The following is a 57671-nucleotide window of genomic DNA, read 5'->3' on the forward strand; positions in this document are numbered from 1 at the left end:
GCCAATGATACATATCCAAAATTCCCCTGTAAATACTCAGTGACAATCTTCATTTTAAATTCTTCACTATATTTGGCCATAAAAACACCCCCAAAAGTTAGATTTTCTACTCTAACTTTCGGGGGTCGGTACCTTGGCTGTAAGACCCCCACTTAATCAAGGAGAAACAAACTATCAACTCTACTCTACCTGTGATCCACCAATATTCACAAAAGAATTCGAATGTTCACTCCACGTTCCTTTCCTTGACTTTTGCAAAACGATTAATTCAAGTGGTTCGATGAACGTATATTCACCGATTACTGTACGCTCTTTGTTACTCTTTTGAAAGTCATTTGTAATTGAGACCTTCCAGTTTCCAGGTGACGGTAATTGGAGTGGCTGTTGTACTCTTGACGGATTAACATAGATAGAGAAATCCTCATCATCACCAAGCAAGGTGAAACCGAAAACAGGACTTGGTGTTTCTAAAATATAGAGTCTCCTGTTTATTTCCTCTTTAGAAGTCATCCGAAAGACATTGTATTTTTTCCTTAAGGCAATCAGGGATTTGACGAATTCAACCGAATCATTTTCTAATGAGCGCTTCTGCCAATCGAGTTGATTAATTGAATCGCCAGAAATATAACTATTTTCTATCCCAAATTTACTTCTAAACCATTCTTGCCCTGCGTGAATAAATGGTACACCTTGGCTTAATAATGTAATACCTGTAGCGAGTTGATGCATCTTCTTTCGATCCATTTCACTTGTATCTTTATTGGTTATCGCTAGTCGATCCCATAATGTATGATTATCATGACATTCCACATAATTGACCGTTTGTGTTACCTCAGATACGAAGGTTGATCCAGAAACAAGGGCAGGCAGTCTTTCGATAAATCGCCCTTTCCCATTAACATATCCTGTATCACCTGTTTGGAATAGGTTACCTTTTAAAGAATCGCGAAAGAAGTCATTGAAAAAGCGTGTGCCCTTAAGTTGGGCAGAATTTCTGCTCGTTGCTTTCCTATCCGATTCAAGTGCGGTTGAAAGCTCCCATCCTTCACCTAAAAGCATGATTGGTAAGGGTTCTTCCTTACAACGTTCCTCGATTTGCCGCATCGTTTCGATATCGATTGCACCCATTAAGTCAAAGCGAAACCCATCTACGCGGTATTCCCTCAGCCAGAAGTCAATGGAATCCAGGATGAACGCACGTGCCATTCCACGCTCTGTTGCGATATCATTGCCGACACCTGTTCCATTGCTAAGAATTCCGTTTTCGTGATAGCGGAAGTAATATCCAGGAACGATTTTTTCAAACGGAGACTCTTCCATAACAAAGACATGGTTAAAGACAACATCAAGAATGACAGAAATCCCCTCACGGTGGAAGGCACCAATCATTGCCTTGCATTCATTAATTCTTGCAAAGGGATTTTCCGGAACAACGGAATAACTACCCTCTGGTACTTGAAAATAGAGTGGGTCATATCCCCAATTATAATCTAGCGTTGGATTAAGCTCATCGACACGCGCATAATCATTAACCGGCAGCAATTGGACATGGGTACATCCTAATTCCTTAATATAGGATAGGGCTGTTGAGTAGCCATCCTGTGTTGCTGTCCCGATTTCAGCCAAACCTAGAAACTTCCCATTATTTGTTACGTTACTTGTTGGATGTATCGTTGCATCCCGAACATGTAATTCATAAATAATCGCATCTTGTAGGTTAGCATGTTTTGGTCTAAATGGATTGCTCTCGTCGACTTGCTTAAGTTTGGAAAAATCGACGATGACCCCTTTTTCACTATTCGGTAGGATTGCTTTTGCATAGGGATCATTAACGAGAATCGTCTTTCCATTTACATTCACCGCATATTCATAGGTAGCACCATGCCAGTTACCGGAAATCGTTGCATTCCATACGCCACGATCATGACGTTTTAATGAAAAAGATTGCTCCCCTAATATAACATTTACCTGGATGGCGGTAGGAGCCCAGACCGAGAAACTTGTTGCTGATTCCTTACACTGTGCACCAAGCACTGCGTCAACAGCGGAATATTGATTATCAAACCATCTTGTACGTACGATTGCACCAGCAAATACAGGGATATTCTGCTCTCCCCACTGGAGGATGAGCGGCTCTCCGATCGGAAGGTCCTCGTAGAAGTGGATTATGATCGTTGTTTCATTTATTTGGTTTTCAATATAGGTTTGAAAATACTTCTCCTTATTTTCCCAATAAATTATCGGCTCCACATTGAAATCTGGCTTTGAAGAACGATCGTTAAAGATGACGGTCAGTTTCCGGACATCATCAATCCAAGCAATAGTGGTATTCACGGAAGCAACTCCTTTATCAAACTTACCAGTTTATTATATGTTTCCTATTCCAGAAAAGGAATTAAATTTAAGTATCCATTAACAAAGAATAACCATTTGCGGGCGTTTGTAAACATAATTTAATAGATAATGATAGGATTCGCTAAAAACCGACAATATCCCTATTGATAACAAAGTTTCTGTCGAACGAATCTTCTGACAAGTGGGTTGATGTAGTAAATAAATCAAACTATAATTAATAATAATTATAAAATTGACATTTTGCATTATATTCATTAAATGCAGCCGCGTTCATATGAGGGGGAGCATATTGTACTACAACATTTCAGAGCAAGATATTTATCTATTTCATCAAGGTACAAATTATCGTAGTCACAAAATATTAGGTTGCCACCAAATTGAATGGGATGGTGCCCAGGGCTTTCGATTTGCTGTTTGGGCACCCAATGCAGACCGTGTGCTTGTTGTTGGAGATTTTAATCACTGGGATGGGGATCAGCACAGCCTAGAGAGAATTACGAATGAGGGTCTATGGGTAGGATTTTTCAAAGATATCCCAGCAGGTTCTGCGTATAAATATAAAATAATTTCTTCTAATGAACAGCTACCACTAAAGGCAGATCCTTACGCTACCGAATCGGAGTTGCGTCCAGCAACGGCATCATTAGCAACCGCCAATTCTACGTATGAATGGCAAGATGAGCAATGGCAAGTTGACAGGAAAGTGTACAACCCACATCAATCACCGATCTCTATTTACGAAGTACACTTAGGCTCGTGGAAGACGAAAGAATTGGGAGAATATTTTACGTACCGGGAACTTGCAGATGAATTGATTCCATATGTGAAGTCACTTGGATTTACCCATATCGAACTGCTGCCACTTTCAGAACATCCTTTTGATCTATCATGGGGCTATCAAACGACGGGTTACTTTTCCGTTACATCCCGATATGGGACGCCAGATGAGTTTAAGTATTTCGTTGATCAATGTCATCAACAACATATCGGTGTCATTATGGACTGGGTTCCGGGGCACTTTTGTAAAGATGATTTTGCACTGAGAAGGTTTGATGGGCGGCCGCTGTATGAATATGCCGATCCTAAGAAGGCTGAGAAAAAGGCATGGGGAACATTAACCTTTGACTTTGGGCGCCCTGAAGTACAGAGCTTCTTAATATCCAACGCACTTTTTTGGCTTGAAGAATACCGAATTGATGGCATCAGGGTCGATGCTGTTGCAAGTATGTTGCATTTGAACTTTGATCGTCCAGATGGTGAGGAGAAAATCTATAACACATTTGGTGGAGAAGAGAATCTTGAAGCATATGCTTTTATTCGTAAATTAAATGAAGTTGTCTTTTCTTTTAAACCAAGCACGTTGATGATGGCTGAAGATAGTTCTGATCTCCCTCTTGTGACTGCCCCGACTTATTCAGGCGGCCTTGGTTTTAACTTTAAGTGGAATATGGGTTGGATGAATGACATGTTGAAATACATGAAGAAAGAACCGGTCCACCGTAAGTGGCATCACAACTTACTTACATTCTCTTTTATGTATACTCATTCAGAAAACTTCCTATTACCATTATCACATGATGAGGTAGTTCATGGGAAGAAATCCTTATTGGATAAGATGCCTGGTGACCAGTGGCAACAGTTTGCCAATTTACGATTACTGTATGGATATATGATGGCGCACCCGGGTAAAAAGCTATTATTTATGGGGGGTGAACTCGGCCAATATGCAGAATGGAAGGATAAAGAACAATTAGACTGGCATCTATTAAACTATCCATTACATCACGGAATCTATACGTATGTAGGAGCCTTAAATCAGTTCTATCAGGATCATCCGCAATTATTCGAGTTTGATCATGACCATAGAGGTTTCGAATGGGTTGATCCGCATAATATTGATCAAAGTATCGTTGCATTTAGGAGAAAAGGCGAACAAACAGACGATGATCTTATCATCATATGTAATTTTACACCTGTAACTTATTATGACTATAAAGTTGGTGTTCCAGTTCCAGGGAAATATAAGGAGATCTTTAACTCTGACCGTGCTGCATTCGGTGGATCAGGGGTGACTAGTGACGCAGACCATTTCAGCTTTCCAGAGAAATGGCATGGATTGCCACAACACATCAAGATTAAAGTACCACCACTTGCTATTGCTGTTTTTCATCAAGACAATTCAATTTTGGAGGAGGATATAGATTGGAAGAAATTATAGGGATGTTATTAGCTGGAGGAGAAGGAAAAAGATTAGGTGCATTAACTCGTAATATTGCAAAACCTGCTGTGCCATTTGGTGGAAAATATCGGATTATCGATTTTACATTGAGTAATTGCACGAATTCTGACATTCAAACGTTAGGGGTATTAACGCAATATTCTCCACTCGAACTGAATCGTCATATTGGTGATGGGAAGCCATGGGATATGGATAGCGGCGCTGGCGGTGTGTCTGTACTTTCACCGTATACTGCCAAGAATGGTGGGGACTGGTATTCTGGAACTGCGGATGCAATTTATCAGAATATCCATTTCATCAATCAATATAATCCAGAATATGTCCTCGTTATTTCTGGGGATCACATCTACCAAATGGATTATCAAAAGCTGCTTGCACAGCATAAAGCTACTAAGGCGGATGCAACGATATCTGTAATCGAAGTTCCTTGGGAGGAAGCATCGCGATTTGGCATTCTGAATACAACGGAAAGCTTGCGTATCTATGAATTTGATGAAAAGCCTGCAAATCCGAAAAGTAATCTAGCATCGATGGGGATCTATATCTTTACATGGGAAACTTTAAAGGCGTATTTAATAAAAGACGCACAGAAGAAATCCTCTAGTCATGATTTTGGAAAGGATATTATTCCTGCGATGTTAGACAATGACCTTCGTCTCTATGCATATCAATTCGATGGGTATTGGAAGGATGTAGGGACGATCCAAAGCTATTGGGAAGCCAATATGGATCTGTTGGATGAAGATTGGGGACAGGCATTAAATAATAAGAACTGGAAGATGTATACAAATGATTCTAATTTCCCACCACAATATATAGGAAAAGGCGGAGTAGTTCATCATTCGCTTGTTAATTCTGGATGTTTTATTTACGGGACGATTGAAAGCTCAGTGATATTCAAAAATGTAGTCGTGGAGCGTGGGAGTATGATTAATCAATCTATCCTGCATCCTGGAGTAAAAATTGGGAAGAACGTAACATTAGAACGTGTAATTGTCATGGAAAATACGGAAATACCTGAGGGCACAAGTATCCGAATCAGTGAAAATGAAGAACCTCTCGTAATCAATCAAGAAATTTTATCAGGCATGCTGACGTTATCAGGGGAGGAAATTTAATGGATACAATGATGGGTTTAATTAACTTGGAACACGAGCATCATATTTTTAATGAGTTAACATATTTTCGCAACGGTTCCTCCATCCCGTTTGCAGGAAGATACCGCATGATTGATTTTGCACTTTCGAACATGGTCAATTCCGGTATACAGGAGGTTGCAATCTTTGCACGTTCAAAATTCCGCTCCTTGCTTGATCATCTTGGAACAGGTGAAAACTGGAATTTAGATCGAAGAAATGGTGGATTATACATCCTCCCACCTGATTGGAATGACCCAACGGATTTGTCGAGAGGGGACCTGCAATTCTTTCATAATAATCGCGACTATTTTCGTCGTGGTAAATCCTCCTATGTATTAATTAGCGGTAGTCAGTTCATCTCTAATACCGATTATCATGATGCCTTCAAATTCCATCTTGATCGTAAGGCAGATGTGACACTAATCTCAACAAAAGTTGAAGACTTACAGCCGGAACATAATTCGTATTTCCGGATTGAAGCGGATGATATTGGTTGGGTGCAAAATATCACAAATGATCGCAAGAATCCTACTCTATTTACAGGAGTTTATATTATTAACAAGGATCTGCTGATGGATATTGTGGATGATTGTATTGCATATAATAATAATCACTTCTTTGTTCATGGAATTAAAGACCGACTGGCAGATTTAAAAATACAAACCTATCGCCATCGTGGATATAGTGCGTTTGTGAACACGATTGAAAGCTATTATCGCCAGAATATGAAACTATTGGCAGAGGAAAACTATCGAGAGTTATTTTATCAGCCAACATTCGTACGCACGAAGATTTCAACAAGTCCTCCAGTAAAATATCGCAAAGATTCGGTTGTCAAAAATTCAATTCTAGCAAATGGATGTATCGTTGCTGGGGAGGTAGAAGACAGTGTTTTATTTAGAGGAGTTTCTGTGAAAAAGGGGACGACGATTAAAAATTCCATCATCATGCAGCGTTGTACGATTGATGAAGGGGTATATTTGGAAAATGTGATTTTGGATAAGGATGTTCATGTGACAGAAGGGCAACGGATTATTGGCTCGAAGGATAAGCCATATGTTGTTGCGAAAAGACAAACGGTTTAATCGTTAATCCGAAGAAAGGGGAGATATTAAATGGAAAACGTATTATTTGTAGCATCAGAATGTGTACCTTTTATCAAAACAGGGGGACTTGCAGATGTTATCGGCTCTCTGCCACAGGCGCTGAAACAGAATGAACAAATAGAACCACGTGTCATTTTGCCACTTTACGATGAAATAGCAGACGATTGGAAAGACAAAATGGAATATCTCACCTCCTTCGATGTTAAGCTAGGTTGGCGTATCCAGGAAGTAAGCATCTATACGATAACACATGATCAGATAATCTATTATTTTATTGCCAATGACTATTATTTCACGCGGAAGGGTATCTATGGTTATTATGATGATGGGGAGCGGTTTGTTTTCTTTAGCCAAGCGGTGATTGATGCGTTAGCATATCTTGATTTCGAACCAGATATTCTCCATGCACATGATTGGCAAGCAGGCATGGCGGTTGCGCTTGCGAATATTCTTAAGCCTATTGAAGGTATGAAAACTGTTTTCACAATCCATAATATTAAATATCAAGGTATCATGCCAATTGATACCTTTGCGAACTTTTTCAATCTGGAACGAGAGCATATCGGTGGTATGGAATGGGACGGAATGTTGAATTGCTTAAAAAGCGCTTTGTTCCATGCAGATAAAATAACAACGGTAAGCCCGACATATGCGGAGGAAATAAAATATCCGTACTATGGGGAAGGATTAGAACCGATGCTGCTCGAACGTGAGCAGGATTTAATAGGGATTCTTAACGGAATTGATACGAGGGAATATAATCCATTAACAGACCCGAATCTTAGTGTGAATTATCGCTCTGCCAGGTCGAAGAAAATTGAAAATCGTATTGTCCTTCAAGAGAAGCTTGGGCTACCAATCGAAGGCAATATGCCACTATACATCATTGTAACAAGACTTGTAGAACAAAAAGGTCTACATCTTGTGCAAACGATATTAGAAGAGTTTATTCAAGAGGATGTTCAGTTCATTTTACTAGGTACAGGTGAGCCTGAGTTTGAACATTATTTCTCGAATCTAGCCTATCGCTATCCGGATAAAGTGGCGGCCCTGATCACATTTGATGAGGGGCTAGCAAGACAATTATATGCGAGCGCAGATTTCTTCGTGATGCCGTCCAAATTTGAACCATGTGGTTTAGCGCAACTTATTGCCTTACAGTATAAAACCGTACCGATTGTTCGGGAAACAGGTGGTCTAAAGGATACGGTCATCCCATATAACGAGCTGACTGGTGAAGGAAATGGATTTAGTTTTGCAAACTATAATGCACATGAATTATTACGTGTATTACGTTACTCTTTAGCAATTTATCATTATCAAACAGAGTGGCAGCAGTTACTGCGCAATGTGAATAAGAGCCAGTTCAGTTGGAAGGATTCAGCTCATGAATATAGTAATCTGTATGAACAATTAGTCCCTACACCAATCTATCGATAGGAGAGATGATTTCTTTGGTACAGTTAACGGCAAGCGATCTAAAGGAACAAATAATACACAAGCTAATGATCGATAGAGGGATTGAAGTATCTGACGCTACCGGTAAGGATGTTTATTATGCCCTAACGTCTGTTGTCAATGAGAAAATAAAGCCACAATGGTTTCAGACAGAAGAGAAATATAAAAGGGAGAATAATAAACAAGTATATTATTTGTCGATGGAATTCCTAATTGGAAGATTACTTGAAAGCAATCTTCTAAATAACGGAATGTTTGCTGTTGCCAATGAGGTGTTGGTAGATTTAGGATTCAACCCTGCGGAAATTTATGCAGTGGAGCATGATGCTGGTTTAGGAAACGGTGGTTTGGGCCGTTTAGCAGCTTGTTTCTTAGATTCGCTTGCATCGTTAAACTATCCTGGTCATGGATACGGAATTCGCTATCGTTACGGACTATTTGAACAGCGTATTATCCATGGAAATCAAGTAGAGCTGCCAGATTATTGGTTGAAGGATCCATATCCATGGGAAACGAGAAATGAGGAAGAAGCGGTTGTTATTCAGTTTCATGGTGATGTACATATGTTCAAACGGAATGATGGTACATTAGAATTTAAATATGAGAATACAGATAATGTAATGGCTGTCCCATATGATATTCCTATCCTTGGATATGAAAATGAGGTCGTAAATACATTACGGTTATGGAGCGCAGAAGCTGTTTTCCAAGATAATGGGAAGTTGATTGGCGAGCATAAGGAATTTTATCGTGACCTTGATCATCAGCATTCAATAGAGCAAATTTCCGGATACCTATATCCTGATGACTCTAGTCTAGAGGGAAGGGAATTACGCTTAAAACAGCAATACTTTCTCGTTTCTTCAAGTATCCAGAATATCATTAAATACTATAAGAAAAATAATCGAAAATCATTGAGTCACTTGCCTGAAAAGGTGGTAGTTCAAATTAATGATACCCATCCAAGTCTGGCAATTCCAGAATTGATGCGGATTTTAATGGATGAGGAGCGGTTTAGCTGGGATGCAGCATGGGAGGTTACAACAAGTGTATTCGCCTATACAAATCACACAACCTTGAGCGAGGCATTGGAGACATGGCCAAAAGACATGATTCAAAATTTATTGCCTCGTATTTACATGATAATCAATGAAATTAATGAGCGGTTCTGTAAAGATGTTTGGCTGAATCATGAAGAATTACAGGATAGAATTCATGAGATTGCCATTATCGCTGATGATCGTGTACATATGGCTAGACTTGCTATTGTTGGCAGTTTTAGCATAAACGGGGTTGCACGCATTCATACAGAAATTCTCAAGAAGCAGGAAATGAAGACTTTCTATACACTTTTTCCTGAGCGCTTCAATAATAAGACAAATGGTATTACCCACCGTCGTTGGTTGCTCCAAGCAAATCCCGAGCTAGCAAATTTAATTACCGATGTCATTGGTCCACAATGGATTAAACGACCAAAACAGTTAATCAGCTTGTTAAAGTATTCTAATGATAAAGGATTACTAGAGAAATTTGATCAAGTGAAGCATGAGAATAAGAATGCACTTGCGAATTATATTTATCAGCAGACAGGAATTTTAATTGATAATCAGTCGATTTTCGATGTCCAAATTAAACGACTCCATGAATACAAACGCCAGCTACTCAATATATTTCATGTAATTTATTTGTATAACGAGTTAAAGGAGAACCCGAATCAGGATTTAACTCCAAGAACGTTTATATTCGGTGCGAAAGCTGCGCCAAGTTATCATATGGCAAAGGAAGTAATTAAACTCATTAATACGGTTGCTTCCATCGTGAATTATGACAAAGATATTCAAGGGAAATTAAAAGTTATTTTTCTGGAAAATTATAATGTTAGTCTTGCAGAAAAGATTATTCCAGCAGCAGATATTAGTGAACAAATCTCAACTGCTAGTAAAGAGGCTTCTGGTACGGGAAATATGAAGATGATGATGAACGGTGCATTGACCCTTGGTACACTTGATGGTGCAAACATCGAAATCAATGACTTAGTCGGAAATCAAAATATGTTTATCTTTGGATTAACATCGGATCAAGTATTGGATTATTATCAAAATGGTGGATATAATGCCCAAGATATTTATAACACAGATGACCGGATTAGAAGAATATTGGACCAACTAAATCAAGGCGAATTTGGTATCCATGATATGGAGTTTAAAGACATTTACTATAATATTCTCTATCATAATGATCCTTACTTTGTACTGAAAGATTTTGAGCCTTATTTGGAAGCACATGAGCTTGCAGAACGTGCATATCGCGATCGGACAACATGGTTGAATATGAGTGTAACGAATATTGCTTATTCCGGTAAATTCTCGAGTGATCAGACGATACAGGAATATGCAACAGATATTTGGAAGATTAAGCGTAGCCAGGGTCTTTAAGCTTCTTAAAATCGGTAAAATATGTATAGGATTCTAGGCAAGACCATTCCCGAATTGAAATAGTGGGAGTGGTCTTTTTCGGTAGCTTAGGAAACTATAAAATTGGACGCTGTGGAAAACTTAATTACCGAGAACAGCCACGTCCAGCTCCAGCGCCCGTGCTCCTAGCGCGACTTCCCTCACCTCCGTAATCTAAGTCAACCGCTTACGCTCCCAAAGAGTTTCCTTTATCTCCAAAGGCAAGGAGAAGTTCGACTAAGTTCGCCACGTCCTGTGGCAACGTCGAACCACCTCACGTCCTTGAGGGGCAGTCCGTACACAGCTCAAACGGCGCTTCCGCTTTTGTTTGTTTTGTTTGTTAACTAAGAGGCGATAAGCGTATTCATGCTCATCGATTAACGAGGCTGAATGCAGTAATGAAAAATATATCATACAATTACAAGCAATTGGCGTCAAAAGGTCGAAAGTTGTAAATTGATTGCATTACTAATGGTTTATTATAGAAAGCGATTACTTTACATTAAGCAAGTAAATTGTTTGGAAATTTGTTGCGATATATTGCATTATGCTGAAAAAGGTAGTATGATAACAAATATCACACATGTTTGGTCTAAATTATCTGAATAGAGTAAAAAATATGTCGTAGAACGATACCAACTAGGGGGAACATAATATGAAAGACAAGGAGATAACATTTGGTGCATATTTAGCAATTGGATTTATGCTATTTGCCTTATTTTTTGGAGCAGGAAATTTAATCTTCCCTGCACAGTTGGGACAGAATGCTGGAACAAATCTTTTGCCAGCAATCATCGGATTTCTAATTACTGGAGTAGGACTTCCATTACTTGGAATCTTGGCGATGGGCTTTTCAGGCAGTAACAACTTACAAGAACTTGCAAGTAGAGTTCATCCGATTTTTGGTGTTCTCTTCACGTCATTGCTTTATTTAACGATTGGATCATTTTTTGCAACACCAAGAACTGCAACAGTTGCATATGATATAGGTATTTCAACCTTTGTTAGCGAAGGATTTCAAGGTGGCGCATTAATAATATTCAGTTTCCTTTTCTTTTTGATTACAGCACTATTCTCTATGTACCCAGCAAAGATTGTAGATAATGTAGGGAAATTATTAGCACCTTCACTTGTAGTATTACTTGTTTTTCTTTTGATTACAGCTTTGGTTAATCCAATGGGGGCGATCCAGCCACCATTAGAAACATATACAAGTGGGGCATTTGGACAAGGATTCCTTGAAGGATACAACACGATGGATGCAATTGCATCGCTAGTATTCGGTATTATTGTTATCAATATTGTAAAATCAATGGGGATTACATCTAGATCAGGTATACTACGTGCAACTTCGAAATCGGGTATTATTGCAATTTCATTATTAGCACTTATTTATGTAGGAATCGGGTATTTAGGAGCGACAAGCACGAGTATTTTAGGGTTCTTTGATAATGGTGGACCCGTTCTTAGTGGGGCTGCTGGCTACTATTTCGGAACGATAGGATTGATTTTACTATCAATTGTTATTATCCTTGCATGTTTAACAACTGCAATTGGATTAATCACTGCGAATGCAGAGTACTTCCAAACATTAATCCCTAAAGTAAGCTATAAAGCATTTGTTATTTTCTTTTCTGCTTTCTCATTTGTTGTTGCTAACTTTGGATTGACGAATATCATTACCTATTCACTTCCAGTGCTAATGTTCTTGTATCCATTAGCAATTGTGCTGATGATTCTAACGTTCTTGTCACCGTTGTTCCAGCATAAGCGTTTTGTTTATGTTGCAACAACGATTGTCACATTTTTCGTTAGTATTATTGATGGATTGAAAGCATTATGTAATTCACTTGAAATCGGCTATTTTAACTGGCTGAGTCCTATTATTGATCTTTATGAAACATACCTGCCATTGTATAAGCAGGGACTTGGATGGCTACTGCCGGCTCTTGCCGTCATCGCTGTAACAGGAATTATCGCTCGTACCCAAAAATCAACCGCAACACAAGAAGCATAAGCATATAAAAAATCCGGCTCCTTCATTAGGAACCGGACTTTTTATATATGTTCTAGCTTAGGAAACTATAAAATTGGACGCTGTGGATAACTTAATTACCGAGAACGGCCACGTCCAGCTCCAGCGCTAAAGCTGTAGCGAGACTACCCTCACCTCCGTACGACAAGTCAACATCGATTCGCTAGGATTAAGGAAGGCCGACTAAAATCGGGCATTCGCCAACGTCGGCATACCCCTAAAGTGAAGGGGCATGTTTCCTTTATCTCAAAAGGCAAGGAGAAGTACGGCTAAGCTCGCCACGTCCTGTGGCAACGTCGAATCACCTCACGTCCGTGAGGCGCAGTCCGTACACAGCTCAAACTAGCTTTAAGCTTTTGTTCTTGGCAGTCTTAACTTTTTCCTTCTTCTTCAAATGCCCCAATCGTTCGTAACCAGTTTTCCTTCATTATTAATGCAATATTTTCCTTATCACCTTGCTTTAACAGTGAAATTATCTTTGTATGGTCATCAATCGATTGTTCGGTAAGTGTAATGGAATTATGATAAAACAATCGTCTAACATGCGCCTGGAGTGATTCGATAACTTTTGTGATATATGGGTTATTTGCAGTGAAAACAATAATATGATGGAAATCTTCATCAAATTTTAAAGCTGCATAGAAGTTTTTAGAGTGGATTGCACTCGCAAATCGCTCATTTGTGCTCTCGAGCAACTTGATTGTTTCATCGGATATATGGGAAATAGCTAATTCGGCTGAAAGGGCTTGTAAGGATGCTAGAGGGGGGAGAAGATCTTTGATTGCTTCCCTATCTATTTCCGTTACCTGTGTCGCTTTTCCGGGGTACATTTTTACAAAGCCTTGAACTTCTAGGAGCTGTAATGATTCGCGAATCGGTGTTCGACTAACGCTTAGTGCTTGCGCAAGATCCGTATCATTCAATTTTTCACCCGGTAGCAGTGTTCCATCAATAATCCATTGTTGTAGCTGTTTAAATGCATTTTCTTTAGCGGATTGCCGGACAGGTTTTGCATGGTCAGTTGGTATAGGCATCGAATTCCCCCTTACGAAATTTCTATCTATACAAACAGTATACAGCAAAAGTGTGCAAAGTTAAATATGCAATATATTGCTGAATGTGGATTTCTTAAATGAACGTAAAATAGAGAGTGGAAATGCGAGGAATAGATGAAGTAGAATGGATTATATGTCGCTATTTGTATAAACTTCGGACTAGTTTAGGATGATATTTTGCCTCCTGTTCCACCGCTCCAGAAATACACTACGCTTTCCGCGGGGAGCTGGCGAGCATTCTTGTGCTGACGCACTGCGAAGTCTCGCCTAGGCTCTTCTTCCCGCAGGAGTCTCCGTGTATTTCTTCCGCTGGGGATAGTGCAGAATCTAGCGAAAAAGAATGACAAAACCACTAACTATCCACGCCGATTGTAGCAAAATACTGGAGACTCGTGTACGAATAGTAACTGCTGGCAAGTTCTGAAATCATAATTATCACTAGTCCGCACTTTATATCAACTACTCATCAAAGCTTCATGACCCGAAAATGAAGAAATTTGTTAGAAAGTAGCCATTAGAAAAAAGAGGCAGAGAAAATAGTGTGATACTATCTTCTCTGCTAAAATAGACGATCGGTCCAGTTAATTATTCGTGGGAAATCATCGTGATGACGATTGTAGGATTGATCCTTTAAGTATAATTTTGTCTTATTACCCTTGAGTGTGTGGAGTATAGTGGGCTTATCATCCACGTAATAGTCAAGCTGCAAATCACGGATGATATCGACCTTTTCATGATCCTGCATCCCATAGAAAAAACGATCATGATGAACAGGGAAACCTTGTTCTGTTAACCACTGTTTGGTTCGCTCACCATGTTCATTTGGTCGAGCTGTAATATAGTATATTTCATTACCACGTTCAGCAAGGGTTAGTAATGTTTCAAGCGCTCCTGGGAAAATGGGGCAGTCTGTATAATAGATTTCTTCGAGAGAAAGGTTCCACATCGACTTACCCTGTTCATCGGTCAAACCAAAAGGTTCGTGGATTTCGACCCTTTCAATCGCATGAAAAACACCGATTTTGATATTTTTATTTAACTTTTTATTGTATATATGAAAGGCATGTTCTCTTAGATTGATTAATGTATCATCGATATCAAAGCCGAATCTCATTTACTATCATCCTTGTATATTGGATAGCCTGTAAACTTAAAGTCTGGTCCAATTGGCGAAATCGTAATATCCGCTAATTCTACTGCATCTTGCATCTTATCAATTCCAGTTCCTTCAAGAAAAGAGGGGGATTCACTTCCACCAATAAGCTTTGGTGCCATATAGAGAACAACTTTATTAATTAATTTATTTTCGAAAAAGGCTGCATTTATATTCCCTCCACCCTCAATAAGAACCGACGAGACACCTTTTTCACCTAACCCAGTTGCTACATCTGTTGGGTTAACCGAATCAACACCGGACGTTACAAAGATGGAGATACCTAATGCTTCCAGTTTGCTTCGTTTTTCTTTGTCATGATTCTGGCTAGTAAATATCCATGTTTCTGCTTGATTATCGGTAATTAACCCGGCATCTAGTGGGATTCTCAATTTAGAATCCATTACAACACGAATCGGATTCCTGCCATTTGGAATTCGAGCGGTTAATGCGGGGTCATCCTTTAATACCGTGTTTATTCCTACCAATATTGCTTTGTTTTCACTTCGAAGCTGATGAACATCAAGCCTTGCTTGTTCCGATGTAATCCATTTGCTATTAAAAGAATGGGAAGCAACTTTTCCATCCAGTGTAATACCTGATTTTAACGTAATGAATGGTTTCTGCTGGATGATATATTTATTAAACACTTCATTCATTTTGATGGATTCTTCTTCTTTTATGCCAGTGATAACTTCAAGACCTGCATCTTGTAGTATTTTTACACCATTCCCTGCAACAATTGGGTTTGGATCTAATGTAGCGATGATAACCTTTTTAATTCCTGCTTCGACAATCGCATTTGCACAAGGACCTGTCCTACCGTGGTGGGAGCATGGTTCTAGTGTGACATAGATGGTGCCACCCTTCGCCTTGTCACCAGCCATCCGCAATGCATTAATTTCAGCATGGGCTTCTCCAGCTTTCATATGGGCACCCACACCGACAATCCGATTATCATTCACAATAACAGATCCTACTAATGGGTTCGGATCTGTTTGTCCTTTCATTGCTTGCGCGTTATTAAGTGCTAAATCCATATAGAATTCATGGTTACTCATTTGCGCAATTCCCTTCAGCCTCTAGATGACCAGACTTGTTAATCTTCGTTTGCAAATATTTTTCATTGTATTCGGAAACGTCACCCCATAATGGTACTCTACCAGCAACATACATACCCGAATTCTCTAATGCTTCTAGCTTATTCGGATTGTTAGTTATTAGCGTTACAGGTTTTGTGCGCAGGCTTTTTAATACTTGAATCGCATCATCATAATTTCTAGAGTCATTAACAAAGCCAAGACTCTCATTTGCTTCAACTGTATCATAGCCATTTTCTTGTAAAACATATGCCATTGCTTTTGAGAATAAGCCAATTCCTCTTCCTTCATGATTTGCTAAGTAAAACAAAGCTCCTGTACCATGTTCCGTGATTTTCTTCATCGATTGTTTCAATTGGAAACCACAATCACATCGTTTGCTGCCGAATATATCTCCTGTATGGCAGATTGAATGCATTCGGATCAATGCATCTGAATTGTTTTCAAAGTCACCATAAACAAGAACACTGGACTGCTGATATTCAGCAAGGTTAGATGACGATAGCTTTTCGATGATCTTCTCATAATCCTCTGTTACCTCATCATAATTCAACCAGCAATACCATTTGAATTCGACTGTCTCACCATATAAATTAACGGGGAGCTTAATTGGCCCCACCAAGTATATTGCACGATCATTCGATTTTATTAATTGTATTTTATCCTTTAAAACGGAATAAACTTTAGATTCAAGCCTCATTTTTTCCATGTTATTAACTCCTCTCATTTCTTTCATTAGTATAGTTAAAAATACACCTTTCATCAATTTATTAATCTCGAAAATAGACTGTATTTTTTTTTGATTAATCGGGTACCTATTAATATGCCGATTTTACTGTTTTAGTGTAGGTAATCCTTGTAACATTAACATTGGTAGTTGAGAAACCCTTTCTAATGTAATTTTTGTAACGGAATATTTGAATATATGCTATTTTCGGATATTATATCTATGAAGGAAAAAATTAGGAGAGGCGATGAAATGGTCGAGGTAAGAAGGGGAACTAGAGGAAAAGAAATCATCGTTGAAGAAAATCCATTGTCAAGATGGTTATTCTCCAACACGAATTCAGCATGGATATGGCTGTTATTACGACTGTACATCGGCTTTACGTGGGTAACTGCTGGATTTGGAAAAGTCACAAATGACGCATGGGTTGGAGCAAATGCTGGTACTGCACTTGAAGGATTTATGTCTGGTGCATTAGCAACTGCTGCTGAAGGTGGAGTTGCAGGATGGTATGCCTCATTCCTTGAGAATGTTGTCATCCCGAATGCGGTTGTATTTTCATATATGGTTGCATGGGGAGAATTATTGATTGGTCTCGGACTTGTCGTTGGTTTATTAACTGGTATTGCTGCTTTTTTTGGTGCACTAATGAATATGTCATTTTTACTTGCAGGTACAGTTAGTTCAAACCCGGTTATGTTACTCATTGCGATGCTGTTGGTTTTAGCATGGAAGGTTGCTGGCTGGTACGGAATTGACCGCTGGGCACTGCCGGTTTTAGGTACACCTTGGAGGGTGAAGAATAAGGAATAATATATACCCCGTTCATTCTGATTATAGCATGGACGGGATATATTTATTATTCGTAATTTTGAAAGGTTATTTTCCAAAATTTTGGGGCTGCGGTTACTCGTCCTACCAAAAAAATCTGTTGTTATTATAGAAAACAGAGTCGTCGCCTTATTTTAAAATAACAGCATTAGTTGCCCTTACCTGTCAAGTGATGGATGATAATTCATAGTTGATATAAAGTGCGAACTAGGCGTATTGTTGATTTCTGCTCCGGACAGTCGCTTTCCGCAGGCTCTCAGGAGTCTCCAGTCCTCCGCTACAATTAACAGCGATAGTTAGTGCATTCGCTACTCCTATATGAGAAATTTCGCTCAAGACCAGCGAAGTGTATTTTCGGAGCGACCGGCCAGGGAGCAATTGCACCCTAAGTTAGTTCGCACTATATCTATATTATGGTCTGATAAAGTTAATCAAACGTTTGTTTAGCTTTAATAAAGAGAACCTTTTACTCATATAATACGTATTTACAGGTAGGACATGAGTAAAGGGATGGATTGATTATGAGAGACTATGAGATCAAAGCATATGATGAAGTACAGGCTTGGCGTGTAAAAGTAATGAAGAAGCAAAGTCTAATCAAAGGATTTTCAAAGAAGGCACAGAATAAGGTGAACAGCTGGATACCGGAAAAGGCCCATAAAGTTATTACGGAAGCAATAAAAAACATGGTCAAAGCAACATTAGTTGGCTCTAATATTACAACTAAGAAACTAACAAAATCCGGAATGAGTCTTTATGAAATGGATGAGGCTTTTAAGGAAAAGCATACGATATATCGGAAAACAGCGGTTATCGAAGGTGCTGGAACTGGTGCAGGGGGAATTTTCCTTGGGCTTGCAGATTTTCCATTACTATTATCGATTAAAATGAAGTTTCTATTTGAAGCTGCAGTAATTTACGGTTTCGATCCGAAGAAATACGAAGAGCGTCTATTTCTTTTGCATATTTTTCTGCTTGCGTTCTCAAGTGACGCGAAACGGAAAGAAACATTATTTATCCTCGAAAATTGGGAGGAACAAAAAGAAAAGCTCCTCGATATGGATTGGCAAGTATTTCAACAAGAATATCGCGACTATATTGATTTAGTGAAGATGCTGCAATTGGTTCCGGGAATTGGCGCAGTTGTCGGTGCCTATGCGAACTACAATTTGATGGACCAGTTAGCTGAAACGGCTATGAACGTATATCGCATGCGAATTTTAGAAAGGAAGGTTATAGACGGATAAGAAATCAGCTATTAGGCGGATTTTCGTCTTTAGAATTCCTTTTTTCTATCACTGCCACTCGACTTTGGAGGACTGCCGCTCGGTTTAGCTGCTTTCCCGCTCGAATTCGCGGAAGTTCGATTGGAAGAATTATTGCTGCAGGACGCCTAAAGGAATAGTAAAGGAAAAAGCCTCTCACACTGGTGCTTTTCTAGAAAATCAGTAAAATAAACAAGTAGAAAAGAAAAACAAGGAGTTATCATATGAAAGAAAAACAATCTGGCTTAAAACCATTTATTTCCCTAATCCTATCAACGAAATTCCCTAAATGGCCATTAATCATTGGGTTAATCGGCAGTATTATTACAATGCTTGTTGGACTCTCGATTCCATTACTTACGAGAGAATTAGTAAATGGTTTTTCGGTAGAATCATTAAGTGTTACGCTGATTGTCGTTATCTTCGCCGTCTTTATTTTACAAGCGGTTGTAGATGGGGTATCGACATACTTACTTGCTGCTGTAGGACAAAGAATTGTTGCGAAACTACGGGAAATGATGTGGTTTAAACTTATCCGTTTGCCTGTTAGTTATTTTGATAAACATGCTAGTGGTGAATCGGTGAGTCGTGTAGTAAATGATACAGGCATTGTAAAAGATCTTATTTCACAACATTTTCCACAATTTATTACAGGTATTATTACGATTATTGGTGCAATCGTCATCCTAATTATCATGGATTGGAAAATGACAATATTAATGTTAATTGCAGTGCCGGTAACTTTTGCGATTATGATGCCGCTTGGCAGCAGAATGGCAAAAGTATCGAAAGGAATGCAAGATGAAACAGCAACATTTACAGGAGAAATACAACAAACATTAAGTGAAACTCGCTTGATGAAATCCTCAACAGCTGAGAAAGTGGAGGAGAAAAAAGGTGTAAAGGGAATTAATAACTTATTCAGCTATGGGCTAAAAGAAGCGAGAATATTTGCGTTTATTGGTCCATCCATTTATACGATTATGATGTTAGTTATTGTCGCAATTATTGGTTATGGAGGAATCCGTGTAGCTAATGGATCGATGTCAACGGGTTCACTTGTTGCATTCTTATTATATCTATTTCAAATTATTTATCCGATAACATCCTTTGCAATGTTCTTTACAGAGTTGCAAAAAGCCAAAGGTGCGACAGAACGAATTATTGAGATATTAGAAATAGAGGAAGAACCTGGACAGGGTGGGATTGACAAGGATATTGCAAATGAAGCGGTTCATGTTGACAACATTTCTTTTGCCTATAATGAAGAAGAATCTATCATTGAGAATGTCTCGTTTGTTGCTGAACCTGGGGAAATGATTGCTTTTGCTGGACCGAGCGGTGGCGGGAAAACAACATTATTCGGCTTGCTCGAACGATATTACGAACCAACAGATGGAGAGATACGTATCGGGAAGATGCCAATCAATAGGTTATCGCTTGCATCATGGCGCAGTCAAATCGGCTATGTTTCTCAGGAAAGTGCAATGATGGCTGGAACGATTCGCGATAATTTAACATATGGTTTGCGAAATGCAGAGAATATAAGTGATAACGAATTATGGAAAGTTGCAGAAATGGCGTATGCAGATAAATTTATTAAAACATTCTCGAAAGGACTAGACACGGAAGTTGGAGAACGTGGCGTCAAACTCTCTGGTGGTCAGCGACAGCGGATTAATATCGCTCGTGCTTTCTTGCGTGATCCGAAAATATTAATGCTCGATGAAGCGACAGCAAGCTTGGATAGTCAATCAGAACATGCCGTTCAAGAAGCATTAGCAAGACTGATGAAAGGTCGAACAACCTTCATTATTGCTCATAGATTATCAACCATTGTTGATGCAGACAACATTATTTTTATTGAAAAAGGGGAAGTGACAGGTTCTGGATCCCATGAGCAATTAATCGAAACGCATGAATTGTATCGTAAGTTTGCGGAACAGCAGTTGAAGTGACCGTTCGTTGTTAAAAGATAGTCAACCTAATATAAATGAATTGACTTTAAACATACGTTCTATTAACTAGTGTTGGCCCTATTACTTATTACTGGTAATAGGGCTGTTATTGTTGCAAGGGGAATTCGACAACATGTAGTAATTATTGGTAAGGTGTTATAATTAAGTATAGCTTTTAACTATACGTGAATCATTGAACAAAAGGAAGGAGAACAAGAAATGGAAAGCAATATTACGGTGCTAAATTTTGATCAAACCTATTATAAACAAGATTTTTCTCAAAAGGATACTTATGAATGGCTGGACCTTGAGTCAATTCCGAATGCCAATTTATTTTGTGAAAAGCATTCTTTGGTGCAAATTGAAAATAAATTAAAGAAGCGAAAACCAAGTAATATTACAATGCTGGGCAGTGGCAATTACCACTATGTATCCTATTTGCTGTTATCTGAAATCAAACGGCCTATTACGTTAGTATTATTTGATCATCATACAGATACGTTGCCTAGCCCAAGCCAAGAATTAATTTCCTGTGGTTCATGGGTATTGGAATCACTGCAAAATATTCCTATGCTGCAAAAAGTAATCCTTATTGGCATAGACGAAAGTGGAAAAAGGTATATCCCTTCCTCAATAGATGATAAAGTAAGCATCTATACAACATCCTTATTACAACAACATTCCCCAAAAATAATTGATTCCCTTATAAACGAAATACCAACAGAATTGGTTTACATAAGTATAGATAAAGATGTATTAGATGTGAAAGATGCCATTACTGCATGGGATCAAGGGAGGATGAGACTACGCCAGCTAATGGGGATTGTTAAACGAATTATTAGTAATAAGGAGATTTACGGCATGGATATTTGCGGGGAATATCCTGTAAACCCATCGAATGAGTATAGTCGACAAACAAGGGTTGCAATTAAGAAAAATAGTGATGCTAATCAGTTCATTTTACAACAAATGAAGCGTTGGTTAGGATTCAATCGTAATTCTGGTACTTACTTGCATGTATGATTATCAGTAGTATTATTTCTGCTACAGCTTTCAATTGCTATGGTGAAAGGACCATTAAAAAACCACGCTTGTCCTGTTTATCAAAATGCGTTATCGTACAATTAGATGTATAAGGAGCTGAATATGATGGATCATACCTTGAAAATAAAAAATGTAGTAATTGGCGAAGGAATGCCGAAGATTTGCGTCCCGATGGTTGGTACAACATTAACAGAATTAACGGAAGAAGCAGAGCAGTTACTAACATTAGATTTGGATATTGTCGAATGGCGTGTCGATTTTTTTGAATCGGTTGAGGATATAGAAAAGGTAAAAGAAGCATTAATCCAAATTAAAGAGAAACTTAAAGGTATACCACTTATATTTACTTTTCGTAGTGCTGAGGAAGGCGGAGAAAGAAAGGTTGCTCAAGATTTCTATGTAGCTTTAAATAAGGCGATCATAGAAACGGGGAATATTGATATTGTCGATGTAGAATTGTTCAACGATGAAAATGATGTAAAAATGCTGATTGACTTAGCACATAGAAATCAAGTATATGTCATTCTATCCAATCATGATTTTGAAAAGACTCCGCCAAAGGAGGAATTGGTAAAAAGATTAAGGAAAGCAATCGAGCTTGGTGGAGATATTCCTAAAATTGCCGTCATGCCAAAGGATGCACATGATGTTCTACGATTATTGGAAGCGACACTTGAAATTAGCAGTCGCCCAATCGTTACGATGGCGATGGCCGGCCAAGGTGTCATAAGCAGATTGACTGGCGAGGTCTTTGGTTCATGCATTACATTTGCTGCCGCTAATAAACCTTCTGCACCCGGGCAAATTGGTGTTGCAGAATTACGAAATGTTTTGCAGGTAATTCATGAAAATGTAAACAGAAAATAAATTTTTTTCCTCCTTTCATTCAATTGAGAGGAGGTTTTTTTTTATGAAAACAAATACAGCCCACCTATTGATGTTCAATTATTAATAAACATTCAGTAGCATTTAAAAAAACAATTCATAATAATATCTATAGCTAATGTTTCCCTAATATAAAATATTATCCCTTGTGAAAATTAACTTGACTTATGCAACAACAGGCATTAAATTTAGTTATAACGAATAAAGTTTACCTAGGGAAAAATTAAAGGGGGGGATCAAAATGAGTGGTTTGATGAAAGGGTTATGGGGAATTGCGTTGCTTAGTTTGATTTTAGTTCTCGGTGCGTGTAGCCAAACTGAGGAGTCAGATGGAAAGTCAGAAAGTGAGAAGATTACTGTTGTAACAACCATTGCGCAAATTGGTGAACCTTTGTCTGTTATTGGTGGTGATTATGTGCAAGTCGAAAGCTTAATGGGTCCATCGATTGACCCGCATCTCTATAATCCAACACAAAGTGATATTAACAAGCTTGATAGCGGGGATGTTATTTTCTATAGTGGATTACATTTAGAGGCAAACATGGTTGATATTTTCGAATCAATCAGTAAATCTAAGCCAGTACTTGCATTAGGCGATGCGCTTTCAGAAGATGATTTATTAAAAGATAAGGGAGGAGCAGTTGACCCCCATATCTGGTTTGATATCGACCTATGGAAACAGGGCCTCGGTGCTGCTGTGGAAGAATTAAAAGAATATTTGCCTGAACACGCAGATTATTTCGAGAAGAATAAGCAAGATTACTTTGCAAAGTTAGATGAATTAAAAGAGGATGCTGAAAAATTAGCGCAAATTCCAGAAGATCAACGGATCCTTGTTACAGCCCATGATGCATTCGGTTATTTTGGAAGAATGAATGATCTCGAGGTAATTGGTCTGCAAGGACTGAGTACGGAAGACGAGATTGGTATTTCTGATATTAATCATACGATTGAGATGATAATAGAATATCATGTGCCAGCAATTTTTGTAGAAAGCAGTATTAACCAGGCTTCAATTAATGCGGTAATTGAAGGGGCAGTGAGTGATGGTGTTGAGGTAGCGCTAGGTGGAGAACTTTATTCAGATGCAATGGGAGAAGCTGGGACAGAGGAAGGAACTTATATAGGAATGTATCGTCATAACATTGATACAATCTATGATGCACTGATTGGAGATGTGGAGTAAATGGCAAAGCCAATTATTAAAATAGAAAATCTTTCAGCGTCCTATCGAAAGAATACTGTATTACATGATGTGAATTTTGATGTTATGTCGGGTTCATTAACAGGAATCGTTGGGCCGAATGGGGCTGGAAAATCAACACTTTTAAAAACAATGCTGAATCTCCATCCAGCTTTAGCAGGATCCGTAAGTTTTTTTGGATTACCTTTTGCAAAGGCTAAAAAGAGAATTGGTTATGTTCCACAACGGGGTTCCGTTGATTGGGACTTTCCAACAGATGCACTTGATGTTGTAACAATGGGCTTATATGGACAAATAGGCTGGCTAAGAAGACCCGGACGATTGCATAAAGAAAAGGCATATGAAGCATTAGAAAAAATGGGAATGGCAGATTATGCTGATCGGCAAATTAGTCAACTGTCTGGTGGTCAACAGCAGCGTGTGTTTCTTGCGCGTGCATTAGTACAGCATGCGGATATTTATTTCATGGATGAACCGCTTGCTGGTGTTGATGCTACAACAGAGCGGGCGATTATGACCATTTTAAAAGAGTTAAAATCCATAGGCAAAACGGTAATGGTTGTTCATCATGATTTGCAAACAGTAGAAGATTATTTCGACCATGTTCTATTCTTAAATCAGACAGTAATAAAGCATGGGAAGACAGGGCATATTTTTACAAAGGAAAATATTGCCAAGACTTATGGGGGGAATATGCACTGGAAGGGTGAGGTGAATCAAGGTGTTGTCCATTCTTTTGAATAGTAATACACAGTGGGTATTATTAAGTACCATGATTCTTGGTGTTGCTGCTGGAACAATTGGATGTATGGCATATTGGAAGCGGCAAAATCTCATGAGTGATGCGCTTTCTCATTCTGCACTGCCTGGTGTGGTGATTGCTTTCCTTCTAATACAGGAGAAAAACCTTTTTATCTTAATTATAGGTGCTGCAATCAGTGCATTAATCGGCGCATTTCTGATTCAATGGATAACTACATCAAGCAGAATCTCAGAAGACTCTGCAATGGGGATGATTTTATCGATATTCTACGGTATGGGTATTATGTTGCTGTCAATTGCAAACCGTTCAGCAGGTGGCAACCAAAGTGGGCTGGATAAGTTTATTTATGGTCAGGCAGCTGCAATGGTTAAATCAGATGTAATCACCATGTTGATCCTTGCTCTTCTTGTTATCTTTATCGTATTTATTGCGTTTAAAGAATGGAAAATAAATCTCTTTGATCCACAGTTTGCAAAAGGGATTGGTTTATCGATAAAAGGAATGAATATACTGTATACATCCATTCTCGTCACAACCATTGTGATTGGGATTCAGGCAGTTGGTGTTATTTTGATGGCTGCGATGCTTGTTACTCCAGCGGTAAGTGCACGGTATTGGACCCGTTCCTTTAAGATAATGATTCTCTTATCAGCAACATTTGGTGGAATTGCTGGGGCGGTTGGTACTTTTATTAGCGCACTAGGCAATGGCTGGCCAACGGGACCTTTTATTGTTGTTGTTGCTTCAGTTGTATTCGTGGTCTCACTGCTTTTTGGTAAGGAAAATGGAATATTAATCAAGCATTTGCAATTTAAAATGCATCAAAAGACTGCAAAGCTAAACCTGCAAACATTGACAGAAGGGTTGGAGAATAAATGACCTATACAGGATGGATTATTTTAACTGCTGCGTTAGTAGGGCTCTCCTGTGGAATAACAGGTGTCTTCTTGATCCTGAGAAAACAAGCAATGATGGCAGATGCAATCAGTCATACAGTCCTCCTCGGAATTGTTATTGCATTTTTAATAACAAGTGAAGTAAGTGGACCATATATGCTGATTGGAGGTATATTTGCTGGTCTCTTAACAGCCTTTTTAGTGCAATGGCTAAATTCATTAAAGGTACAGCAAGACGCAGGTTTAGGAATCGTGTTTACGACATTATTTGCTATCGGGGTAATCTTAATCGCTACTTCAGCTGGGAATGCACACTTAGATATTCAACATGCATTAATGGGGGAGATAACCTTTATCCCGTTTAATACTGTAACACTGCCAATTATTGGTGATGTCCCGCAAGCAACTGTATTACTCGCAGCAGTGCTAATTATCGTGGTCATTACGATTACGTTATTTTATAAAGAATGGAAGATTACTTCCTTCGATCCGGCGCTAGCAGCAAGCATAGGCATTCCAGTATTATTGATGCATTATGTGTTTATGAGTTTAGTGTCGATTACAACTGTTGCGTCTTTTGATGCCGTTGGTGCAATTATGGTTGTCGCTATGTTAATCACCCCAGCCGCCTCCGCTTATCTTTGGACAGATAAACTGCATAATATGCTACTATTGAGCGGGGCATTCGGAGTCATTTCAGCTATTACAGGATATTATGTTGCAGCTTGGATCGATACGTCCATTTCAGGCAGCATGGCTTTTATGACAGGAATTGTCTTCTTCATTAGTTTTATCTTTTCTCCAAAACATGGATTGATTGTGAAGTACGTTTAATAAAGATAAAAATAGGCTCTCCCTCTAAAAATGGGAGAGCCTATTTATTAATGATGACGAACATCCGCACCGCTGAAAAGAGTGGCAACGCCTGCTGGGTCGAGCGACCGCACCGTCGAATCGAGCGACAAATCATCAAATCGAGCGACCGCACCGCCAAATCGAGCGTACACACCCCAAATCCGAGCAACAGACAGGAAAACAAAAATATTAATAAGGCTCCGCGTCATGCCCTTTTTCAATCGCATCTTGTACCGCTTCTTCAGCTTCCGTTGCGCCAAGTGGATGCATTTCTTCTGCCATTTCCATCTTCATATTTCCTTTTTCAGCTAAGCCTTCTCGCAAGCGACGACCATATTCTTCATCCGCTTCATCCGCTAAAGCAATCATCTTATCTTGAATCACTTTCGCACAAGAGGATAGATCACCAACGAGATTGGAGATTAATTCATCCTTTTCCCATTGCTCAAAACTTCGGTACGTTTCACCAGCTTGCTTCGTATTGTCATTTCGATCAATCGATTCACGAACTAAATTGCCTTCAACCATCGGCGTATATTCTTTGCCAATCTGTTCCGCTTCCTTTAACCCGCCCAAGCTAGATGGTTCATAGTTTACGTGAGGGTTCTGCCCTGGTGCTTTATCATTATAATAACGTAGTGTTCCGCCCTCCTGATTGGTTGCTACTCGTTTTTTCGCAGCATTGATTGGCAGTTGCAAATAGTTGGCACCAACACGATAACGTTGGGTATCGGAGTAGGAGAATGTTCTCCCTTGCAGCATTTTATCATCGGAGAAATCAAGTCCATCTACAAGGACGCCTGTCCCAAATGAAGCCTGCTCGACTTCATTAAAATAATTCTCAGGATTTTTATTTAATACCATTTTGCCAACTGCTCGCCAAGGGAATTGATCCTCTGGCCAGAGTTTCGTATCATCAAGCGGGTCAAAATCAAGCTCTGGATGTGGACCGTCTTCCATAATTTGTACTAACAATTCCCATTCGGGATAATTGCCCTTTTCAATTGCTTCATATAAATCCTGTGTTGCATGGTTAAAGTTTTTCCCTTGGATTTCTGTTGCTTCTTTTATTGTTAGGTTTTTAATTCCTTGCTTCGGCTCCCAGTGGTATTTAACAAGTACAGCTTTTCCTTCTTCGTTCACCCACTTATACGTGTTAACACCAGATCCCTGCATCATTCGATAGTTTGCAGGAATGCCCCAAGGTGAATAGACAAATGTCACCATATGGAAAGATTCCGGTGAATTTGCACAAAAGTCAAAGAAACGTTCACTATCTTGGATATTTGTTACTGGATCTGGTCTGAATGCATGGATCATGTCGGGGAATTTCATTGCATCACGAATGAAGAATATCTTTAAGTTATTCCCAACTAAATCCCAGTTTCCATCTTCTGTGTAAAATTTCACCGCAAATCCTCGAGGGTCACGTACCGTTTCAGGCGAGTGCAAGCCATGAACAACAGTGGAAAATCGCACGAAAACAGGAGTTTGCTTTCCTTCTTCTTGAAAAACCTTTGCACGTGTAAATTTGGAAACCGGTTCATCCCCAGCTTTTCCATATGTCTCAAAATAACCATGTGCACCAGCACCGCGCGCATGAACAATCCGTTCGGGCACCTTTTCCCTGTCAAAATGACTAATCTTTTCAATAAAATCATAGTTCTCGAGCGTAGCAGGACCGCGATTGCCAACAGTACGGATGTTTTGATTGTTCGTAACAGGATGTCCTTGCCTCGTTGTTAGTGTGTCTTCGTTTTCGATATGTGTCTCGTTTGTTTCCTTTGCCATTTTTATTATCTCCTCTTTCTAGCAATATGTAATAAACTTTGTTAAAAACAGTTCATCCATAGCCTGTCCCAAAAGAGAAAAAATAATCGGAATAGACATAGAAAATAGTTGACGTGCATATGTCAATAGAAGTGGCGAAATAAGTAAGCGTTAGCAAAGAAAGGGAGATTTGTATATGGAAATAGCTACATCGAAATTTAAAACAATAACACCAACATATGATCCATGGGAAACATATATGGACGTTGAAGAATACGGGGAAATGAACTTAACAAATATTGAATTTACAACAACATATATGTGCAATATGCGCTGTGCCCATTGTGCGGTTGGTTACATGCTGCAAAATAGTGATCCAGATGCACTGCCAATCGATTTATTAATCAAGCGATTGGATGAGATACCAAAGCTACGGACATTAAGCATTACCGGCGGTGAACCGATGATGAATAAGAAAATGGTACGTAATTATGTTGTACCACTATTGAAATATGCGCATAACCGTGGAGTAAGAACACAGATGAACTCCAATTTAACATTGCCATATGATCGATATGAGCAGATTATCCCTTATCTGGATGTCCTGCATATTTCCCATAACTGGGGAACTGCCGAGGAATTTGCTGAAACAGGATTTGCCATGATGGAACGAAAGCCAACAGTTGAAAATCGCAAAAAGTATTTCGAGCGATTAGTAGAGAATTCTCAGCGCCTTTCTAAGGATGGTGTTATGGTGTCAGCAGAGACGATGCTGAATAAGCGAACATTTCCTTATTTAGAGCAAATACATGACCATATCAATGAAATGGGATGTGCAAGGCACGAGGTGCATCCAATGTATCCAGTAGACTTTGCGAGTAATCTAGAGATTCTTAGTCTTGATGAAATGCGAACTGCGGTTAATAGATTATTAGATCACCGCAATCAAGACATGTGGATGCTATTTGGTACACTGCCATTTTATGCTTGCAGCGGAAATAATGAGGATTTGGAGCTTCTAGGGCGGGTATATAAGGAAAAAAATGTGACTGTAAGAAATGATCCGGATGGCCGTTCGCGTTTGAATGTAAATATTTTCAATGGGGAAATTATTGTTACCGATTTTGGCGATGAGCCATCATTAGGGAATATCGAGACGACATCACTGCCAGAAGCATATTCTCAATGGATGGGGACGAATACAGCGCAAAGTCTGAACTGTCATTGCCCAGCTGTTAAATGTCTTGGACCAAACATATTAGTAAGAAATGCATATTATCGGGACATTGATTTTAGCAAGCGGAAAGCAAATATTAGTATGTAAATTAATTATCCCGCATGTAACGGGGTGTAAGACCCCCACCAAATGAAGTTTCACTTATCATAGTTTCTTGCCAACTAGACAAAGCCAGAATATTTCAATATAATTAACATAGAATATTAGAAAACTGGATAGTCACCAAGCTCTTCGGTGACTGACCTAGTTGCACTTATGTAGTAAGAAATATTTTATACTTTCTTAACTACTAAATAAGTCGCCAAGGTGCGCTAACACCCTGACGACAAGTGAAATGTAACTTGCGATACCCAAAATAAAGGGATCGGCAACAATTGAATTCAAAGAAAAATAATCCATTCGTTTACCTGGTCAAGGCAAGTGGATTATTTTTTTCTGTCATTATCAGCCAAGATACTCACAATTAATGCTGCAAAAGCAATTGCAAACATTAGAGCCTCGTACACTGACATAGCAACACACCCCCTTTCCAAAAAAAGAATGGGTGGTGTTGCCAATCCACTTTACCTCGAATTATCGCTAGTTACCCTAGATTATATCTTAATTTTTAATAAATTGAAAATATGCTTTCTGTTTTTAATTAATAAATTCCCTCAAGATTCAAAGTAGAGATGGTAATGTCTTTTACACCCATCATTAAATTTAGAATTGCAGTTCATACATTTACCAGTATCTAAGTATAAACGAATAGGGTGCTCAGTTTTACAAACGCCACATAATATCGCTAATTCATTGAATTCGCCCTTTTTCCATACAGTAATAGTATGACTTTCGCATTCGCTATGACATTTATAGCATGGGTAATATTTGTTACAGCAGTTAAACTTAATCGCGATAATGTCCTCTTCAGTCGCATAATGCTTACATCGAGTCTGATCATCGATAGTATGTCCATATATTTTCATCAGTTACCCCCCGCTCCAATATAATTCGGCCCATAAGTCAAGTCGCAAAGTATTGGGACATTAAAGTAGATGTATTCCGCATGTAAAAGGCAGTAAGTTCTTTTCCACAAAAAATTAGAGACATAATGAAGTCTATGAGGAGTAACTGCTCGATAGCGTCGGTTCTTTGGTAGGTAAGAAAGTATAAAATTTGACTAAAATATTTCTTATGCTGGAACAGCCACGTCCAGCTTCAGCGCCCAACAACTAGCAAACTTCACACTCCTCCACTACGATAAGTCAACATTGGCTCGTACCTCACCGTGTCACCTTTATCTCAAAAGGCAAGGAGAAGTTCGACTAAGGTCGCCACTTCCTGTGGCATCGTCGAACCACCCCACGTCCTGTGGGGCGCAGTTTGTACGTTGTTAAACGGGCGCTTGCGCTTTTGTTCAGAAAAGTAATTCGATAGACAACACTATGTTAACTAAAATCCACTTACAAATCCGTTTGTTCCTCTGCTTCCCATTTTGCAACCTCCGTCCGAACGATAGGCGCAACTTCTTTACCTAATAATTCAATGGCCTTCATAACATCCGCATGGGGCATTGAGCCAACTGGAACATGAAGCATAAACCGTGTAATTCCAACGTTTTTACGTAGAAAAATAATTTTTTCAGCAACCGTATCTACATCGCCTACGTATAAGGCCCCTTCTAAACTTCGTGCTTGGTCAAAGCTTGCTCTTGTATATGCTCCCCAACCACGCTCTCTACCTAAAACATTCATTGCTTGTTGTGTAGGTGGGAAGAACTTTTCCACTGCGATTTCGATGCTTTCGGCAACAAATCCATGTGAATGCGAGGCAACCGTTAATTTAGATGGATCATGACCATTTCTTTCGGCAGCTCGCTTATATAGTTTTACAAGCGGTGCAAACTGGATCGGGCTACCACCAATAATGGCAAGAACAAGTGGTAGTCCAAGTACACCAGCACGTGCAACCGATTCTGGAGTCCCGCCACTAGCAATCCACACAGGTATTGGGTCTTGGACTGGTCGTGGATAGACCCCTCGATTTTGGATGGCAGGTCGATGCTTTCCACTCCACGTTACCTTTTCGGATTCTCGTATTTTTAGCAATAAATCCAGCTTCTCATCAAATAACTCATTATAATCATTTAGATCGTAACCAAATAATGGGAATGACTCGATAAAAGAACCCCGGCCGGCCATAATTTCTGCACGTCCATTGGAAATAGCATCTACTGTGGCAAAATCCTGGAACACGCGAACCGGATCATCTGAGGACAATACTGATACCGCACTCGTCAGTCTTATTCGTTTTGTTTGTGAAGCCGCTGCGGCAAGCAGCACTGCTGGCGCAGAAGCAGCATAATCTTGCCGATGATGTTCGCCAACACCAAAGACATCTAACCCAACTTGATCCGCCAATACAATTTCTTCAACAACCTCTCGAATTCGCTTTGCATGACTGATTACTTTACCTGTATGTACATCTGGAGTGGTTTCGACAAAGGTAGTGATACCAATTTCCATGTTATTGCCTCCTTTATTAGGATATTTATTTGTATAGTGAATATCAATTGGGTATTTCTTTCATCATAGATTATTTGACAAATTTTAGGAAGAGATTTGTATTATCCTCCTTTTGCTTGGATAAGACACTTTTCTTCTCAGTCTGAAGATGTATTCGTATTCCTTATAAAGTAGGGTTTTTTCATGCCTTTATTTCAGTCGTTAAGCCGACGACGAGAAGTTGATCTGCTTGTATGATGAACATATAAACGAAAATGTCAGGGGAGGTCTATTGATGAATATTGACATAGCACTCTTTAAAAGCATAACGGATGAGCGTATCGAACGATTAAAATGGCTAACATATGGAAATGAAACTTTTGATAATCCAAAGCGTATAAGTTCTAAGCAGCCAAAAGTGAAAAGAACTAATAACGTTGCATCTGCAAATGTAATGGCCTCCAAGTAATATTAATTTGAAGGTCTTTTTTAATTGACGCAAATTACAAATGAAAATAAATTGCAAATAAGAAAGGTGACGAAAATATGGGGGAAATAATTCAAGCTAATACAGATCAGCTTCATGAATTAACGAAGCTTGCAATTGATCTCTGGACTGACAATGACGTTGAAAAACTAAAGGAGGAGTTCGCTGAAATTATCGAATCGGATCAAAATAAAGTCTTTCTTTATTGTATAGAAAAGCGAGCAGTTGCCTTTATCCATCTTTCAATTCGAACAGATTATGTGGAAGGATCCAATTCTAGCCCTACAGGATACATTGAGGGGGCCTATGTACTACCTGAATTTAGACAAAAGGGAATATCTAAAAAGCTATTTTCACAAGGTAGGGAGTGGCTGATAAATAAAGGATGTCAGCAAGTTGGATCTGATATTGAACTAAATAATGAGGTAAGCTATCAATTTCATAAGAACATCGGTTTTAAAGAAGTCAACCGATTGATAGCATTCATTCAAGATTTGTAAATTGCAGGTATCAGCATACCTTTTGCTAAACTACCCCAAGTTACGTTAAAATAAGAACGTACAATCAGCTAGAATACAGCGGAGGTATGATTATTTATGAAGTGGCTGGAATTTTTTACATCTGAAAATTTAATTGATCTCGGAATTGCAATTGGGATCTTTTTATTATTCTTATTATTTAGGAAGATATTTACAAAATATATCTTTTCCTTATTACTTAAATTGGGTAATAAATCACCAACGCATTTCTTTACTGAAATCTTTATGGCATTTAAGAAACCAGTAGAATGGTTATTTGTTGTTTTTGGTCTTTATGTGGCAATCTCCTATTTTCCACATCTTAATCAAGGAAATGCATTCTTTTTACAAGTACTAAAATCGGTGTATATTTTTCTTATTACATGGGGTTTCTATAATTTTGTAGCATCAAACTCGATACTTTTCACAGGAATCAATAAAAAGCTGGAATTTGATAAGGATAACATCATTATCCCTTTACTTTCAAAAGCACTGAGATTTATTATTATCGCGATTGCACTTACCGTTATTTTGCAGGCATTCGATTATGATGTAACTGGATTTGTTGCAGGTCTAGGTTTAGGTGGTTTAGCAATTTCTTTAGCTGCTCAAGATATACTTGCCAATATGATTGGTGGATTTGTAATTATCACGGAAAAACCATTTACCATTGGTGATTGGATTGTCACTCCAAGTATTGATGGCACGGTAGAGGAGATTGCCTTCCGAAGTACGAAGGTAAGAACATCAGCAGATGCACTTGTCGTTGTACCAAATGCAACATTAGTTAAGGAGCCTATTACGAACTGGAGTAGAATGGAAAAACGTCAAAATTCATTCGATTTAACTTTAACGTTTGAAACGCCACAAGAAAAAGTAGAAACGGCAGTAAGTCAAATTGATTATTTGTTGAAAAATGATCCGAAAATTGATCAAGAATCAATTATGGTCAAATTTAATAAGTATAATGAAAATGGCTATAACATTATGGTTTATTACTTCACGAAAACCACTGCATGGGGAGAAAATTTAAGTATAAATGAGAAAGTAAATTTTAAAATTATGAAACTTCTCAGAGATGAGAGTATTGAATTAGCAGTGCCTACTAGGGCATTACACGTACAAGCTCCAAAGGATATTCAGGAAATGATGCAGGAATCTATGAAAAGAGGATCAGATCAGTAGAAAGAGAGGAGATACTAGCCTTTCTTTTCTTTTTGGCTATATGATAAAAGTAATAAATAATAAGCCTTCCCTTTTCAAAAAAAATTAGTACTAGGTAATAAAACTTTGTGATAAAATAAAGTTAAATGGCCTTTGAAAGAAAAAGTACACTAGTGGAGGAGAACAAAATGTATCATTTCGCAGCGTATGTAGTTAAAATAATCTTGAACTTATTTGGAAGGATCAAGGTTTTTCAAAAAGAGAAGATACCAGCATCAGGTGGCTATGTTATCGCATGTACACATACTGGTTGGGTAGATATATTGTGGTTAGGTGTTTCCTTACTTCCAGTCAAAATACATTATATGGCGAAAAAGGAATTATTTCAATCGGGTTTCACTAAATGGTTAATGAATGCCTTGAATGCTTTTCCAGTTGATCGGGAAAATCCTGGTCCAAGCTCGATAAAAACGCCGAGAAAACTACTGAAGGAAGGTAAAGTAGTTGGGATTTTTCCAAGTGGAACGAGAACGAGTGAAGAGGTTCCGTTAAAAAGAGGAGCTGTGACGATTGCAGCTTACGGCAAGGTGCCGATTGTTCCTGCAGCATATGTCGGTCCCAATAATTTTAGTGATTTATTAAAACGACAAAAGCCGAGAATTATTTTCGGGGAGCCGATCTATTTATCTAAAGACCAACCGATGAAAGAAGCAATTGAAACAATGATGGTTGAACTTAATGATGCATTTCATCATTTACAAAAGCAGTTAAAGAGTAATTAATCATTCTATTGATTGAAGAAACTCCCCGTGACATTTGTCAGGGGAGTTTCTTCATTGGTAGTTAAAAAAGCATAAAAACGTTCTTGACGAATATGTGCAACCAAGGCAGTTACCTGAAAACTTGGGTTTTACCTTAGTTTTCTAACAACAAGTAGTTTATAACACATTGTCAAAATGAACACGTTTATTTAATAAATAAATTAGTGGAACGCCTACCGCTAATACTACGAGTTCTCCCGCAGCGGTCGTTAACCATGAGAATAGGAATGGCAGACCCAATGCCAATTTCAATTCAAATGCAATGATGAACATATTAAATGAGAAAATAAGTGCGTTTATAACGAGTAATACTAACTTATTTTTAATATAGTTTGCTAGTAGGATAATAATTCCTAATGAGATGGCAGAATGTGCTACCCCAAATACAAGATCAAACCAGCCTAATGGTGAGAATAAGTTGGTAATAAATACACCTAAGACAATTCCGAAGAAGAACTTCTTGTTAAATATAACGAGATGGTTAAACATCTCGGAAATACGAAATTGGACATTCGTAAATCCAAATGGTTGGATAAGCAACGATACCGCAACATAGAGCGCTGCTAACAAACCGTTTACTACTAATGTTTTTACTTTCATTTCTAAATCTCTCCTTAGTTTTTTAGCGTGGGAGGGTCTCGAACCACGTTTCTTTTTAAAGCCATTGCATAGTATAGTACAAATTAATGAAAATGAAAAGAGACTATTTTTGGTAGTCGTATAGCGCTGTTTCAATATTTATCATCAAAAAAGGCGGTGAATCGGGGAGGGCATTATCAAGCTACCGATCCCCACTCTTCTCCGCCAATTGATTCAGATTCTCTTTCATTCTTCCTAGCACTATTTTGCGTTCCTCTTTAAAAGGAATTTCACCACGAAAATAAATCTTTTCTCCTGCTACAATTGTTTTTAGGTGTTTACTGACATACGTTGGAATAAAGCAAATATGTTTTCCAGTTTTATTGAAATAATATTTTTCTAAGTAGAGAAATCCATCATACAGTTCGGTAACAGTCGATGACGAATCACTATAATCAACATCAGGAAAAATGGCAATTGGATTGCCATCCATTAATGCCTCAACACTAATCTTGAAGGTTTGTAATATCTCCCTAGACCCTCGGTAAACAGGAATCCCTCTTCCTGATTTTAATAGTTTAGGAATGAAGAAGGAGATAGGCAAGGCAATCAACCTTGCGAGATACTTATTCCAGCCGAATCTTTCTGTAAATGTATAATCCGCATATTGTTTATAGCATGCTTGCTGATCAAGGAAGTCATGAAGCATCCAAGTGCGAACCGTCTTTGGGAAAGAGTTCAACATGACGAAAGGACCGAACAGATTTTGATGATGGGAAATATAGACAACAGGTTCATGTTCCGTCTTTGGAAGCTGAACATGATATTTAGGAAAGACCATTCGAACAAGTGAACGGTTGAATCGGAAAAACAGGCCATACTTCTTTTGCATTATTTTTCACCAATCTGTTCTGATTTTTCCGAGTCAAAAAGCGACCTTCTTCGGAAAAAACCAGAGGTGATTCTAGTGATAATGCTGAGCGAATCTCGAACGGATTTATAATAGGATCCGGCATTGTTGTCAAAGTAAAGAGTTTTAATCTCTACTTCTTGTATGGGAATTTTTCTTTCAATGGTATTAATTAACATATTAATTTCATATTCATATCGTTCGCCTCTTAGCTGAAGGAGCCATGGAAGGTCGTGGATTGCGATTCCTCGAAGTCCTGTTTGTGTGTCTACTAATTTTTCCTTGAATAACTTGTAGAAGATAAAACGCGTTATTTTATTACCGAAAATACTCTTCTTCGGCACGTCTGGTCGATTAAAGTCACGAACCCCCAGAATCATTTTATTTTCATTGGGAACTAATAAAGTAGCGATCTTGATTACATCTTCTATAGCATGCTGCCCATCCGCATCAGCGGTTATAACTCCAGACATATCGTTGAAATGCTCGCTAATGTAAGCAAAGGCGGTTTTTAATGCCCTTCCTTTTCCTAGATTGCGTTCATGTGTAAGAACGGTGCAATATGCCTGTTGACTTAATTCATTAAAAGTCGATAAAGAATCCTCGCTGCTACCGTCGTTCACGACAACAATATGCGCGATTCCATTTTTTGCTAAGGTTTCAACATAATCTATTAATATTTCTGTTGGATTGAGAGCTGGTATTGTTACGACACATTTTATCATTCATATTCACCCCATATTAAAATCAATAAGATGTCTTCCCTCTATTATAATATACGAGCATTAGAAATAGACTAAATTTGACTTTTATACCCTATGGTGAAAATATGCTTGACATAATATCAATGTATTTATATAATACTTACATAAAGTAACTTGGTTTTAATTTATAATTAAGTATCAATACAATTACTCGGTTTTCATCTTACAATAAAGTAATGTGGAAAAGTGAAATAAAATAAGCTATGAAAGAGGACGAGATATTATGGAAAAGAAATTTTTTGAAAAACCATCGATCTATGTAGGGCAAGTTAATATTAATGTAACGAATTTGGAGCGTTCAATTACGTATTATCGCGATTTTATGGGATTTAAAGTAATCGACCAATCGAATGACAGAGCAGTGTTATCTGCAGACGGAAAAACACCTTTATTAACAATAGAGCAGCCAGCAGGCGTGTTGCCTAAAGAGGAAAGAACAACTGGGTTATACCATTTTGCGATTCTATTACCATCTCGTGCAGATCTATCTGCATTCTTAAAGCATATTATTCAAGCAACAGGGGGCCAAATGCGATTAGGAGCGTCTGATCACTATGTGAGTGAAGCATTATATTTTGATGATCCTGATGGAAATGGCATTGAAATTGCGCATGATCGTCTTGCTTCTGAATGGAGTTGGGCAGATAGTATCGTCGATATGGCAACTGTTGCACTCGACGGGGACAGTTTACTTGCAGAAACGAACCAAGAGTGGAAGGGAATGCCAGAGAATACACTAATGGGACATATTCATTTGCATGTTTCCGATTTAGACAAGGCAGATACGTTTTATATGAAAGGTCTTGGATTTAATATTACGACAAAATTCCCAGGTGCGCTATTCACTTCAACAAATGGCTATCACCATCATATTGGTTTAAATACTTGGAATGGTGTTGGTGCAAAGGCGCCGGCTAAAAATAGTGTTGGACTTAACTGGTTTACGTTAATGTTTCCTGACGAAGCTACTAGAGCCGGGATCATTGAGCAATTGCAGCAAGTTGGAGCAACTGTTGTGCGTGAGCAGGACTATTATGTGACCGAAGATCCATCTGGAAATGTAATTCAATTAAGAGTATAAGCAAATAGAAAGGAGCTCCTCATTTCATATAGGAGGAGCTCTTTATATTACTAAAAGTTAAGTTTATTTTTGGAGGAATTCGATGACTACACATCAAGATGATCAGACACCATTTGAAATTGGTATCTATACATTAGGAGATATTGTGACAGACCCTTTAACAGGAGAAACAATTAGTGCTGGCGAAAGAACACATGAAATAATTGAGGCTGCAAAGCTAGCAGATCAGGCGGGATTGGACGTATTTGGGATTGGGGAGCATCATCGTCTGGATTATGCCATATCCTCTCCACAAATGGTGCTTTCGGCAATTGCTCAAGTTACGAAAAACATTAAACTTACAAGTGCAACGACTGTATTAAATACTGTGGATCCTGTAAGGCTTTTTGAGGAATTTGCTACACTCGATTTGATTTCAAACGGAAGAGCGGAAATAACAGCAGGCCGTGGCGCATTCGTAGAGTCCTTCCCACTGTTTGGCTATCACTTTGATGACTACGATGCACTGTTTGAAGAGCATTTACAATTATTAATGAAATTGAATGAAAGTGAAAGGGTAACATGGAGTGGAAAATACCGCTCATCCCTGAATAACTCCGAAATTGCACCACGTCCTGCACAAGACAAACTACCGATTTGGACTGGGGTAGGCGGAACGATTTCAAGCGCAGCAAGAGCTGGGAAATATGGGACTGGTCTAACGATTGCGATGATTGGCGGGGAGCATGAACGATTTTTACCACTGATTGATGCATATCAAAGAGCAGGAAGACTAGCTGGAAATGCTGAAGGTGATCTAAAGGTTGGGGTTACCGGGCATGGCTTTATTGCTGATTCGATGGAGGAAGCGAAGGATGCATTCTATCCTTATTACGCACAGTACATGCAGTATATGAGTAAACAACGCGGTCAGCGTGGTGAGGTTTCTCGTGTAGCATTTGATTACATGACACGAGCCGAAAATGTTATGTTTATCGGAAGCCCACAGGAAGTAACGGAAAAGATTCTTTACCAGCATGAAATGTTTGGTCATAAACGGTTTATGCTGCAAATGGATATTGGCGGAATGCCGTTCAGCCATATTGCGAACACAATTGAACTCCTAGCTACAAAGGTAGCACCAGTGGTACGCCGTGAAGTGGCTAAGCAAGTAAGAAATGTATAACCAATCCCTGTTGAGGTTCAGATTGAACTTTGGCAGGGATTTTTTGTTTGTCGGTTTGGGGGATAGGAATATCAGCAGGAGAGCGAAGAGATCGGTAGGAGAAAAATGATATCAGCAGGAGAGCCGAGATATCACTCGACAGTCCAAGCGTCTAAACATCTCTCCAGAAAAGATCCCCTGGCAACTATTATTGCCAGGGGATCGTTCAATCAAACCTCTTATGCTTCATTTGAAATTAGGCCTTTAAACCATTTCGTTGCTGCTTTTACTTCATCAATTGTTAATTGGTGGCCGCGATTTTCCCAGTGTAATTCGACACTTGCACCAGCATTTTCTAATAATGCTTTCAATTCCTCTGATTCCGTGGAAGGGCAGATTGGATCGTTAGTACCTGCAGCTATGAAGACTCCTTTGCTTGAAAGGTTTGGCAATTCAATTCCCCTTCTTGGGACCATTGGATGATGCAAAATAGCTGCCTTTAATGCATCTTGGTAGTGAAAGAGTAAACTTGCTGCGATATTTGCACCATTGGAGTAACCAATTGCCACAATATTATCGCGGTCAAACTCGTATTTTGCTGCTGCTTCATCAAGAAATTCATTTAATTCCTTCGTACGGAATACAAGATCTTCTTCATCAAATACACCTTCAGCTAGTCTTTTAAAGAAGCGGGGCATGCCGTTTTCCAGGACATTCCCTCGGACACTTAATACATTTGCCTCTTTATCAACGATTTCTGCCAATTGAAGGAGGTCCTGTTCTGTTCCTCCTGTACCGTGTAGCAGTAGCAATGTTGGTTTTTCACTATCTATTCCTTTTTGAAATATGTGTTTCATTTAATGATTCTCCCTTCCTGATTTAACATTGATTGGTGGTAAACGAGTTTTCTAAGAAATACAGTGCATAAAAATTATTACGATCAAGGATTTCCGTTGGATGGAATTCACTTTCGCTGACAAATTTCCTGAATTGCTCGTGTTCAAAGTCATCTGTAGTCCGATAAGCAATATGATTAACCGTTCCAGCGTCAGCAAGCCCGTGGCCAGAGGGTGAGAGCTTGATATCGATCATATTTAAAAAAGTTGTACTGGATTTACTCCCCCAATTTATTTCGGTCTTTCAATAGAAAATATATCACCGATTTTGGCATAGTTCTGCCCAGCAAGTCGGCTAATCGCGCCAAGTTTCTTGGTGTTTATTCTTCCTTCTTCATAGATTGCTTCATCGATATGGAAACGGATAATCTTACCGATAATAAGGTCGGTTCCAATCGAATCCTCTTGGCCTAATTCAATCGCTTGTTCCAATGTACATTCAAAGCGAACTTTAGCTTCTTTAATGCCAGGCACAGAAATTGCTTCGCTATCAATGAGTGTTAAATTTGCTACGGTTAATTCACTAATATGTGGTGGGAGCGATGCAGCCGTTTTATTAATCTCTGCTACATTATCCACATCAACAATGTGAACAACGAATGCTTGATTATCGATTATATTTTGAGCAGTGTCTTTCCTTTTGCCATTTTTGCGTTGTGTAGAAATAGAAAGCATTGGCGGATTAGAAGAGACGATATTAAAATAGCTGAATGGGGCAGCATTGACGGTTCCATCCTTCGCAACACTTGTCACAAATGCGATTGGTCTTGGGATGATGCTGCCGATAAGTAATTTGTAGTTTTCGCGCTCAGTATTTTCTTTTGGATCAAAGGATAGCATCGCGTTTCCCCCCATTCTAATTATTTATCCAAATTTCTAATCTCAATCGGAATTAATGTTTGATTAAGCTGTTCACGATATTGTTCATATTGTGATGGTAATTTTAAATCATTTCCCATCGTTTCATATGACTCATCATGTGCAAAACCTGGTGGATCTGTTGCAATTTCAAATAAAATTTCTCCATGTTCACGGAAATAGACGGCATTGAAATAGTTTCGATCCCGAACTGGGGTTACCCCGTATCCTTGATTGCTCACAAAGTTTTGCCATTCGAGTTGATCTGCGTCATCTTTAGCACGCCATGCAATATGGTGAACCGTTCCAACGCCCATTTGCCCACGATCGATTGGAGTAGCCTTGAGATCAATAATATTACCAATATCCCCGTAAGATTTGAAACGGATTAGGTCACCCTCTACACCAATTTTCTCCAAACCCATCACATCTTGTAATGTCTTAGCTGTTTGCTCTGGATTAGTAGATAGTAGGATAGCACCACCGAATCCTTTGATTGCAACATCTGGTGTCACGTCACCAATGGTCCAATTATTATTGTCGCCAGATTCTCTTTCAACGAGCGCTAACTGCAGACCGTGTACATCTGCAAATTCCAGGTAGGTTTCGCCAAATCGCTCTGTCTTTTCGAATTTAATGCTGAATTTTGCTAGTCTTGTTTCCCAGAAGTGCAAGGAACCAGGTGGGATAATGTACGTCGTTTCCCCAACTTGCCCACCACCGATCTTTCCTTGATATGCATTTGCCCAAGGGAAGAATGTGATAATCGTTCCTGGTTTCCCACCGTCATTTCCGAAGTAAAGGTGGTATGTTCCTGGATCATCAAAGTTGATCGTTTTCTTGACAAGTCGTAAACCTAGTACTCCAGCGTAAAAATCAACATTTTCCTGTGGGTGACCAACAATTGCTGTTATATGATGAATTCCTGCTGTTTGTTTCATCGTAATGTCTCTCCTTTCTTTCCAACCTTTTTAAGGACGTCGATTACGATTTGTTTCTCTTCAGGTGTGATATCCTCAAATAGTGTTTCAATGACTTGCTGGTGCTTAGGGAACACTTCATCCATTAGCTCTTTTCCTTTGTCTGTTATTTGTATATAGACAACCCTGCGATCATCTTTACAATTAATCCTTTCTACTAGTCCATTCTTTTCCAATTTGTCAATCACATAGGTAATGGAACCTGTATTGATAAGTACCGCTTCAGAAATCTGTCGAATGGTTTGTTTCCCTTTGCTGTATACTGCTTCGATTACTGCAAAGTCCGATGATTTCATGCCGTGACCGCTAATATCCTTTTTGATAAGTTCTTCTATCGACTTTGATGCCTTCATTAAAACGACAAAGGCTTTTAATGATAATTGCTCACCCATAATGGAACCTCCCTTTCATAGGATGTAGAAAATAATTTATTTTGAATTAAAATATATTTAATTAAGTATAATATAGCGAATCTATGACCAAATGTCAATCATTAGGATGTACATATTTGCAGTAGAATATTGACATCTTTATCAGATGTAACTATAATGGTTACAACAGGAGGTTGCGAAAATGAAAATCAGCAGCAGATTTACCATAGCGGTTCATATATTATCACTCGTTACAATTGAAAGAACAACAAGATGTACATCGGAGTATATTGCCGAAAGTGTTAATACGAATCCGGTTATTATTCGAAAAGTTATGGGCAAACTAAAAAGTGCTGGAATGATTGCCATTCATCGTGGCCCTGGTGGAGCAGAACTGTTGATACCTTTGGATCAAATTACACTGCTTGATATTTATCGTGCTGTGGAAGTTGTGGAAGAAGGGGAACTGTTTCAATTTCATAATGACCCGAATCCGAATTGTGTTGTTGGTGCGAATATTCAAGGTGTGCTTGAATTGATCTTGTTTAAGGCGCAAGACGCAATGGAGAATATTCTGGACGAGGTGACAATGGAAGAGTTAGTTAAAGTGTTAAATAAAAAAATTGGCTAATATTGCCCATTTTTTCTTAATGATGTAACTATAAAGGTTACATCAAAATATACTTAGGAGGTTTTATTAATGAAGGTAGGAATTATTGGTGCAACAGGTAAAGCAGGTAATCTGATTTTGAAGGAAGCAAAAGAAAGAGGGCATGAAGTAACGGCGATTGTTCGAAATGCTGCGAAATTAGCGGATAAAGATGTAGCAGTTGTTGAAAAAGATTTATTCCAATTAACTGCAGAAGATTTACAGCCGTTTGACGTGGTTGTCAATGCATTTGGTACAGCTCCAGATACAGCTGAACAACATGTTGAATTTGGAAGAGTATTAATTACAGCACTTCAAGGTGCTAAAGAAACAAGATTAATCGTTGTCGGCGGAGCAGGCAGCCTTTATGTTGATGAAGCGAAAACAACGCGTTTAATTGATACGCCTGAATTCCCAGATGCATTTAAATCTATTGCGTCTAATCAAGGAAAAAATCTTGAGGATCTACAAAACGCATCAGGAATCAAATGGACTTTCTTAAGCCCTGCAGCTTTCTTCAATCCTGAAGGCAAACGGACTGGCACATACAAAGCGGGACAAGATAATCTCATTGTCAATGCACAAGGCGCGAGCCATGTAAGTTATGCAGATTATGCAATTGCAATTGTAGATGAAATCGAAAATGCTGCACATGTAAATGAACGTTTTACCGTTGTTTCGGATGCAGAATAAGCTAAAATAGTGATAAAAAGGGAATGATGGCCTTAGGCCAATCATTCCCTTTTCTTCTTTGCCTATTAATTGCAATCATAATGGCAATCAAGATAAACTTAACTGTAAGATTCAGTATACAAATGAAAGCTAGGGTGGAAAGATGAATAAACCGATAACGGATGATTATAGTATCAGTTTACAGCAAATTGAATTATTGGCACCTAGAATCAGTAAGGGCATACAAGTAGTGCTTGTGATAAGTGGCGAAATAACGGTTGAAACCAATAGCAGGTATTATCCATTGAAGGAAAATGATTTACTTGTGATTAACAGAAATCAGTTTTTTCAAGTAAAAGGAAGCGAACAAAATAGCGTATTAATGCTGAATATTTCTGATGTCTATATGGATAAAGCCTATTCTTCTTATCGAACAAGTCTATTTGAATGCTATTCAAGGGAAATCGATATGGGTAGAGAACTAATGGTTGGAAAGCTTCGCAAATTATTAGTTGAACTAATGCTTACCTACTATCGTCGTGATGAAAGCTATCAAATCGAAATCCAAGCATTTATAAGTGAACTATTATTAATTTTGATTCGTCGTTTCAAACAAAAAGGAAGCTTGCATGAAAAAATTGATACAAAGGACGAACGACTGACCCAAATAATAGCTTATATGGAAAAAAACTATGATCAATTGATCACTCTGGAAGAAATAGCACATAACTTTTATTTATCTTCAGGGTATTTATCTCGCTACTTTAAGAAAAAAATAGGTACTGGATTTAATCGCTATTTAATGAATATTCGCCTTGAGCATTCATTGAAGGATCTACTGTATACGTCAAATTCCATTTCGCAAATCGCGATGAAAAATGGCTTTCCGAACACAAAGTCATTTGCGACATTATTTAAGGAAATTTACGAAGAAACACCAAAAAATTACCGAGAAAAGCATCAAGTGGAGAGAATGGATTCGGTTAAGCACTATGATTTAGAAGATGCATCGGAAATAATAAATTCACCAAGTATTCTCGAAAGATTAGGTGCAATATTAGCAAAATCTAATGACACTTATAATAATACAGAAACAAAATCAGAAGAATTAATGCTCGATTTATCTCATGTTACCACTAGTCAAATACATCGTCCGAAGCATAATTTGATGATTGGCCAATTGAGAGAACTACTGAAGGAAAGCGTTCGATCACAAATATTGATGGTTGCTAAGGACATAAGGCTTGAAAACATTGGTGTTCGTAATTTAATTAAAGGTTCGACACTCATTCCTCCTGTTGAAACAGACGAGATAATTGCAACGACCTCTCCATATTATAATGCTGATTTCGCATTGAATTTTCTTAAGAAAAATAATTTATCATTATTTGTTCGGGTAAATTATAAGGAAATATCGGCAGACGAGGAAAGTTATTTTACAGAACTACATAAATTTATGAGTCATTGTATTAATGTTTATGGGAAAGCTTATTTAGAAACATGGCATTTTATGTTTTATGAATCTTATCCAACAGCTGTAAGTGGGAATAATTTGGAACGGGTGTATATGAAACTCTATCAAGCGTTAAAGGTGTATGCTCCCCATATTTCTGTGGGTTCTTACTTCCCCTTTGCATTTAAAAGAGGAAAGACAAGCGCGCAGCATGAATGGTTAATCACAGATGATGTTCCAATAGATTTCTTTGGCTATGAGGCAAACCAAAACGAAGTAATAAATTTTGAAGAGCTTGGTGATGACCGTTTCTCTTTAGCGGAGGGCTATATAAAAGAGAAGACAGATAAATTGCTCACTTATTTATTGCATCATAAGAAGGAACGGCCGCTCCATTTAATTAGCTGGAATACACTTTCGGGAAATACAAGACATACGAACGGGACTTTCTTCAGAGGGGCTTTAGTACTTAAAAATGCCTTTGAGGTAGCAGATAAAATTGAATCGATCGGGTTCTGGATTAATACGGAGCAACATGAGAAAGGAAGAAAAGAGCGGAATATTCCAATTGAAGGATTAGAGCTTTTTCATTACTTTAACGGAAAGAGACCAGCATATTTTGCTATGCAATTTCTAGAGCGACTGGAGGGAGAAATCGTTGTTAGTGGTGCAGATTATATTATGACAAAAAATGATCGGGGATATCAATTATTGTTAATGAATAGTAACATTATTAATCCGTATTATTCTATTGAGGACACATTTCTTAAAAAATTAAACAAGGATATTCATGTAATAATCACGAATATGGAGCAAGGAGAGTATCAGATTCGTAAACATGTATTTGATAAAAATAATGGCGCATTGTATACGAAATGGTGGGAGCTAAATAGTGCATACGGCATGGATATGGAAGTCATCGATTATATTATCCAAACAAGTCGGCCATCCTTGGAAATATTTGATGAAACGATCACTGGGGAATGGTCGTTTTACTCCTATTTATCGATAAATGCGATACACTTCTTTGATATTCGTAAAGCTTTGATTTAACACATGCTTTAATCACTTTCGATTCATGAATGTTTAATTAAGGACCTGTGAGGGGGAAAGAGGATTGACAAAATTTGTCAATCCTCTTTCGCATGTATAAAAAGAACGGTTATTTATTGACTAGTATATTTTATAGTAGAAAAAAGAGGGGGATATTTTCTTAAAAGGGATAAATAATAACTTATCCAAATACAGGAAATCTTTTACAATAAGAATGTGAAAAGAAAAGAGCTCAAAACTTTTCAATACAAATCAGCACTATTATCCAATTTATATTTTAGTAAATATGTAAGGAGAGGATGGTAATAATAAAACCATCTAAATTATTCGATTGCTTGGTAGAGAAAAGCGTAAATCTTACCTAGCAAGTTCTTATTTGTCATAAGCTTTAAATTATGTAGGAGGGTATTTATATTATGGAGTCAGGTTACAAAGGTACAAATAAAATGATCACAGGAATTGTGTTTGGTGTTCTTACATTCTGGCTATTTGCACAAGCATTACTAAATGTGGTTCCTGCTGTTCAAAAAGATTTGGGCGTTTCACTTGGAACAGTGAACATTGCCATTAGTTTAACGTCCTTGTTCTCAGGATTGTTTATCGTTGCTGCTGGTGGACTGGCAGATATAGTTGGTCGTAAAAAGATGGCTAATATTGGTTTTGTTTTAAGTATCATTGGTTCACTTTGTCTAGTTTTCGCTAATGGAGCAGTATTGCTCATTATTGGACGTATCTTAACAGGATTTTCGGGTGCAGCTATTATGCCATCCACCATTGCATTAATAAAAGAATATTTCGAAGGAGCAGATCGCCAGCGTGCTCTAAGTTACTGGTCCATCGGTTCTTGGGGAGGAACAGGGATTGCCTCATTCTTAGGCGGTGCCATTGCCTCATCTTTGGGATGGAGATGGATTTTCATCATTTCTATCATAGTTGCCATTCTTGGTATGCTTCTATTGAAAGCTACACCAGAGAGTAAACAAGAATCTGAAGGTGGTTTTAAATTCGATTACACTGGTTTAGTCATTTTTATCATCACCATGTGTGCTCTGAATGTATTTATTAATTTCGGAGCAACTCTTGGATGGACAAGCCTGACTTCCATTGTTCTTATCGTTGTCACAATCATAGGCTTGATTGTTTTCATAAAAGTTGAAAGTGGTAAAAAGATCGCACTGATTGACTTTGCTGTATTTAAAAATAAGGCATATACTGGTGCGACGATTTCTAATTTCTTGTTAAATGCAACTGCTGGTGCGATAGTTGTAGCCAATACGTATGTACAAGTAGGTCGTGGAATGAGTTCATTTCAAGCAGGTTTGTTATCACTAGGTTATCTAGTAGCTGTGCTTGTGATGATTCGTGTCGGAGAGAAAATATTACAAAAAGTAGGCGCAAAATTACCAATGATCTGGGGTACCATCATTACGACAATTGGTGTGGCATTGATGGGTTTAACTTTCTTACCAGGTGTTAGTTATATAATTTCTGAATTCATTGGATTTACACTATTTGGTCTCGGACTTGGATTTTATGCGACTCCATCAACGGATACATCTGTATCGAATGCTCCTGCTGGCAAAGTAGGGCAAGCAGCTGGAGTTTATAAAATGGCAAGCTCACTTGGTGGTGCATTCGGCGTTGCAATTTCCGCAGCTACTTATGGTGCAATCGCAGCAAGTGGAAATCTTGAATCAGCCGGTGCAATTGGTATGGCCGTAAATGTTATTTTTGGCATAATTGCAATACTATCTGTTATCTTTATGGTTCCAAATAATGCGGGTAAAACATCTAATGCTCCTCAAAAATAACCAGCTGGAAACCAAGCTAATAATTAGCAATTGGAAATGTAAAACGCGCGACTTTTAGTGGTGCTTTGGAAAAATAATTAAAGGGTGGTTAGATCATGAGAAGTAAATTAATGGAAATGTTAGAATCTCGTAAGGATGAAATGATTAAAATTCGCAGACATCTACACGAAAATCCTGAGCTTTCTTTTAAAGAAGAAAAAACAGCGAACTATATTGCTGATTTTTACCAAGGAAAAGATGTAGAAGTTGAACGGAATGTAGGGAATGGCTATGGCATTATTGTTACCATTAAGGGTGGAAAACCTGGTAAAACGATTGGTTTAAGAGCAGACTTTGATGCATTGCCAATCACAGAAGAAGCGGACGTCCCATTTAAATCGAAAAATGATGGGGTTATGCATGCTTGTGGTCATGATGCACATACAGCATACATGCTTGTATTAGCAGATTGCCTTATTCAATTAAAGGATCAAATTAATGGTACGATTAAAATCATTCACCAACATGCAGAAGAACAACCACCAGGTGGCGCAAAAAGTATTGTTGAATCAGGTGTTTTAGATGATCTTGACAATATCTTTGGTATTCATATCCTTCCACTTGCACCAGCAGGTACGGTTGGCTATCATAGTGGATATTCCTTTAATGGTCGTTCATACTTTAAACTAAAAATTAAAGGAACGGGTGGACATGGTTCTTCACCACATATGGCCAATGATTCCATTGTAGCTGGAGCTTATTTTGTTACTGCAGTACAGACGGTTATTAGCAGAAGAATGGACCCAATGAAAGCGGGCGTTATTACAGTCGGTTCCTTTGATGGTAAGGGAAGCTTTAATGTAATAAAAGATAGCATTGAACTCGAAGGAGATATTCGCTATTCTGATGACGATGCGAAAGCAGTCATTGACAAAGAATTCCACCGTATTGTAAAAGGAATTGAAGAATTATTTGGTGTAACGTGTGAGTTAACATACACATCGGATTACCCACCATTGTATAATGATCCAGAAGTAACTGCATTTGTTGCCGAAGCATTAAAAAATTCCAAGGATCAGGATATGAAAGAAGTGGTAGAATTTCCGAAACTATCCCCATCTGAAGACTTTGCGTATTATTTAGAGAAAATTAAAGGCTGCTATTTCTTCATCGGCTGTACACCAAAGGGCGTTGAAAAACCTTACTTCAATCATCACCCTAAATTTGATATTGATGAAGATGCCCTTCTTGTCTCCGCGAAAGCAGTGGGTAATGTTGTTTGTAGTTATTTTGAACAAGAAAATGCATAATAAATACCCGAGCCAGTATTGGCTCGGGTTTTCTATTTATTCGACAAAATTCGGGGAGTGACAGGCACCTTATAATATACTAACTCACTCTTCCGCCTTCAATAACTGCATTTGTTTATTAAATAATGTTGGATATGAGAGGAACCCAAGTAACACACTCGTTACAACCACTGATGTTAAGACTAAGAAAAGAATGAGTAATTGGAATTGCACAGCTTGAACGGGATCCGCGCCAGCAATAATTTGACCACTCATCATGCCAGGGAGTTGGACAAGCCCAATTGTTTTCTGGCTTTCAATTGTGGGAATTGTACTTGCCTTGATCGAAGTAATTAATTGTGAATGAATTGCTTGCTTTGACGTTCCACCAAGTGATAGGATAAGCTCTATTTCATCCTGATGAGCATCTATCTCTGCTATGAATCGATTAAGGAATAGAATTGAAAGCACCATTGAATTTCCAATCATCATACCGCTGATCGGGATAATGTATTGTGCTTCGGCTGGAGTAATATGGAATCCTAGTAAGATACCTTGTGTTAATATCTCTACAAAAATAAATGTCACAATTAACTTCCAAGTGATACCTTTAATTGAAGCGCCTTTTCTACGGGCGTTTTGTGTTGCAGCACCAATCATTAATACGATCATTAAGGTGATATAGATTATACTCTGAGAATCAAAAACGAATTGTAGGATATATCCCACTGCAAGCAACTGGATAATTGAGCGAACCGCTGCAATTATTGTGTCCTTTTCTAATTCTAACTGCAGTGTTTTTGATAATATGATTGGGATTAGGACAAAAATTAGTGCTAGAGATAATGTAAGAAATGTCATGCTAAATCCCCCTTAATGAATTGTTTAACTTGATCATTCTGAGGGTTATCAAGAAAGGAGCTTTCTCCTGATTCGATAAGTTCGCCATCTATCATTACCCATGAATATTCACCAATCGTTATAGCTTGTGTTAAATTATGAGTGATCCAAACAATTGTCGTGCCATATTTCTGATTGATTCTAACAATCAGCGCTTCAATATCCTGCTGGGATACGCGATCAAGTGAAGAGGTAATTTCGTCAAGTAATAAGATTTTTGGCTTATTAACGAGGGTACGAGCAATCGAGACCTTCTGGCGCTGACCACCAGATAAATCCTTCACATTACGATTTAAAAATTCCTCATCGAGCCCGACATCCTGCAATAATTCCTTTGCATCTTTTTCTGTAAGTTCGCTCCCTTTCAAAGTTAATGGCAATGTAAGATTTTTCATGACCGTTCCGCGAATCATTGTTGCGCTTTGGAGTGCTAGTCCAACATTCTGGCGCAATTCAATCGGGTTATATTGATCAATCTTCCTCCCATCAATCTGAATTTCCCCTGAGTTAGGAGAAATAAGTCGATTGCATAGCTTAAATAATGTCGTTTTTCCTGCGCCAGAAGGACCGACTAATGTCGTAATTTTGCCTTTTGGGAATAAACCATTTATATCCTTTAATATTAGCGTGCCGCGATCCGAATAATTGACATGATCAAACTGGATTGCAGCTTCATAATACTCTGCCATATATCTTCTTCCTCATTTCACGATTTATAATCAAAATTAATTATATTGTATCAAAGAAAGGAGAACGAATAAAAGGTAAAATACTGATATATTCGAAAATACGCCGATATCTCCCATTCACACGCAGATATTCGACAAAACTCGGGGAGTGACAGGCACTCAAAAAGCAAGCGCCAATTTATTTGGCGCTTGCTTCCATTACTCTTTTTTGAATTCCCTTTTCTTTGTAAGCAGACGTTGAAATTCCTGGTCTAATTCCGCTGTTGGTTCGAAGCTAAGCTTGCTTAGCACTTCCGTAATTCTTGTTTCAATTCGCAGTAATTCTTCCTCGGCAGCATTGGGTTCCATTTGTGGAACATCGTTCTTATATGCTTCATATGTTCCTTCAAACAGCTTTATTTCTTGATCTTCAATCGACAATATCCGATTGGCAATCGTCGCAATAAAACGTCGATCGTGGGAGACAAGGAGAATGGTTCCTTGATAATTGGCAAGAAGATCCTCCAATGCCTCGACCGCTTCAATATCTAGAAAGTTCGTTGGTTCATCTAAAATTAACGTGTTAATATCACGCACAAATAATTTAGCAAAGGCTACTTTTACACGTTCCCCACCACTTAGGACCTCCACCTTTTTATACACATCTTCACGGTAAAAGTGGAGTCTAGCAAGAACCGTGCGAATTAAAGTTTCGTCCTGCTTCGATGTCGAACTGACATTTTCCAAAATCGATTGATTAAGGTCCAGAACATCTAAATTTTGGCTAAAATATCCTGCTTCCATTGCAGGGGAGATGGAAATACCAGCTTCATGATTGATAATCATTTTAATGAGTGTTGATTTTCCTACCCCATTTTTGCCGATTATCCCAATCCTGTCTCCACCTTTTATCTGAAAGTAAACTGGATTCCAAAGGATGCGTTCATTTATTTTTCCTTCCAGGTTTTCTACGCGTAATACGATCCGTCCCTTGAAGCTTTCTTCATTAGGCAAAGCCATTTTTATTGGCGGAGCTTCTTTTACCTTCTCTACTTCTTCTAATTTCTCGATTCGAGTTTCAATAGCCTTCGCAGCTTGATTCAATTTCTTTTGTTTTTTTGCAAAATAAGGTTTGGCACCGGTAATGCTCGCTTCAGATCTGCTCACGCTTTTCGGCGTCTTTGTAGCTCGTTGCGCCTTTTGTTCCTTCAATTGTAATGCATTCTCCAATTGTCTTTTCTTATTTACATACTGCTCATAGGCATTTGCCTGGCTTTTCCGTGCCACTTCTTTCTGTGCAATATAATCCGAGTAGTTGCCTTTGAATGCTGTTACTGTTTCATTGTCTAACTCCCAAATCGTATTACAAATGGAGTCTAAGAAGGCACGGTCATGGGAGACGATAATTAATGCCCCTTGCCACCTCGTGAGCTGTTTTTCTAATTTCTCGATATGCTCCGTGTCCAAATTAGTTGTTGGTTCATCTGCAAGTAAAATGTTTGTTTTCCTGGCGATGGAGCGGTTGATATATTCTTGGGTTACTTCTCCGCCACTTTGTGTTGTATTTGTGTTCTTTAATTGTGGAAGAAGCTCTTTAGTTGCCTGGGTATGGATTGTCCCTTCGCTAATTGCCCTTTTTCCTGCGAGCATTTCCAATAACGTCGTCTTGCCGCTCCCGTTTCTTCCCACTAAACCGATCCGATCACGATTTTCAATCTGGATATGCTCGATATTGAATAATAGCCGATCCTTTACATAATATTTCAAGTTGTTTATTTCTAATAATGTCATACACTCATCCCCATTTCCTTCTGTGTTGGAGACACAAAAAGGCCTCCTAGCCATATTCAGAATAGGAGGCATAAAGGGATACAGATAATTAGGGATATAGAGATCCATCCCACCTGTAAACCAAGGAAATCACCAATCCTATTCTGAAAAATTCAGTTTATGACATCGTTAAAAAGACAGAATTAGCTTCTGTTCTTAAAGATGCCTTCAGTTGAATGTTTTCAAAAAATAGGATTAGTATTTCATGTTCTCTTGGTTCACCCTTCCGTTTTCAATTACTAGTATTATATATGATGATCGAGTGGATTGTCTACTGAACTTGGGGTGAGAAAATAGTAAAGAGGCATGGTCCCCACAGGGAACATGCCTCCTACCCCTGTTATTACAGGGTGCACACGGAAAATTTATTGTTTATTTCCAATTTCAATCTTTCCATTTCCAAACTGGTTTAACCGACAATCACTTGCTAAGCTCGCCAATGCGATGCAGCTTGGGTAGTCTGACTGTATACGATACAGTTCTAGACGTTTGAAACTACTCAGCTTCAAATCCTCCTAATTTGTCAGTCAGCTTCCATTAGCACTTTCACAAAAAATTACTTACCGTTCTTTCATCTTGCCACGTGAACGAAATCAAAATTACCAGATCCTAGACGAGCAAATTACTAAAAGCTAAAAAGTAAATTTTCCGCCAAGGCTGTGCATTTCTCCTCATTGAAGTTCATCTGTAAACAAGTTGTACATCACAAACTACAAGTTACTTACAACATTCATTTCAATGGTAGTTCGCCTTGTACTTATTGTTTACCCCCATTCATTTATTATAAACCTCTTTCTAAAAAATATTGTAGCTTTTAAGTGATTAATAATATTTCGTAATCTATATAAAGTGCGGATTAGTTTAATGAGCTAAGGGCTCCTCAGCCAGCCGCTCCAGAAATACACTACGCGCATCTTAGGGGAGCTGGTGAGCCAGCTCGCGCTGTCGCACTTCGTAGTCTCACCTAGGCTCTTCTTCCCGCAGAAGTCTCCGTGTATTTCTTCCGCTAGGTTTGTGAAGTTGTTATTTTTAGCATTTTCTTAAAAATAGGAGTCAGCATTCTTTCTCTAAAGGCCGTTGATTGTAGCGGAGGACAGGAGACTCCTGCAGGAAAAGCGAAGATGTTGAGACCACAGCGTTCTTTGCTAGGGGCGCAGCTCGAGCCCTCCAGATGCGCGACTGTCCGGAGTGGAAATCAACATAGCTCCTACTAGTCCGTACTTTATCAAAACAACAGCTAACGATACAAAATTGACCCAAGAAGAAAAAAATGCTTTACACACAGCCATTATTTTTATATAGTGAAGGTACCTAATAATTCTAGGTAGGTGAGAAAATGTTTAATCGTGAGCTTGTGAAGGGGAGTACATCACTTCTCGTTTTACAACTATTAAATGAACGTGACATGTATGGTTATCAATTAGTAAAAGAAATGGATCGCCGTAGTGACCATAGCCTGCAAATGAAGGAAGGGACATTATACCCTGCACTTCATAAAATGGAAAAACAGGAGTACATCGAACACTATTGGCAGGAGCAAGAAAAAGGCCCCGCACGTAAATATTATCGGATCACCTTAGAGGGGAAAGACATTCTTGCTGAAAGAACAACGGAATGGCATCGTTATGTGCAGGTGATGAACAATTTAATCGGGGACAGTGAAACATGAGTTCCTCAGAAGAAGATTTATTTAGATCCATCGCTTCCTCTCATTTCTTTAAGGAATTAGAGAAAGAAATCGGCGATTATTCAGAGAAGGAAAATATCCTGCTTGAGTATGAAATGCATGTCTATGATTTGCTGCAGGAAGAAGAGTCAATGAATGAAGAAGCGCTATATGATGTACTCGTAGACAGATTAGGGACGCCGAAGGAACTTGCGGCGATGTGGAAGCAAGAAACCTCGATTACACCGAAGAAAACCCAATGGCTATTTGTCTTGCTTAATATCGCTATTTTTATTGGTGGAATCCTGCTGACAATTAGCTATAATGCCTTTGACTGGGATTTGGTTGAATATCTGTGGGAGGTACTTTCGGATGCAAGATTTTTAGTTATCCTAGTCTATATGCTGTTTTGGGCCCTTTTAGGCTATGAAATTGGAAAAGAATTTGGTCAGGGTGGATACAAGCTTTTGAGAAAAACCTTTGCATTTTCAATTTTACCAAATATCGGCTTCATGTACTTAGTTGTGTTTAAATTTATTCCATATGAGTGGTTTGGATCGCTTTTGAGTGTTCGCTTTATTATGATATGTATTTTCTGTACGATAATCTTGTATCCAATAAGCTGGGTCGGATATCGATGGGGCAGGAGAGCATCAATATAACTTATCGGATTTGGAAGTATAGAGCTTCTTAACTGATAAATGTAAAGGAACTGGATTGGAGCAGGTAATTCAGTTCCATGCAAAATATGTTTTGATCACATACATAGTATATCTATGTATGTAGATATACTATGTATGGGAGGGAATATGGTGGAAATTCAACTAAAGCTGAAAGACTGGCTATTTTTACTTGTTTGTTTCGGTTTAGGGATATTGGCAGAGCTTAGTTTCTTCCATGGACGAATTGGCTTAGCGTATCCATTATTTATTACTGGGTTTTATTTCGTTATATTTCTCAGATATCGATTATCCTTTAATCATCGACGAATCGGTTTACTTATAATGATGGTTGTTTGGATACTTGCAGGAAGTTTTTTGTTTATTGATACTGAATTCTTCTATGGTCTAAATATTTTTATTATCCCTGCGCTCGTTTATTATCATCTTGTATTAATTACAAGTCCAAAGAAATTGAAATGGGAAAGACTGGGCTTTATGCGCATGTTAACCATGAAACTACAAGAGGGCATTCAATATAGTATGGCGTTTTGCAAAATGCTATTTCGTCGGACATTTAAAAATATGGACGAAGCAGCAATCCAGCTTGTAAAACGGATTTTCATTGGTTTGGCAATAGGTATTCCTTTACTTCTTATTGTTATAGCATTGCTTATGTCAGCAGACGCTGTGTTTGAGGAACTGGTGTTACATTTGCCGAATTTCATTTTTCAACTGAGTTTTCAAGAGTGGATTTTCCGAATCATTCTCGTTATTATCATTACGCTATTATTCTTTGGAATCTTTCAAGTATTACATGTTCGGTCAAAATCTAAACAAACGAATGATTTCCAACCTCAAGAAGAGAGAAAGAGAGTTCGCTGGGATGCTGTAACGGCGATTACGGTCTTAGTCATGTTGAACGCTGTATATATATTATTTGCCGCTATTCAGTTGCCCTACTTCTTTAGTGATGGATTACTTGGTGGATTTACCTATGCATCTTATGCGAGAAGAGGATTCTTTGAGCTCTTATTTGTTACATTAATTAACTGGACGATTTTAATCAGCTGCTTGAAGCTAGTGAATATGCAGGGAGGGCGAATGAAACTTACATTAAAGATATTATATACGCTGCTTATTGCTGTTAGTGGTATTATGTTGGCTTCCGCATATCAGCGATTGAGTATGTATGAAGCTGCATATGAATTTACATTGGATCGTATTCTAGCGCATGCCTTTATGATCTATCTTATGGTTATCTTTGCTTATACCTTTATACGAGTTTGGCTAGAGGGCTTAACATTACTACATTTCTATACGATCACGGCACTTGTATTCTATGCAGCGCTGAATGTGATGAACGTGGAACAAATTATTGTAAATAATAATTTGGAACGATTCGAACAGACAGGGAAAATTGACATTTATTATTTGGATTCTCTCTCTTACACAGGGCTTGGCGGATTACTGGCGTTATACGAAATTGAACCGGATTATCCCGAGTTAAGAACGGTACTCCAAGTCCGCAAAGAAGAAGTGAACAATGCGCCAAAAAGCACCTGGCAATCGTTTAATTTCACTAGACAAGAAGTAACGGAAAAAATGATGGCATTAAAATTTACGAATGAATAAGAAAGGTGAGGTGGGATACGATGTTTTCGTCAATTCCAGAGCATGTTGCGATTATTATGGATGGTAATGGAAGATGGGGGAAGGCAAGAGGGCTCACTCGAAGTGAAGGGCACTATGCAGGTGTGGAGGCAATGGAAAGAGTAATTGATGCATGTATCGATATCGATATAAAAGTCCTAACCCTATATGCATTTTCCTCTGAAAACTGGTCCCGGCCTAAAGCGGAAGTGAATTATTTAATGTATCTTCCAGTTAAGTTTTTCAATCAGAAGCTACCCGGATTTATGAAAAGGAATATTAAAATTCTTGTTTCCGGCGATATAACAACGATTCCCGCATCCACCAAGAAAGCAATAACGAAGGCTATAGATAAGACAAAGAACAATACTGGTTTGATTGTAAACATTGCCTTCAATTATGGTGGCAGAAACGATATACTCCAGGCGGTTCGGCGGATGGCTGGGGATGTGCAAAACAATCGACTTGAATTGGACAATATTGACGAAGAATTATTTGAACGTTATTTATATACGAAGGCCCTGCCGGATCCTGACATCCTCATCCGTACTGGTGGAGAGAAGCGGATTAGTAATTTTCTTCTATGGCAATCAAGTAATGCAGAATTATATTTTACAGATGAATATTTCCCTGATTTCAATAAGGAAAGTCTTTTGGAAGCAATCGGTTCTAATGTGGCAAGGCATGCAATTGCGGAGTGATGAATCGATTGCTGGATACAACTTTATAAAGAAGGATATTGCGGATATAATGAAACAATGAGGATTGCAATATCCTGCTACACCGACTGTGCTAGACAGGGACT

The 57671-nt window shown here is 38.4% G+C and carries 51 protein-coding genes and 1 riboswitch (1 of these 52 running past the window's edge); of the genes, 31 read left to right on the forward strand and 20 right to left on the reverse strand.

The genetic code is table 11. The annotated features are described in order from the left end of the window. Positions 1-180 precede the first annotated feature (180 nt). Positions 181-2334, reverse strand: a complete 2154-nt coding sequence (pulA, locus tag CWR48_RS08130; protein ID WP_115772737.1) for a type I pullulanase — start codon at positions 2332-2334, stop codon at positions 181-183. Positions 2335-2644: 310 nt separating this feature from the next. On the opposite strand from pulA, the gene glgB reads away from it, so the two are divergent. The 6 genes from glgB to brnQ all read left to right on the forward strand — a co-directional run bounded on the left by glgB (position 2645) and on the right by brnQ (position 12767). Then, positions 2645-4573 carry a 1,4-alpha-glucan branching protein GlgB gene (gene glgB / locus CWR48_RS08135; RefSeq protein ID WP_342772442.1) on the forward strand — a complete coding sequence of 643 codons (1929 nt, stop codon included), beginning with the start codon at positions 2645-2647 and terminating at the stop codon, positions 4571-4573. Continuing rightward, a complete protein-coding gene (locus CWR48_RS08140; RefSeq protein ID WP_281270259.1) occupies positions 4558-5712 on the forward strand; it encodes a glucose-1-phosphate adenylyltransferase in 1155 nt (384 codons plus the stop codon). Before glgB ends, CWR48_RS08140 begins: the two co-directional genes overlap by 16 nt. Beyond that, entirely contained in the window at positions 5712-6818 is a 1107-nt protein-coding gene (gene glgD, locus CWR48_RS08145; protein ID WP_115772739.1) for a glucose-1-phosphate adenylyltransferase subunit GlgD, read from the forward strand. Before CWR48_RS08140 ends, glgD begins: the two co-directional genes overlap by 1 nt. Positions 6819-6848: 30 nt before the next feature. Continuing rightward, positions 6849-8279 carry a glycogen synthase GlgA gene (gene glgA / locus CWR48_RS08150; RefSeq protein ID WP_115772740.1) on the forward strand — a complete coding sequence of 477 codons (1431 nt, stop codon included), beginning with the start codon at positions 6849-6851 and terminating at the stop codon, positions 8277-8279. A gap of 14 nt (positions 8280-8293) precedes the next feature. Next, the gene (locus CWR48_RS08155; protein WP_281270260.1) at positions 8294-10732 is read left to right on the forward strand and encodes a glycogen/starch/alpha-glucan phosphorylase; all 2439 of its coding nucleotides are present in this window, start codon (positions 8294-8296) and stop codon (positions 10730-10732) included. Between the two features lie 673 nt (positions 10733-11405). Continuing rightward, positions 11406-12767: a branched-chain amino acid transport system II carrier protein gene (brnQ, locus tag CWR48_RS08160; RefSeq protein WP_115772742.1), complete on the forward strand. Its 1362-nt coding sequence runs from the start codon at positions 11406-11408 to the stop codon at positions 12765-12767. Between the two features lie 389 nt (positions 12768-13156). Here brnQ and CWR48_RS08165 read toward each other — a convergent pair whose 3' ends face one another. The 4 genes from CWR48_RS08165 to CWR48_RS08180 form a co-directional block, all read right to left on the reverse strand. Next, positions 13157-13819, reverse strand: a complete 663-nt coding sequence (locus CWR48_RS08165; RefSeq protein WP_115772743.1) for a GntR family transcriptional regulator — start codon at positions 13817-13819, stop codon at positions 13157-13159. A 580-nt stretch (positions 13820-14399) separates the two neighbouring features. Next, the gene (locus CWR48_RS08170) at positions 14400-14954 is read right to left on the reverse strand and encodes a 5' nucleotidase, NT5C type (protein ID WP_115772744.1); all 555 of its coding nucleotides are present in this window, start codon (positions 14952-14954) and stop codon (positions 14400-14402) included. After that, on the reverse strand, positions 14951-16054 hold the full coding sequence (gene ribD, locus CWR48_RS08175) for a bifunctional diaminohydroxyphosphoribosylaminopyrimidine deaminase/5-amino-6-(5-phosphoribosylamino)uracil reductase RibD (protein ID WP_115772745.1): 1104 nt from the start codon (positions 16052-16054) through the stop codon (positions 14951-14953). The genes CWR48_RS08170 and ribD overlap by 4 nt, the downstream gene beginning before the upstream one ends. Further along, entirely contained in the window at positions 16047-16802 is a 756-nt protein-coding gene (locus CWR48_RS08180) for a GTP cyclohydrolase II (protein WP_115772746.1), read from the reverse strand. Before CWR48_RS08180 ends, ribD begins: the two co-directional genes overlap by 8 nt. A 270-nt stretch (positions 16803-17072) precedes the next feature. Here CWR48_RS08180 and CWR48_RS08185 point away from each other — a divergent pair, with 270 nt between their 5' ends. The 9 genes from CWR48_RS08185 to CWR48_RS08225 all read left to right on the forward strand — a co-directional run bounded on the left by CWR48_RS08185 (position 17073) and on the right by CWR48_RS08225 (position 26500). Beyond that, complete coding sequence (locus CWR48_RS08185; protein ID WP_115772747.1) at positions 17073-17633, forward strand: DoxX family protein; 561 nt, start codon at positions 17073-17075, stop codon at positions 17631-17633. A 539-nt stretch (positions 17634-18172) separates the two neighbouring features. After that, positions 18173-18898: an EcsC family protein gene (locus CWR48_RS08190; protein WP_115772748.1), complete on the forward strand. Its 726-nt coding sequence runs from the start codon at positions 18173-18175 to the stop codon at positions 18896-18898. Between the two features lie 242 nt (positions 18899-19140). Beyond that, a complete protein-coding gene (locus tag CWR48_RS08195) occupies positions 19141-20874 on the forward strand; it encodes an ABC transporter ATP-binding protein (protein ID WP_115772749.1) in 1734 nt (577 codons plus the stop codon). Positions 20875-21093: 219 nt separating this feature from the next. Then, positions 21094-21897 carry an arginase family protein gene (locus tag CWR48_RS08200; protein WP_115772750.1) on the forward strand — a complete coding sequence of 268 codons (804 nt, stop codon included), beginning with the start codon at positions 21094-21096 and terminating at the stop codon, positions 21895-21897. Between the two features lie 126 nt (positions 21898-22023). Beyond that, positions 22024-22785 (forward strand): type I 3-dehydroquinate dehydratase, encoded by a 762-nt coding sequence (gene aroD / locus CWR48_RS08205; RefSeq protein ID WP_115772751.1) that lies wholly within the window; start codon positions 22024-22026, stop codon positions 22783-22785. A gap of 259 nt (positions 22786-23044) precedes the next feature. Then, positions 23045-23989, forward strand: coding sequence for a metal ABC transporter solute-binding protein, Zn/Mn family (locus CWR48_RS08210; protein WP_115772752.1), 945 nt, complete (start codon positions 23045-23047; stop codon positions 23987-23989). Then, on the forward strand, positions 23990-24751 hold the full coding sequence (locus CWR48_RS08215) for a metal ABC transporter ATP-binding protein (RefSeq protein WP_115772753.1): 762 nt from the start codon (positions 23990-23992) through the stop codon (positions 24749-24751). It begins immediately after the preceding gene. After that, positions 24729-25649, forward strand: coding sequence for a metal ABC transporter permease (locus CWR48_RS08220; RefSeq protein WP_115772754.1), 921 nt, complete (start codon positions 24729-24731; stop codon positions 25647-25649). The genes CWR48_RS08215 and CWR48_RS08220 overlap by 23 nt, the downstream gene beginning before the upstream one ends. Beyond that, complete coding sequence (locus CWR48_RS08225) at positions 25646-26500, forward strand: metal ABC transporter permease (RefSeq protein ID WP_115772755.1); 855 nt, start codon at positions 25646-25648, stop codon at positions 26498-26500. The genes CWR48_RS08220 and CWR48_RS08225 overlap by 4 nt, the downstream gene beginning before the upstream one ends. A 210-nt stretch (positions 26501-26710) precedes the next feature. Here the strand turns inward: CWR48_RS08225 and CWR48_RS08230 are convergent, their stop codons facing one another. Continuing rightward, a complete protein-coding gene (locus CWR48_RS08230) occupies positions 26711-28312 on the reverse strand; it encodes a catalase (protein ID WP_115772756.1) in 1602 nt (533 codons plus the stop codon). Positions 28313-28487: 175 nt separating this feature from the next. Between CWR48_RS08230 and yfkAB the strand changes: the two genes are divergently transcribed. Beyond that, positions 28488-29615: a radical SAM/CxCxxxxC motif protein YfkAB gene (gene yfkAB, locus CWR48_RS08235; RefSeq protein ID WP_115772757.1), complete on the forward strand. Its 1128-nt coding sequence runs from the start codon at positions 28488-28490 to the stop codon at positions 29613-29615. Between the two features lie 338 nt (positions 29616-29953). Here the strand turns inward: yfkAB and CWR48_RS21195 are convergent, their stop codons facing one another. The 3 genes from CWR48_RS21195 to CWR48_RS08245 all read right to left on the reverse strand — a co-directional run bounded on the left by CWR48_RS21195 (position 29954) and on the right by CWR48_RS08245 (position 32032). Further along, complete coding sequence (locus CWR48_RS21195; RefSeq protein ID WP_425453889.1) at positions 29954-30040, reverse strand: putative holin-like toxin; 87 nt, start codon at positions 30038-30040, stop codon at positions 29954-29956. Positions 30041-30181: 141 nt separating this feature from the next. Beyond that, positions 30182-30496, reverse strand: coding sequence for a CHY zinc finger protein (locus CWR48_RS08240; protein ID WP_115772758.1), 315 nt, complete (start codon positions 30494-30496; stop codon positions 30182-30184). A gap of 474 nt (positions 30497-30970) precedes the next feature. Further along, a complete protein-coding gene (locus tag CWR48_RS08245; protein ID WP_115772759.1) occupies positions 30971-32032 on the reverse strand; it encodes an LLM class flavin-dependent oxidoreductase in 1062 nt (353 codons plus the stop codon). 274 nt (positions 32033-32306) lie between these two features. On the opposite strand from CWR48_RS08245, the gene CWR48_RS20400 reads away from it, so the two are divergent. From CWR48_RS20400 to CWR48_RS08260, 4 genes are all read left to right on the forward strand, one after another. Beyond that, on the forward strand, positions 32307-32480 hold the full coding sequence (locus tag CWR48_RS20400; RefSeq protein ID WP_170140726.1) for a hypothetical protein: 174 nt from the start codon (positions 32307-32309) through the stop codon (positions 32478-32480). 77 nt (positions 32481-32557) lie between these two features. Continuing rightward, positions 32558-32998 carry an aminoglycoside 6'-N-acetyltransferase gene (gene aac(6'), locus CWR48_RS08250; protein ID WP_115772760.1) on the forward strand — a complete coding sequence of 147 codons (441 nt, stop codon included), beginning with the start codon at positions 32558-32560 and terminating at the stop codon, positions 32996-32998. 96 nt (positions 32999-33094) lie between these two features. Continuing rightward, a complete protein-coding gene (locus CWR48_RS08255) occupies positions 33095-34201 on the forward strand; it encodes a mechanosensitive ion channel family protein (RefSeq protein ID WP_115772761.1) in 1107 nt (368 codons plus the stop codon). Between the two features lie 167 nt (positions 34202-34368). After that, positions 34369-34962: a lysophospholipid acyltransferase family protein gene (locus CWR48_RS08260; protein ID WP_115772762.1), complete on the forward strand. Its 594-nt coding sequence runs from the start codon at positions 34369-34371 to the stop codon at positions 34960-34962. 156 nt (positions 34963-35118) lie between these two features. Here the strand turns inward: CWR48_RS08260 and CWR48_RS08265 are convergent, their stop codons facing one another. From CWR48_RS08265 to CWR48_RS08275, 3 genes are all read right to left on the reverse strand, one after another. After that, the gene (locus CWR48_RS08265; protein ID WP_115772763.1) at positions 35119-35601 is read right to left on the reverse strand and encodes a QueT transporter family protein; all 483 of its coding nucleotides are present in this window, start codon (positions 35599-35601) and stop codon (positions 35119-35121) included. A gap of 8 nt (positions 35602-35609) precedes the next feature. Further along, positions 35610-35654, reverse strand: a riboswitch (PreQ1 riboswitch). A gap of 128 nt (positions 35655-35782) precedes the next feature. Continuing rightward, the gene (locus CWR48_RS08270; protein WP_115772764.1) at positions 35783-36472 is read right to left on the reverse strand and encodes a lysophospholipid acyltransferase family protein; all 690 of its coding nucleotides are present in this window, start codon (positions 36470-36472) and stop codon (positions 35783-35785) included. Next, entirely contained in the window at positions 36472-37215 is a 744-nt protein-coding gene (locus tag CWR48_RS08275; RefSeq protein WP_115772765.1) for a glycosyltransferase family 2 protein, read from the reverse strand. The genes CWR48_RS08270 and CWR48_RS08275 overlap by 1 nt, the downstream gene beginning before the upstream one ends. A 262-nt stretch (positions 37216-37477) precedes the next feature. Here CWR48_RS08275 and CWR48_RS08280 point away from each other — a divergent pair, with 262 nt between their 5' ends. Both CWR48_RS08280 and CWR48_RS08285 read left to right on the forward strand, forming a co-directional pair. Further along, positions 37478-38335 (forward strand): VOC family protein, encoded by an 858-nt coding sequence (locus tag CWR48_RS08280; RefSeq protein ID WP_115772766.1) that lies wholly within the window; start codon positions 37478-37480, stop codon positions 38333-38335. An 82-nt stretch (positions 38336-38417) separates the two neighbouring features. Further along, a complete protein-coding gene (locus tag CWR48_RS08285; protein ID WP_115772767.1) occupies positions 38418-39500 on the forward strand; it encodes an LLM class flavin-dependent oxidoreductase in 1083 nt (360 codons plus the stop codon). Between the two features lie 218 nt (positions 39501-39718). Here the strand turns inward: CWR48_RS08285 and CWR48_RS08290 are convergent, their stop codons facing one another. From CWR48_RS08290 to CWR48_RS08310, 4 genes are all read right to left on the reverse strand, one after another. Continuing rightward, positions 39719-40336, reverse strand: coding sequence for an alpha/beta hydrolase (locus CWR48_RS08290; RefSeq protein ID WP_115772768.1), 618 nt, complete (start codon positions 40334-40336; stop codon positions 39719-39721). 270 nt (positions 40337-40606) lie between these two features. Then, entirely contained in the window at positions 40607-41215 is a 609-nt protein-coding gene (locus CWR48_RS08300; protein WP_115772770.1) for a flavin reductase family protein, read from the reverse strand. A gap of 20 nt (positions 41216-41235) precedes the next feature. Further along, positions 41236-42174 carry a ring-cleaving dioxygenase gene (locus CWR48_RS08305; protein ID WP_115772771.1) on the reverse strand — a complete coding sequence of 313 codons (939 nt, stop codon included), beginning with the start codon at positions 42172-42174 and terminating at the stop codon, positions 41236-41238. Then, a complete protein-coding gene (locus tag CWR48_RS08310; RefSeq protein ID WP_115772772.1) occupies positions 42171-42605 on the reverse strand; it encodes a MarR family winged helix-turn-helix transcriptional regulator in 435 nt (144 codons plus the stop codon). Before CWR48_RS08310 ends, CWR48_RS08305 begins: the two co-directional genes overlap by 4 nt. Positions 42606-42786: 181 nt before the next feature. Here CWR48_RS08310 and CWR48_RS08315 point away from each other — a divergent pair, with 181 nt between their 5' ends. The 5 genes from CWR48_RS08315 (at position 42787) to CWR48_RS08335 (ending at position 49511) form a co-directional block, all read left to right on the forward strand. Further along, positions 42787-43215 carry an Rrf2 family transcriptional regulator gene (locus CWR48_RS08315; RefSeq protein WP_115772773.1) on the forward strand — a complete coding sequence of 143 codons (429 nt, stop codon included), beginning with the start codon at positions 42787-42789 and terminating at the stop codon, positions 43213-43215. Between the two features lie 69 nt (positions 43216-43284). Beyond that, positions 43285-43926 carry an NAD(P)-dependent oxidoreductase gene (locus CWR48_RS08320; protein WP_115772774.1) on the forward strand — a complete coding sequence of 214 codons (642 nt, stop codon included), beginning with the start codon at positions 43285-43287 and terminating at the stop codon, positions 43924-43926. Between the two features lie 142 nt (positions 43927-44068). Beyond that, complete coding sequence (locus tag CWR48_RS08325) at positions 44069-46411, forward strand: helix-turn-helix domain-containing protein (RefSeq protein ID WP_115772775.1); 2343 nt, start codon at positions 44069-44071, stop codon at positions 46409-46411. 413 nt (positions 46412-46824) lie between these two features. Next, complete coding sequence (locus CWR48_RS08330; protein WP_281270263.1) at positions 46825-48222, forward strand: MFS transporter; 1398 nt, start codon at positions 46825-46827, stop codon at positions 48220-48222. Between the two features lie 95 nt (positions 48223-48317). Next, a complete protein-coding gene (locus tag CWR48_RS08335; protein ID WP_115772777.1) occupies positions 48318-49511 on the forward strand; it encodes an amidohydrolase in 1194 nt (397 codons plus the stop codon). An 84-nt stretch (positions 49512-49595) separates the two neighbouring features. Here CWR48_RS08335 and CWR48_RS08340 read toward each other — a convergent pair whose 3' ends face one another. The 3 genes from CWR48_RS08340 to CWR48_RS08350 form a co-directional block, all read right to left on the reverse strand. Beyond that, the gene (locus tag CWR48_RS08340) at positions 49596-50351 is read right to left on the reverse strand and encodes an ABC transporter permease (RefSeq protein WP_115772778.1); all 756 of its coding nucleotides are present in this window, start codon (positions 50349-50351) and stop codon (positions 49596-49598) included. Continuing rightward, positions 50348-51079: an ABC transporter ATP-binding protein gene (locus tag CWR48_RS08345; protein WP_115772779.1), complete on the reverse strand. Its 732-nt coding sequence runs from the start codon at positions 51077-51079 to the stop codon at positions 50348-50350. Before CWR48_RS08345 ends, CWR48_RS08340 begins: the two co-directional genes overlap by 4 nt. Positions 51080-51277: 198 nt before the next feature. Further along, positions 51278-52849 carry a Vga family ABC-F type ribosomal protection protein gene (locus tag CWR48_RS08350; protein WP_115772780.1) on the reverse strand — a complete coding sequence of 524 codons (1572 nt, stop codon included), beginning with the start codon at positions 52847-52849 and terminating at the stop codon, positions 51278-51280. Between the two features lie 1375 nt (positions 52850-54224). On the opposite strand from CWR48_RS08350, the gene CWR48_RS08355 reads away from it, so the two are divergent. The 4 genes from CWR48_RS08355 to CWR48_RS08370 all read left to right on the forward strand — a co-directional run bounded on the left by CWR48_RS08355 (position 54225) and on the right by CWR48_RS08370 (position 57567). After that, entirely contained in the window at positions 54225-54557 is a 333-nt protein-coding gene (locus tag CWR48_RS08355) for a PadR family transcriptional regulator (RefSeq protein WP_115772781.1), read from the forward strand. Further along, a complete protein-coding gene (locus CWR48_RS08360) occupies positions 54554-55216 on the forward strand; it encodes an HAAS signaling domain-containing protein (protein ID WP_115772782.1) in 663 nt (220 codons plus the stop codon). The genes CWR48_RS08355 and CWR48_RS08360 overlap by 4 nt, the downstream gene beginning before the upstream one ends. Positions 55217-55363: 147 nt before the next feature. After that, positions 55364-56848 (forward strand): DUF4153 domain-containing protein, encoded by a 1485-nt coding sequence (locus CWR48_RS08365; protein WP_115772783.1) that lies wholly within the window; start codon positions 55364-55366, stop codon positions 56846-56848. Between the two features lie 20 nt (positions 56849-56868). Next, positions 56869-57567 (forward strand): undecaprenyl pyrophosphate synthase, encoded by a 699-nt coding sequence (locus CWR48_RS08370; RefSeq protein WP_115772784.1) that lies wholly within the window; start codon positions 56869-56871, stop codon positions 57565-57567. Positions 57568-57644: 77 nt separating this feature from the next. Here CWR48_RS08370 and CWR48_RS08375 read toward each other — a convergent pair whose 3' ends face one another. Beyond that, positions 57645-57671, reverse strand: partial view of a hypothetical protein gene (locus CWR48_RS08375; protein ID WP_115772785.1) — the end only. 540 nt of this gene lie beyond the right edge of the window; the window shows 27 of its 567 coding nt (coding positions 541-567); the start codon falls outside the window, past its right edge; the stop codon is at positions 57645-57647.

Source organism: Oceanobacillus arenosus, assembly GCF_003369575.1.
Lineage (GTDB): Bacteria > Bacillota > Bacilli > Bacillales > Amphibacillaceae > Oceanobacillus > Oceanobacillus arenosus.

Bases quoted from the DNA above. Each gene is read 5' to 3' on its own strand.
- glgD (WP_115772739.1), top strand. From the start codon at position 5,712: ATGGATACAATGATGGGTTTAATTAACTTGGAACACGAGCATCATATT.
- glgA (WP_115772740.1), top strand. From the start codon at position 6,849: ATGGAAAACGTATTATTTGTAGCATCAGAATGTGTACCTTTTATCAAA.
- brnQ (WP_115772742.1), top strand. From the start codon at position 11,406: ATGAAAGACAAGGAGATAACATTTGGTGCATATTTAGCAATTGGATTT.
- CWR48_RS08165 (WP_115772743.1), bottom strand. From the start codon at position 13,819: ATGCCTATACCAACTGACCATGCAAAACCTGTCCGGCAATCCGCTAAA.
- CWR48_RS08170 (WP_115772744.1), bottom strand. From the start codon at position 14,954: ATGAGATTCGGCTTTGATATCGATGATACATTAATCAATCTAAGAGAA.
- ribD (WP_115772745.1), bottom strand. From the start codon at position 16,054: ATGAGTAACCATGAATTCTATATGGATTTAGCACTTAATAACGCGCAA.
- CWR48_RS08180 (WP_115772746.1), bottom strand. From the start codon at position 16,802: ATGGAAAAAATGAGGCTTGAATCTAAAGTTTATTCCGTTTTAAAGGAT.
- CWR48_RS08185 (WP_115772747.1), top strand. From the start codon at position 17,073: ATGGTCGAGGTAAGAAGGGGAACTAGAGGAAAAGAAATCATCGTTGAA.
- CWR48_RS08190 (WP_115772748.1), top strand. From the start codon at position 18,173: ATGAGAGACTATGAGATCAAAGCATATGATGAAGTACAGGCTTGGCGT.
- CWR48_RS08195 (WP_115772749.1), top strand. From the start codon at position 19,141: ATGAAAGAAAAACAATCTGGCTTAAAACCATTTATTTCCCTAATCCTA.
- CWR48_RS08200 (WP_115772750.1), top strand. From the start codon at position 21,094: ATGGAAAGCAATATTACGGTGCTAAATTTTGATCAAACCTATTATAAA.
- aroD (WP_115772751.1), top strand. From the start codon at position 22,024: ATGGATCATACCTTGAAAATAAAAAATGTAGTAATTGGCGAAGGAATG.
- CWR48_RS08210 (WP_115772752.1), top strand. From the start codon at position 23,045: ATGAGTGGTTTGATGAAAGGGTTATGGGGAATTGCGTTGCTTAGTTTG.
- CWR48_RS08215 (WP_115772753.1), top strand. From the start codon at position 23,990: ATGGCAAAGCCAATTATTAAAATAGAAAATCTTTCAGCGTCCTATCGA.
- CWR48_RS08225 (WP_115772755.1), top strand. From the start codon at position 25,646: ATGACCTATACAGGATGGATTATTTTAACTGCTGCGTTAGTAGGGCTC.
- CWR48_RS08230 (WP_115772756.1), bottom strand. From the start codon at position 28,312: ATGGCAAAGGAAACAAACGAGACACATATCGAAAACGAAGACACACTA.
- yfkAB (WP_115772757.1), top strand. From the start codon at position 28,488: ATGGAAATAGCTACATCGAAATTTAAAACAATAACACCAACATATGAT.
- CWR48_RS21195 (WP_425453889.1), bottom strand. From the start codon at position 30,040: ATGTCAGTGTACGAGGCTCTAATGTTTGCAATTGCTTTTGCAGCATTA.
- CWR48_RS08245 (WP_115772759.1), bottom strand. From the start codon at position 32,032: ATGGAAATTGGTATCACTACCTTTGTCGAAACCACTCCAGATGTACAT.
- CWR48_RS20400 (WP_170140726.1), top strand. From the start codon at position 32,307: ATGAATATTGACATAGCACTCTTTAAAAGCATAACGGATGAGCGTATC.
- CWR48_RS08255 (WP_115772761.1), top strand. From the start codon at position 33,095: ATGAAGTGGCTGGAATTTTTTACATCTGAAAATTTAATTGATCTCGGA.
- CWR48_RS08260 (WP_115772762.1), top strand. From the start codon at position 34,369: ATGTATCATTTCGCAGCGTATGTAGTTAAAATAATCTTGAACTTATTT.
- CWR48_RS08265 (WP_115772763.1), bottom strand. From the start codon at position 35,601: ATGAAAGTAAAAACATTAGTAGTAAACGGTTTGTTAGCAGCGCTCTAT.
- CWR48_RS08270 (WP_115772764.1), bottom strand. From the start codon at position 36,472: ATGCAAAAGAAGTATGGCCTGTTTTTCCGATTCAACCGTTCACTTGTT.
- CWR48_RS08275 (WP_115772765.1), bottom strand. From the start codon at position 37,215: ATGATAAAATGTGTCGTAACAATACCAGCTCTCAATCCAACAGAAATA.
- CWR48_RS08280 (WP_115772766.1), top strand. From the start codon at position 37,478: ATGGAAAAGAAATTTTTTGAAAAACCATCGATCTATGTAGGGCAAGTT.
- CWR48_RS08285 (WP_115772767.1), top strand. From the start codon at position 38,418: ATGACTACACATCAAGATGATCAGACACCATTTGAAATTGGTATCTAT.
- CWR48_RS08290 (WP_115772768.1), bottom strand. From the start codon at position 40,336: ATGAAACACATATTTCAAAAAGGAATAGATAGTGAAAAACCAACATTG.
- CWR48_RS08300 (WP_115772770.1), bottom strand. From the start codon at position 41,215: ATGCTATCCTTTGATCCAAAAGAAAATACTGAGCGCGAAAACTACAAA.
- CWR48_RS08305 (WP_115772771.1), bottom strand. From the start codon at position 42,174: ATGAAACAAACAGCAGGAATTCATCATATAACAGCAATTGTTGGTCAC.
- CWR48_RS08310 (WP_115772772.1), bottom strand. From the start codon at position 42,605: ATGGGTGAGCAATTATCATTAAAAGCCTTTGTCGTTTTAATGAAGGCA.
- CWR48_RS08315 (WP_115772773.1), top strand. From the start codon at position 42,787: ATGAAAATCAGCAGCAGATTTACCATAGCGGTTCATATATTATCACTC.
- CWR48_RS08320 (WP_115772774.1), top strand. From the start codon at position 43,285: ATGAAGGTAGGAATTATTGGTGCAACAGGTAAAGCAGGTAATCTGATT.
- CWR48_RS08325 (WP_115772775.1), top strand. From the start codon at position 44,069: ATGAATAAACCGATAACGGATGATTATAGTATCAGTTTACAGCAAATT.
- CWR48_RS08335 (WP_115772777.1), top strand. From the start codon at position 48,318: ATGAGAAGTAAATTAATGGAAATGTTAGAATCTCGTAAGGATGAAATG.
- CWR48_RS08340 (WP_115772778.1), bottom strand. From the start codon at position 50,351: ATGACATTTCTTACATTATCTCTAGCACTAATTTTTGTCCTAATCCCA.
- CWR48_RS08345 (WP_115772779.1), bottom strand. From the start codon at position 51,079: ATGGCAGAGTATTATGAAGCTGCAATCCAGTTTGATCATGTCAATTAT.
- CWR48_RS08350 (WP_115772780.1), bottom strand. From the start codon at position 52,849: ATGACATTATTAGAAATAAACAACTTGAAATATTATGTAAAGGATCGG.
- CWR48_RS08355 (WP_115772781.1), top strand. From the start codon at position 54,225: ATGTTTAATCGTGAGCTTGTGAAGGGGAGTACATCACTTCTCGTTTTA.
- CWR48_RS08360 (WP_115772782.1), top strand. From the start codon at position 54,554: ATGAGTTCCTCAGAAGAAGATTTATTTAGATCCATCGCTTCCTCTCAT.
- CWR48_RS08365 (WP_115772783.1), top strand. From the start codon at position 55,364: ATGGTGGAAATTCAACTAAAGCTGAAAGACTGGCTATTTTTACTTGTT.
- CWR48_RS08370 (WP_115772784.1), top strand. From the start codon at position 56,869: ATGTTTTCGTCAATTCCAGAGCATGTTGCGATTATTATGGATGGTAAT.